Origin of the sequence: Paenibacillus sp. NRS-1781 (assembly GCF_050467745.1) — a bacterium.
In the GTDB taxonomy this organism is placed as follows: domain Bacteria; phylum Bacillota; class Bacilli; order Paenibacillales; family Paenibacillaceae; genus Paenibacillus; species Paenibacillus terrae_A.
In genome coordinates this window covers 1-57334 of sequence record NZ_JBITPI010000022.1, presented here as the reverse complement: position 1 = coordinate 57334, position 57334 = coordinate 1, and the positions used below count along the sequence as shown (strand labels likewise).

Sequence of the window (57334 nt, the reverse complement as noted above, 5' to 3'; positions counted from 1 at the left end):
TTTTCAGGGTGTAACCTTGAAATTACGCTTGGTATTCTAGTTCACTATGGTGATAAATAGAATAACGCGCGGAATTTTTGCTAAGTGAGTCCATTTACATGGAGAGATACCCAAGTGGCTATAAGGGGACCCTCTGCTAAGGGGTTAGACTGCGAAAGTGGTGCGAGGGTTCGAATCCCTCTCTCTCCGCCATTTAGGACAAGTTAGCGAAATATTATGTTATGGCGGTGTAGCTCAGCTGGCTAGAGCGTACGGTTCATACCCGTGAGGTCGGGGGTTCGATCCCCTCCGCCGCTACCATACATACCCAGGAGGCTTAGCTCAGCTGGGAGAGCATCTGCCTTACAAGCAGAGGGTCGGGGGTTCGATCCCCTCAGCCTCCACCATTGTGCCGGTGTAGCTCAACTGGTAGAGCAACTGACTTGTAATCAGTAGGTTGGGGGTTCAAGTCCTCTCGCCGGCACCATTTTTGAAAAATTTAGGGAACTGTGGTGTAGAGGCCTAACATGCCTGCCTGTCACGCAGGAGATCGCGGGTTCGAATCCCGTCAGTTCCGCCATTTTTCAATATGATAGTTTTACGCACTAAAGTGGGAAGGGGTATCCCTCCGCACTTTATTTTTTTGTTAATCGATATGGCTCGGTAGCTCAGTCGGTAGAGCAGAGGACTGAAAATCCTCGTGTCGGCGGTTCGATTCCGTCCCGAGCCACCTTTATATGGAGGATTAGCGAAGTGGCCAAACGCATCAGACTGTAAATCTGCTCCCTTACGGGTTCGGTGGTTCGAATCCATCATCCTCCACCAGTTTTATGAGCCATTAGCTCAGTTGGTAGAGCACCTGACTTTTAATCAGGGTGTCGAAGGTTCGAGTCCTTCATGGCTCATCGAAAGTCATCAACTTATAGTTGATGACTTTTTTTGTATGCATTTTTGCATGGATTTAGGTTATGTTTCTTACTAACTTTTTTATTTTAAGGTATCGACAGGTTATAATAGGTTCATTATGTTCGCTTAGAGGTTATTCTAAAAAAAGTGAAGTGGTGATCGCGTGACTTTGGATACGGAATGGATACAGCAACAGCTTCAGAATATTATTCAAGCACCTTTTACTATACTGCCTTGGTGTCCAGAAATGATTGCAGAAGGTCTGTCAGCAAAATCGGCTGTACCGGATAAGTCATTTGTACGTGATAGCATAATATATTTTCCGTTCCGTGTGGTAGCAGGAGAATTGGCTGCCTTTGCGGTAGAGGCAAAGCATTTGACGGATCGGGAACGGAAGCTGATTGAGGCGTTACTCTGGAACATGGAGCAATTCTGGCAGGATGGGACGGGGACGCAACAGCCCGATAATCCGGTTTATGCTGAGGAAGAGCGAATGAAGAGTTTTGGACAATGGCTCATACAGCAGGCTGGCAACCTACAGAATGAAGAAGAGGTTCCTGATGAGTTGGGGCTTCGGGATTCGTTGTTGGCGTATATGGTTCCCATTGTACTGACTGGTGAAGGAACACAGGAGGGCGCTATTGCTTACACTCAACTACATCGATTGTTAGCCAGTTATTTTGGAGGGAATGTGCTGCTTACTCCATTGGATGAACAGTCTTGGCTGATTATGGCTAAAAAGGAACTACTGTTGGGAGCAGAAGACGACCGGGATAAAGATGTTGAAACCAGGGATGCAGATTACACGGAATCGCTGGAGGAGGTTCTTACGGCTTTCAGCCTGGGTTTATACGAGCTTATCGCAAATGAGTGGGTAGGTGTATTTCATTTGGCGGTATCCAAGCCGTCTATACTATTGCAAAGTCTCCCCAAAGAGCTGAATTTGTTATGGGAGACGATCCATCTTGGAAAAATTTTTCATGTAACAGAGCATATCCACTTTTCATGGGAGTTGCATTTGGAGAGGTTATTAAACCGTATTCCGAAGGAGCAACGCGTGCAATTTTTGGAGCAGGTTGTGCGGTCGTCCGTTATATTGGAGGATGCTGAAACGATGGCTACATTGGATATCTTTTTTCAACTGGATTGTAATGTGAGTGAGACGGCTAAGCGCCTTTATGTGCACCGGAATACGTTGATTTACCGTTTGGACAAAATTAAACAGGAGACGGGATTGGATGTGCGGACGTTTAATGATGCGGTTTTGGTCAAGCTTTTTCTACTATTGTACAAAGTGACAAAAAGGAAATAGCATTTTTGTGCAGTTTGCGAATAGCCACGAAGTGGGTACTAGGGTAAGATACAAGTAAGAAATGTATTCGATTTCAAAACTTGATCTTGGGGAGGCAAAAGCTATGGCTGGTGTACGCTTAGAGCATATTTTCAAAAAATACCCGGGTGCAGATAAAGCTACGGTTATTGATGTCAATTTGGACATTCAAGATAAAGAATTCCTCGTATTGGTTGGTCCTTCCGGTTGTGGTAAATCCACTACACTTCGTATGATCGCTGGTCTGGAAGAAATCTCGGACGGCAAATTGTATATTGGAGATCGTGTTGTGAACGACGTAGCTCCAAAGGATCGCGATATTGCGATGGTTTTCCAATCCTATGCCTTGTATCCGCATATGAACGTATACCAAAACATGGCTTTTGGTCTGAAACTTCGCAAGGTGAAGAAAGAAGAAATTGATAAGCGTGTACGTGAGGCGGCTAAAATCCTTGATATTGAGCATCTCCTGGATCGCAAGCCGAAAGCGCTATCAGGTGGTCAACGTCAGCGTGTTGCCTTGGGACGTGCGATTGTACGTGACCCGCAAGTGTTCTTGATGGATGAGCCATTGTCCAATCTGGATGCCAAACTGCGTGGTCAGATGCGTGCGGAAATCACGAAGCTGGCTAAACGTCTGGAGACGACCGTTATCTACGTAACGCATGACCAGGTCGAAGCAATGACGATGGGTGACCGGATTGTTGTTATGAAGGATGGCATTATTCAACAAGCCGCATCCCCGGATGAGTTGTACAACCGTCCAGTAAATCTGTTCGTAGCTGGTTTTATTGGTTCTCCTACGATGAACTTCATCACAGGTAAGCTGACTGAGAAGGACGGCGCACTGTATTTCAATGCCCCGGGTCTGGATCTGTTCGTTCCTGAAGGTAAGGGTCAGATTTTGAAAGCCAAGGGTTATATCGGTAAAGAGGTTATTCTGGGCATCCGTCCTGAGGATATTCATGAAGAGCCCGTATTTTTGGAGGCTTCTCCGAATACGATCTTTATGTCCACTGTGGATGTTACCGAAAATCTCGGTCATGAAATGCTGTTGTACCTGAGTGGCGCCGGAAATGAAACGATTATTGCCCGTGTAGACGGGCGTTCCAATACTCGTGATGGTGTTAAAGCGAAGTTGGCTGTTGATATGAACAAGGTTCATATTTTTGATAAGGAATCGGAATTGAGCATTCTGGTTGGCGAATAAGTTCAATCAATAGAAGAGAGTCGCAGTTTCCCAGCCGGGGAAAGGCGGCTCTTTTTGTATATCCCATACAGCTTCCAGCTTCGGCATTGCATTCATTGGAAAATTCCGATACGATGGGTACATTGGTATGGGTCTGGGTTCAGCATGAACACAGGTAGCCCGAAATCATGTTGAAAAGGTGAGCTTGGGCTGGCACAGGATGAGCTGGCAGTGGGCTATATGGTTGATAGGTTGACGCTACATAAATAAGATTACGTATAGAATCCGGTCATGCAGGATGAAGGGGAGAATACGATGGCTAAAAAGGTAAAGGTATCTGAGCTTGTACAGCAATTTCAAATGGAGGTTATTTCTGGTGAGAAAGGTCTGCGCAGGCTGATCACGGTGGATGAATTGAATCGTCCGGGGTTGGAGATGGCTGGGTATTTTGAATACCACACACAGGAGCGTGTGCAGCTTTTGGGAAGGTCTGAGCTGGCTTTTCTAGGTATGCTTCCTCCTGAGGAAAGAAAGGATCGGATGCAGCGTCTATGTACGGAGCTGACTCCGTGTATCATCATCACACGCGGTCTGGAAGTACCAGCAGAACTGGTGGAGGCAAGCGCTGAGCGGGATGTCCCAGTATTGCGAACTAATATGGCCACGACGATTTTATCAAGCCGCATTACGGGTTTTCTTGAAAGAAAGCTAGCTCCTACGGCCACCATCCATGGTGTATTGTGTGATGTGTACGGTGTAGGTATGCTCATTACGGGCAGTAGCGGCATTGGTAAAAGTGAAACAGCACTGGAACTGGTTAAACGCGGTCATCGTCTGGTAGCAGATGATGCAGTGGAAATTCGGCAAACGTCCGATTTTCAGTTGCATGGTACGGCGCCGGAACTGATTCGTCACCTGCTGGAAATTCGCGGCGTGGGCATCATTAATGTGATGACGTTGTTTGGTGCAGGTGCAGTTCGTAACAACAAGCGGATTACGCTGGTTGTCCGTCTGGAGGCATGGCAGCAGGACAAGCAGTATGACCGTCTTGGTTTGGATGAAGAAACGACACGTATTATTGACACGGATGTTCCGCTCGTTACGATTCCAGTTCGTCCGGGCCGAAATTTGGCCGTTATTATTGAAGTGGCGGCAATGAACTATCGTTTGAAGCAAATGGGCGTGAACGCAGCTCTGCAATTTACGAATAAGCTGACTGCTACAATTTCTGAAGATATGGAAGATATGGATTAAGGTTCAGTCGTTTGCAAGGAAGAACAAGGAGTGAGAGAAACATATGTCAACGGCAACATTACTGCTGAATCCGATTGCTTTTTCAATCGGGGCAATTAAGGTCCATTGGTACGGGCTTATTTTGGGGCTGGCGGCGCTTGTGGGTTTATATCTCGCCATTCGTGAAGGCAAAAGATTTGGCATTCCGCAGGAATTTTTTATGGATATGCTGCTGCTGGGTGTTCCTTCGGCTATTATTGGAGCGCGTATTTACTATGTAGCCTTCAAATGGGAAGACTATCGAGATAATCTATGGGATGTTTTCAAAATCTGGAATGGCGGTATTGCGATATACGGCGCATTGATCGGTGCGATTATATGCGCAGTCATCTATTTCCGCTATAAGGGTTATAATTTCTGGCGGATTGCCGATATTTGTGCGCCAGGTCTGCTGATCGGTCAAGCGATTGGCCGCTGGGGTAACTTTGTCAATCAGGAAGCCTACGGTGGACCGACGGAAGTAAGCTTTTTGCGGAATCAACTGCATCTGCCAGATTTCATTGTAAATCAAATGAACGTTAACGGAGTGTTTCACCATCCTACATTTCTGTATGAATCCCTGTGGAGTATTGTAGGTGTGATTCTGCTACTCGTCATTCGACGTATGAAATTTGTACGTGCAGGCGAAATGTTTGCATTTTACTTCATTTGGTACTCAATTGGCCGTTTTTTCATCGAACGTGTACGGACGGATAGTTTGGCTTTTCAGGGACCAGACTGGCTGGCTTCCTTTGTGAATGCTTTGTGGTCTCCTATGGTATGGCTGGGGTTTGAACCAGGGCATCTGGACCCGAGTTACGGTAATGTACGGATCTCGCAACTGCTCCCTATTTTCATTGTTGTAGCTGCTGTGATTTTCATCGTGGTTCGTCGTCGTAAGGGTGCAACTGTTCCGAAATATAGCGATCCGATTGTCTCCAGCAAGGTAGGAGTCGATCAGGTACCTGACGTGACGCCGGAACAGGCTTTCCGCCCGGGTCAAGATACGATTCCTCCGACAACGGCTGCGCCGGATAAGCTACACAAGGAAGACACGGACGAGGACAAGAAGGAGCATCTATGATAAATACGATTTTATTCGACTTGGACGGAACGATTATGGATACGAATGAGCTGATTATCAGCACATTTCTGCACATTTTGAATCACCCGGACGCTGACCCGCTGACACGGGAGCATATTATCCCTCATATGGGCGGAACGCTGGATGACCAGCTTCGTACCTTTTCGGGATTAAAGGATGTGTCTGAGCTGGTTAAAGGCTATCGTGCTTATAACTTGCTCCATCACGACCAAATGGTGAAGCCTTTTCCGTATGTCATCGAGGTTATTCAGGAGTTGCGTGCGCGAGGAATTAAGCTGGGGGTTGTGACGACTAAAATACGATCCTCTACGATTCGTGTGCTTGATCTGTTCGATCTGACCTCCTCTATGGACTATATTGTGACGGTAGACGACGTAGAGCATCCGAAACCACACGCAGAACCTGTGCTTAAGGCGCTGGCTGGGTTGAACGCCAAAGCAGAGCATACGTTGATGGTTGGAGACAGTTCCTTTGATATTCTATCAGCTCAAGCCGCAGGCGTGAAATCGGCGGGTGTAGCCTGGTCGCTCAAGGGTGAGGAAACTCTACGGGGCTATGGACCGGATTACATTTTGCATGATATGCGGGATTTACTGAAGCTGGAGTTTCAAGGTGTCGATGTGTCGTGAGGAAGGTTGACCGCCATCCCGTGGAAGGTCCCAATGCGCTGTGGCAGATTTACCGGACGGTAAGCCGCTGGAAAGGGATTAAAAACTTTGTTTTTATACAGATCGCCCGGTATTGTCCCGTGCTTTCCTGGAAAAATGTCATTTACCGCAGAGTGCTTGGGATGAAGGTAGGGCAGCATGCGGCCTTCGGCCTGATGGTGATGGTGGATGTTTTTTTTCCGGAGCATATTACGATAGGGGACAATTCGGTGATTGGATATAACACGACCATTCTGGCGCATGAATATCTCATACAGGAGTATCGTATTGGTAAAGTAATGATCGGAAATAATGTGTTAATCGGCGCCAATACGACCATTCTGCCCGGTGTTACTATAGGTGATGGAGCTATAGTAGCCGCCGGGGCGGTTGTGCATAAAGACGTGCCGGCCGGAGCATTCGTGGGCGGTAATCCGTTGCGTGAATTAAGACGATCGGGTACGGATGAATAGTAAATAACATAACAATAAGGGTCCCTTAAGGATTGGGGGGCCTTTTTGTGTTGTTTTTTGTATAAATTATAAATGTGTCTGTTGGCTGAAAGGCTGGCGGAGCTGAGCAATTCTATAATCGCAAGAAAAACTTCCGCTAAGCGCGGTCTTGCTTCTGTGAAAGTACATTGATAGATGTTTTTGTTATAGGGTTCATGAATTCTGCAATGGATAAAATAAAGAGAGGGAAACAGTTCTGCAACGTTGCTCTAAAAATGGGCTGCTCCATTCGGTTGACGTTCGCAGTCAGAGCATGATAATATATCGAATATACTTTAGTTTATTAGCACTTTACCATGATAAAGATACTGCGAAATCATGAGGTGATAGAGATGACCAAGCCAAAAGGATTTGAAATCCCCGTAGGGGTTCGGGATTACCTTCCGCGTGCAGTGTCGAAGCTGCGGGCGATTGAATTGAATGTACTCGAATGTATGGAACGTTGGGGATACCGTCAGATTATGACGCCTACGATGGAATACTACGATACGGTGGGTGTGGCTAGTTCTACTTCGGATCGGAAGTTGTTCAAGCTGCTTAATAACCGGGGGACCACGCTGGTTCTGAGATCTGATATGACCGCGCCGATTGCGCGTGTGGTATCGTCGCTGTTGAAGGAGGAGGAAGTACCACTCCGGCTTTCTTATCACGCAAATGTATTTCGGGCCATTGAGGAAGAGGCGGGAAGAGAAGCGGAGTTTTTCCAGACGGGCGTGGAGCTGGTAGGCGATGACTCGCCCGAGGCTGATGCGGAGGTCGTGGCACTGGCGATTGCATCGTTACAGGCGGCAGGAGTGTCCTCTTTTAAAATTGCTATGGGGCATGTGGGATTCCTGAACGGTCTGTTCGAGGAAATCATTCCGGGTCGCCAGGCTGAACAGCAAGCGTTAAAGGAACTGTTATTGAACCGTGATGTGGTGGGCTACCGGACAGCGATTGAAGCTTTGGGTTTGCCTACCGAACATCGGGATAAGCTGGAGGCTATTCTCCGGCTTCGCGGGGGCAAAGAAATTTGTGAGCAGGCTACCCGTCTTAGCGTCGAGCAGCAGACGATTCAATCCATTGCGCATCTGTGCGAGGTTTGGGAAGTGCTGGAGAGTTACGGCGTGTCTGAACATGTGCTAATTGACCTTACTATGATCGGAGACTTTTCATATTATACAGGAATGACTTTTGAGGGGTATGCGGCGGAAATAGGATTCCCCGTATGTAATGGAGGGCGTTATGACAATCTGCTACAGCAGTTTGGTCGTTCCGTTCCTGCGACGGGATTCGCGTTGAAGACGAACCGGATTGTCGATGGTGTGGACGGTATTCAGATCGAGGCGAAGCGCCCGGTGCTTATTCGTTATGATGAGCAGGGACGCAGAGAGGCGTTATCCGCCGCGGCACAGCTTCGTGGAGCAGGACGGAATGTGGTGACAGGGCTGACTGGTGGGCCTGAGGATCGCCGCCGCGAGCAACAGGACTTGTATGCAGAGGTTTACAGCTACACAGTCGAAGAAAGACAACCGGTACAAGGGAGGGAATTACCATGACGGAGACGTTGAAGGTAGCCATGCCGAAGGGACGGATCTATAAGCAGGCTTCTGAGCTTTTTCGTCGAGCGGGGGTTCCTATTCCAGTAGATGTGGATGATACGCGCAAGCTGGTTATTCCGCTGCCTGAACTGGGAATGGAGTTTATTATGGCGAAGCCGGTCGACGTTCCCACGTATGTGGAGTACGGAGCTGCGGATATCGGCATTGTAGGCAAGGATGTTTTGCTGGAAGAGAACAAGGATGTGTATGAGCTGCTTGATCTGGGGATTGCCCGTTGCCGAATGTCGGTCATTGCTTTGCCGGATTGGCAGCCGGGTATTCGTCAGCGGGTGGCTACGAAGTATCCGAATGTGGCTTCCCAGTATTTTCGGGAGCAAGGCCAGCAGGTGGAGGTTATCAAGCTGAATGGTTCTATCGAGCTGGCACCGCTAATCGGATTGGCAGACCGGATTGTCGATATGGTGGAAACAGGGCAGACCTTGAGAGAGAACGGATTGGTCGAGCAGATCAGTATTTTGGATATTACGAGTCGGCTGATTGCCAATCGGGTCAGTTACCGGATGAAAAATGGTCCGATTCAGGCGTTGTGTGACCGTTTGCATCAAGTAATTCCGACTAGGGTGGCACCCAGGGACTAAGGTAAAGTCCAATGATGGTTAGGAGAACATTCCGCAAGCTGCAAGTAAGGGGGAAGGGACAATGAAGATCGTATCAGCCCGTGATTTCAATCTCCAGCGTGAGGTGGATTACGGTACACCTGAGCAAAATGAAGCCGTTCGTGCGATTATCCGTTCGGTACGGCAGGAGGGAGATGCTGCTGTCCTGCGGTATACGGAATCGTTCGACGGTGTATCGCTGACGGCGGAGCAGCTCCGTGTGACGGAGGAAGAATTGAAGGCGGCATATGACAAGGTGGAGCCTTCATTTTTGCAGGCGATTCGGGAGGCAGCGGACAATATCCGTGCTTTTCATATGAAGCAAAAACGTAATTCGTGGATGGATTTGCAGCCGGACGGCAGCTTGCTGGGTCAGATCATCCGACCGTTGAGGCGGGTAGGCGTATATGTTCCAGGTGGTAAAGCGGCTTATCCGTCCTCGGTGCTGATGAATGTGATTCCGGCTCAGGTGGCTGGTGTACCGGAGATCGTCATGGTGACACCCCCGGCAACAGGCGGCAAGGCGGGAATTGATCCATATACACTGGTAGCTGCGGCAGAGGCGGGTGTGACCGAGATCTACCGGGTTGGCGGAGCACAGGCGATTGCGTCTCTCGCTTACGGGACTCATAGCATCGAACCCGTCGATAAAATTTGCGGCCCAGGCAACATTTATGTAGCGCTGGCGAAGCGAGAGGTATACGGTGCAGTGGATATCGACAGTATTGCGGGACCAAGTGAAATTGTCGTACTGGCTGACGATACAGCGAATGCCTCTTATGTAGCGGCTGACCTGCTCTCGCAGGCAGAACATGACGAAATGGCCTCGGCCATTCTGGTTACGCCCTCGCAGCGCTTGGCAGAAGAAGTATCGGCCGAGGTGCAGCGCCAATTGGCAGAGCTGCCGCGCAGAGATATTGCTGCTGCATCGGTTGATGCCTATGGAGCGATTATTGTCGTTGATACGTTGCATGAGGGCATCGAAATTGTGAACAAACTAGCCCCGGAGCATTTGGAAATCATGACAGAGAATCCAATGGAGCATGTCGGTCTGATCGAAAATGCGGGAGCGATTTTCCTGGGCGCGTACAGCTCGGAGCCGGTAGGCGATTATTTTGCTGGGCCTAACCACATTATTCCGACCAATGGAACTGCGCGGTTCTCTTCTCCGGTCGATATTGATGATTTTATCAAGAAGTCGAGTATGATCTATTACAGTAAGGGAGCTCTGCTGCGCAATGGGGAGACGATTATGCAGCTTGCCCGGCATGAAGGGCTGGAAGGGCACGCAAGGGCGATACAGGTTCGATTGGACAATGAGAAGAAGGCGGTGGATGACGATGGGGAATGAAAATAACGGTGCAGGACGTACAGGCAGCGTCAGCCGGAAGACGAACGAAACGGATATTCAGCTATCTTTTGCGGTAGACGGCACAGGGCAAACCGAAATCGAGACAGATGTCCCTTTTCTGAATCATATGCTGGATTTGTTCACCAAGCACGGACAGTTTGACCTGAATGTACAGGCCAGAGGGGATGTTGACATCGACGATCACCATACCGTGGAGGACATTGGTATCTGTCTGGGGCAAACCTTACTGGAATCGTTAGGTGATAAAAAAGGAATCAAGCGCTATGCCAGCGTCTTTGTACCGATGGATGAGGCGCTCGCGCAGGTCGTCATTGATCTTAGTAACCGACCCCATTTTGAGTATCGAGCGCAGTATCCGTCCCAGCAGGTAGGGAGCTTTTCGACGGAGCTGGTGCATGAATTTCTGTGGAAATTCGCGCTGGAGGCTCGTATGACGCTGCATGTCATTGTTCACTATGGGCAAAATACCCACCATATGATCGAAGCGGTGTTCAAGGCACTGGGACGTGCGCTGGATGAAGCCACATCCATTGATCCGCGGGTAACGGGAGTGCCTTCGACGAAGGGAGTGCTGTAGTCCATGTCCATTGCTATTGTGGATTACGGCAGAGGCAATCTGCATAGTGTGAGCAAGGCGGTTGAGCGTCTTGGCTATGAGGCTGTAGTCACAGGAGATGCGAAAGTGATTCGTTCCGCCAGCGGTGTGATTTTGCCGGGTGTAGGGGCGTTCGGAGACGCTATGGAGCATTTGCGTTCCAGTGGCTTGGATCGGGTCATTCAGGAGGTGGCGAGCGCTGGACAGCCGCTGCTTGGCGTTTGCCTGGGGATGCAGTTGTTGTTTGCTCGTGGCGAAGAATATGGCAGCCATGAGGGGCTGGATATTTTGCCGGGAGAGGTCGTGCGCTTTGCTCCTGATCTGGGTGTGAAGGTGCCTCATATGGGCTGGAACCGTCTGCGCATGACGCAGCCGGAACATCCGTTGGTGCAAGGCTTGGAGGAAGGGCATGTGTATTTTGTGCATTCTTATCATGCCAAGCCGGAGGTAGAAAGCGACTTGCTGGCGGTGACCGATTACGGCGGGCCGGTAACAGCTATCGTGGGCAGAGGCCATGTATACGGTATGCAGTTCCATCCAGAGAAGAGTGGGGAAATGGGAATGCGACTGCTTCGTCAGTTTTTGGAACTGGCGGAGGCGGAGAAGCGAGCGTAATTACACATAGGTATTTTTGAATAGCTCACAAGGGGGTCATACTTTGTTCACGATATATCCGGCGATTGATATTCGCGATGGCAAATGTGTACGGCTGGTGCAGGGTGATTATAACCAGGAGACGATATACAATGAAAATCCGGTAGAGGTGGCCCGCGAATGGGAACGCTTGGGCGGCTCCTACATTCATTTGGTCGATCTGGACGGCGCGAAAGCGGGTCAACCTGTGAACGATGAACTGATCGGACGCATCGCGTCTGCGGTACAAGTACCCGTACAGGTGGGCGGTGGTCTGCGTACGCGCGAGCATGTGGAGCGGCTGTTGTCACTAGGCGTGAGCCGCGTGATTTTGGGCACGGCGGCGATTGAGGACCGTGCTTTTACGGAAGTGGTGTTAGGCACCTACGGTGACCGGATCGCAATCGGTCTGGATGCGCGAAATGGCTATGTAGCGACACGAGGGTGGCTCGAAACCTCGGAGGTGCGAGCGGATGAACTGGCGGCTGAGTTGGCCTCCAAGGGTGCGGAAACGTTTATTTTCACAGACATTTCCCGCGACGGAATGATGCAGGGTCCGAATGTAGAGGCAATCGTGGCACTTGCGAAAAGCAGTGGACGCACCGTAATTGCTTCCGGTGGTGTCAGCAAGATGGATGATCTGATTACGTTAAGTGCCTATGCGCAAAAAGGTGTAGGCGGCGCTATTGTGGGTAAGGCATTGTATACAGGCAGCATTGATTTACAGGTCGCCGTACAAGCTGTAGCAAAGGCATAGGGGGAGTAGGCATGCTGGCTAAACGGATTATTCCCTGCCTGGACGTAAAGGATGGCAGGGTGGTTAAGGGTGTCAATTTTGTGAACTTACGCGATGCAGGCGATCCGGTAGAGCTGGCGGCGCTTTATGACCGGGAAGGCGCGGACGAAATCGTATTTCTGGATATTTCTGCTTCGGTTGAAGGTCGCGCCACTATGGAAGAGGTGGTTCGTCAGACAGCGGGGGAAATTGCCATTCCCTTCACCGTGGGCGGCGGGATATCGCATGTCGATGATATGAAGCGCATCCTGCGTGCAGGGGCGGATAAAATCGGCATTAATACGGCGGCTGTTCGTAACCCTCAGCTGATTGCGGAGGGTGCGCGCAGCTTTGGCTCACAATGCATCGTGGTTGCGATTGATGCCAAGTACAATGAGGCTTGGGGCGAGTGGGAAGTATATACGCACGGAGGGCGCACGCCATCGGGCATTCGGGCCTTGACCTGGGCCAAGGAGGCTGAACGGCTGGGGGCAGGCGAAATTCTGTTGACCAGCATGAATGCGGACGGAACCAAGGATGGTTTTGACCTGCCGCTGACCTCTGCGGTGTCGGATGCCGTGGGTATTCCGGTCATTGCTTCCGGTGGAGCGGGCAAGCAGGAGCATTTTTATGACGTGTTTACGGCGGGTAAAGCGGACGCTGGCTTAGCGGCAACCATTTTTCACTATAAAGAAATAGGAATTCCCGAGCTAAAACGGGATTTGAAGCGCAGAGGAGTGGAGATACGATGAGCAACGAATTGAACCAGCAGCTATCTCTGGAACAGGTATTGGATAATATTCGCTGGAGTGAAGCGGGACTTGTCTCAGCGATTGTGCAGGATGATGCCACGCTTCAAGTATTGACGCTGGCCTATATGAATCGAGAATCGCTGAAGCTTTCTCTGGAATCGGGAGAGACGTGGTTTTGGTCCCGTTCCAGACAGGAGCTGTGGCACAAGGGGGCAACCTCGGGGAATACGCAAAAAATCACCTCCATTCAGTTGGATTGTGACGGTGACGCTCTGCTTGTTCGTGTAATTCCCAATGGCCCTGCCTGCCATACCGGAGCGACGAGCTGCTTTTTTCGTGATATTTCCGCGCCAGGAACGGCTGTAGCTCCTGCTTCGGAAAATGCGGGGGGCCAAGCGTCGGTGGCGACTCAAACGGGCACGACTCATGCTGCAACAAACCGCTTTGAGGTGCTTGCCCAACTGGAAGCAATCATTAAGGAGCGGGAAGTGACACGTCCTGAAGGGGCCTATACGACCTACCTTTTTGACAAAGGCGTGGATAAGATTCTGAAAAAGGTTGGCGAAGAAGCATCCGAGACGATCATTGCCGCCAAGAATAAGGATAATGAGGAGCTTCGTCTGGAGGTCAGCGATCTGATCTATCACTTGCTGGTACTGTTACAGGAGCGCAAACTACCGCTGGATGATGTGCTGACTGAGTTGAACCGCCGTCATGAGCGTCCCCGTCGTGATTAAAATGGGTGCTGTAGCGCTGAAAGAGGGGAGTGCCACATGAAAATTGACTATCATACGCATCATGCCCGCTGTGGTCATGCGATAGGAAATCTGGAAGAGTATGTGCAGCAGGGTATTCGGTTGGGGTTGGATCAGCTCGGCTTGTCCGATCACATGCCGCTATTGCATGTTAACCCGGCCGACTATTACCCGGAGATGGCGATGCCTATGGAAGAGCTGCCCCGATATGTGGAAGAATGTCTGGAATTAAAGGAACGCTATAAGGGACAGATTGACATTCGTGTCGGCTTGGAAGGCGACTACATCGAGGGCTGGGAACAGGAAATCGAAGACATCATCACTGCATATCCGTGGGATTATGTGATTGGCTCCGTACATTTTCTCGGGGAGTGGGATGTAACAGATTTCCGTCAGGTGCACCATTGGGAAGGCAAAAATGTGCTGGAGGTGTACCGGACTTATTACGATGCGGTTTCCAAAGCGGCAGCGACCGGGTTGTATGACATCATGGGCCATCTGGATGTCATTAAGCGTTTCGGCCACTATCCGAAGCCGGAGGAAGCGGAGGAGCTGCGTGAGTTGGAGCGCTCTACACTCTCGGCCGTTGCCCGCAGCGGGCGGGCGATGGAGCTGAATGCATCGGGGCTATCCAAGCCCTGTGCAGAGATGTTCCCGAGCCGCCGCATGCTGGAGGAGGCATTGGCGCTAGGCATCCCGCTGACGATAGGGTCGGATGCTCATGATCCGGCGAAGCTGTCCGAGCATTTGGAGAAGGCGCGCGCGCTTCTGCATGAGGTCGGATATCGGGAGCTTGCCGTATTCCGGCAGCGTGAGCGCTCCACGGTGCCGTTGACGCTTTGATGTCTAGTTCTGCCTAATATATAGCCTTGTGACCAGCCGAACGTTGCCTTTTACACATGAAGGCGCGTGCGGCTATTTGGCTTTTTCACTCATTTTCCAGCGGCTGGGCCAGAGTTTGGTTCCGTTTTTTGGGATGAGGTATACCCTACTGTCAAGTCGTTTTGAAGTTGTGGTATACTGAAGGGTATGAACATGACAGTTACAGTTAAAGGAGGTGCCTTGGTTATTTATGAAAGGGAAACATCTGCGAGCTTCGGGACCTAGCCCTAAGATTATTGTTTTGCGTTTCGACGCATCTTTCTTTTTTGAGAAAGCTGTGCGCTCGCTTGATCGCAATCATTATGACAAGGCATTGAAATATTTTCGCAAAGCCGTTGAATATGAACCGGATAATCCGGTGAATCATTGCAATATGGCGGGTATATTATCAGAGATGGGGGATTATGCAGGCTCGAATGAGATCCTGTCCTCTGTTCTGAGCGACGTAGACCCGTCGATGACAGAGTGTTACTTCTATATGGCTAATAATTACGCCAATATGGAGCAGTTTGAAGAAGCGGAGAAAGCCTTGGTCACGTATTTGGAGGAGGACGAGGAAGGACAGTTTCTCGATGAAGCCGAGGAAATGATGGAGCTGCTCTATTATGAGCTGGACCGTCCAACCAAGCTGAACCGTATTAAGGCCCGGCAGGGAGTGGTCGAGCATGATCAGGCCCGTGTATTGCTGGAGGAAGGAAAGTTTGCGCAGGCAGCCCAATTGCTTAAGCAAATTTCTGAGGACCAGCCGGACATGTTCGCTGCGCGGAACAATCTGGCGCTGGCGTATTACTATATGGGACTGTTTCAAAATGCGAAGACTACCATTCTTCGGGTGCTGGAGGATGAACCGGGTAACTTGCATGCGCTGTGCAATCTGGCGATCTTTTATCAGCATGAGGGAGGCGGTCCGGAATTGGATCGCCTGATCCAAACGTTAACGGTAACCATACCATTTCAGGAGGAGCAGGTATTTAAGCTAGCTACTACAATGGGGATTCTCGGACGTCATGAGGAGGCCTACAGACATTTTCGCAGGTTGCTTCAAGGTGACGGAGAGAATAATGATGATGCCTCCCTGTACCATTATACGGCGGTGGCTGCCAGCAATACGGGGAGATATGCGGAAGCCCGGCGGTTGTGGGGTCATTTGCAAAAGCAGGATGCTTCCTCGGAAGTTCCGCGGTTTTTCCTGTCCCGGCTGGGGGAGCTCCAGCAGGAGGGTACACCGCTGCAAGTTCTCAGCTACCATTACCATCTCCCCTTTGAAGAACAATTCCGCATGTGGGAGAAGTTTGGAGCTGATCAGGTGCCTGACAGTATGAAGCGGGATCCGCTAATCCGGTCTTCCTTCTTCTGGGCGTTACGCCACGGCGATCGAGCGACCCAGCTTCAAGTCATTCAGGCGCTAAGCCTGATCGGTGACGATGAGGTGAGGCAGGCATTGGAATTCTTCGTAGAAGACCCGGATCAGGAAGGCGAGTTGAAACGTCGTGCCTTGCAAGTATTGCAAGAGCTGACGGAGCCGTCAGTTAAGGACATACAGGAGACAAATCAGGAAACGGAGCGACTTCTGCGACCAGAGTCAGAGAAGGTTCACCACGTATCCGAAGATGAGGTGTCTGCCCATTCAACTGTCCATCCGGAATGGCAGGCAGTGCTGGATAAGGTACTTGCCGTGATGAGCAAGTCTGATCCGGTCATGCAGCGCGATTTGAGGTCACTTTGGCTGGAATATCTGGATCGGCTTGCCCCGGAAGTCCCAATTGTTCAGCATACTGAGGGATGGGCAGCGGCGCTGGAATACTTGACAGCCAAAATGAATCATCATTCGGTGACCTATCAGGAAGTAGCTGACCGTTATGGTATTTCCGTATCGACCGTAAGCCGCTATGCACGCCAGATTGACAGCGTGTGTGGTATCAAGCAGAAGATGAAACAGCCGCTCTCCACGTTTAAAAAGCAGGTCTGAGACCTGCTACAAACACCACTTAAAAGGAGGCAACAAACGTATGTATAAATCCATAATTATTGGTACAGGTCCTGCAGGCTACACAGCAGCTATTTATTTGGCGCGCGCAAACATGAATCCACTGATCATTGAGGGAATGCAGCCCGGCGGGCAGCTTACCACAACGACTGAAATTGAAAATTTCCCGGGTTTTGAGCAAGGTATCCTCGGACCTGAGTTGATGGATAACATGCGCAAGCAGGCCGAACGCTTTGGCGCTGAATTTACTTCTGGCTGGGTAGAGGAAGTGGATTTCAGCAAGCGCCCTTTTAAAGTGAAGGTAGAGGGGAGAGGCATCATTGAGGCGGAGTCGGTGATTATTGCTACAGGAGCGTCCGCCAGATATCTTGGTATTCCGGGTGAGCAGGACAACGTGGGACGCGGAGTCAGCACTTGCGCGACCTGCGACGGCTTCTTTTTCCGTGGGAAAAAAATCATCGTAGTGGGTGGCGGCGATTCAGCCATGGAGGAAGCAAGCTTCCTGACCCGGTTTGCTTCCAGCGTAACCTTGGTTCACCGTCGCGATGAGCTGCGGGCGTCTAAAATTATGCAGGATCGCGCACGGGAAAATGAAAAAGTACAATGGGCGTTAAACCGGACTCCTGTGGAGGTCGTAACGGGAGAGACGGGATTAAAGGGCTTGAAGGTACACAATAATGTGACGAATCAGGATGAGCTGCTGGAGGCAGATGGTGTGTTCGTGGCAATCGGACATACGCCTAATACGGGCTTCCTGAATGGTCAAATCAGTACAGACGATCATGGCTATATTCAAGTGAAGCCAGGAACGACAGAAACGAACATTCCCGGGGTGTTTGCCTGTGGGGACGTGCAGGATAACCGTTACCGTCAAGCCATTACGGCTGCGGGAACAGGCTGCATGGCGGCTATGGATTGCGAGAAATATCTCGAAGGCAACGCTGTTCATGACTGGAGCGAAACACTGGATCAATAAAGAAAGCTACAGGATACAATTTGGCTAAGGTGAGGGCGATGGTTAGGCCCTGTTAAGCCGTGCCTTAGATTCAGGAAGAGAAAGCCTGCTGCATCTGCACAGGCTTTCTCCTTTTTATGGATAATGGGACCTGAAGTTCTGCTAATCCTATGCTTTCCAACAGGGAAGTGTCCTTGACCGTAACGGGGGCTTCAATTATAGTTGGAACGTAGGTAACTATTATAAGTCAGGATTTTAATCATATATTTCATACACAGTTTTTAAGTAAACATAAAGGTGGCTTGGAACATGTCTGAAAGTATCTATGTGGGTGTCGATTTGGGCGGTACAGCAATCAAGGTGGGCATTTGTAATGAAGACGGACAGCTTTTGCACACATACGAAGGACCAACGGAAACAGCTAAGGGCGTAGACGTTGTGATCAGCAATATCGAAAAATATGTGCGGCACATTGTTGAGCAATCTCCCTATGAATGGGATCAACTGAAGGGTGTCGGAGCGGGCGTTGCCGGTTTTACGAATGTTCGCGAAGGCATTATAGTCCTCGCTCCCAATATTGGCTTTCGTGACGTACCGATTCGTGCACTGTTGGAGGAACGGATCGGCAAGCCTGTAAAAATAGATAACGATGCTAACGTCGCTGCACTTGGTGAAGCTTGGGCTGGGGCGGGCAAAGGCATAGAAAACTGCGTATGCTATACCCTCGGTACGGGTGTAGGTGGTGGTATTATTATTAATGGTAAAATATATCAGGGCTTCTCAGGTATGGCCGGAGAAATTGGCCACATTAGCGTCGTACCGGATTTGGAGGCCATTCAGTGCGGCTGCGGCAAAATGGGCTGTCTGGAAACCGTATCTTCCGCAACGGGAATTATCCGAATGGCACATGACGCTGTAGAACGTGGAGATCGAACTTCCCTGGCGTTGGTAGATCAAATCGCAGCCAAGGAAGTATTTGATGCAGCCAAGGCCGGGGATGAGGTTGCATTGCGTATTGTGAAGCGGGCTGCCTTTTATTTGGGTAAATCTATGGCAGCGGTTGCCGCCGTGCTAAACCCGGAGCTGTTTATTGTAGGCGGTGGTGTTTCCAAAGCAGGTGATTTCTTGTTCGAGGAGATGCGTCTGGTATATGCCAAATTGACACCTGAGCCACTCCAGCAAGCGGTATCTATTGTTCCGGCAGCGCTTGGCAATGACGCAGGTATCGTAGGAGCAGCGGGTTTGCTGCTACGATACTGATCCATAGGTTACTGACATAGAGTGTGTTGAAGCAAAAAGGAGAGGGAAGTCCATATGACAGACAACCTAAAAAACGCTGCGCCGTGGGCAACACTCATTATTATTACGGGAATGTCAGGCGCAGGGAAGACCATTGCAGTGCAAAGCTTGGAAGATTTGGGTTTCTTCTGCGTTGATAATTTACCGCCTGTGCTGATTCCCAAGTTTGCTGAACTAATTGAGCAGTCCAACGGTAAGATAGGCAAAGTGGCGTTGGTGATTGACTTGCGTGGACGAGAATTTTTTACGGCTTTATCGGAATCATTGAACTATATTAAGGATCATTTTACGATTCATTGTGAGATTTTGTTCCTGAATGCCAATGACGGTGTTCTCGTACAGCGATACAAGGAAAGCCGTCGCCGCCACCCGCTTGCTCCGGATGGTATGCCTTTGGACGGAATACGGCTGGAGCGCAAAATGTTGGAAGAGCTGAAAAGCTCAGCAACACAAGTCATTGATACAAGTGTGATGAAGCCTGCAACCTTAAAGGCGCGGATTATTTCCCGATTTTCTCATCTGGAGAGCAGCATGCTTTCCGTAAACATTACCTCGTTCGGTTTCAAATATGGTATTCCCATTGATGCTGATCTTATATTCGACGTGCGTTTCCTGCCCAATCCTCACTATGTGGACCAATTGCGGCCACACACCGGACAGGATAGCGATGTATATGATTATGTTATGAAATGGCCTGAGACTCAGGCATTTTTGACCAAGCTGCTGGATATGTTACATTTTTTGATTCCGCAATACCGCAAAGAAGGCAAGAGCCAGGTCATTATTGGTATCGGCTGTACCGGTGGTAAGCATCGTTCTGTCGCGATATCTGAATATTTAGGAAAAATGCTGGGTGCCAGTGAAACAGAATCCGTTTCTGTTTCACATCGGGATGCTGAACGTGACCGGCATTAATGAGGTGAAAATATGAGCGAGACCGGATCACAACGGGAGCGCCCTCGTATTGTTGTTATGGGTGGCGGAACCGGCTTGTCCGTCATGCTGCGGGGGTTGAAACAAAAGCCACTGGATATTACGGCTATTGTTACAGTCGCTGACGATGGCGGAAGCTCCGGGATATTGCGCAGTGAGCTGCAAATGCCCCCTCCGGGGGATATTAGAAATGTACTGACTGCACTGGCTGATGTAGAGCCGGTGATGTCCGATATGCTGAAATACCGCTTCGGCGCAGGATCAGGCTTGGCAGGCCATAGTCTGGGCAACCTGATTTTAGCGGCGATGACCGATATATCGGGAGATTTTGTGACGGCGGTGCGTGAGCTTAGCCGTGTATTTGCTGTACGGGGGCGTGTGCTGCCGGCGGCTGAAGAAGGCGTTGTGCTGAGTGCCGAAATGGAGGATGGCACGGTGGTTACCGGTGAATCCAAAATTCCGGAAGCGGGCGGCAGAATCAAACGTGTTTTTCTTGAACCGACTCACGTGGAGCCGTTGCCTGAGGCTGTAGAGGCCATTAATGAAGCCGATGCGATCCTGATTGGTCCTGGCAGTCTGTACACCAGCATTTTGCCCAACCTGCTCGTACCGAAGCTTGCAGAGGCTGTAGTGAAATCTGACGCCATCAAAATATTCGTCTGCAACGTTATGACTCAGCCGGGCGAAACGGATGGATATACCGTGGGAGACCACTTGCAGGCTATTTATGAACATGTAGGGCATCAATTGTTTGATTATGTAATCGTCAATAATGGAGAAATTCCGCCTCAAGTACAGGAAATGTATGCCGAGCAGGGAGCCAAGCCAGTTCAAGTAGATATGGGAGAGCTGACTGACCGGGGCTATAAAGTGGTTGCAGATACGCTTGTTCTGTTCCGCACCTATTTACGGCACGATGCCGACAAACTGAGCCAGCACATTTACCAATTGGTACAAAACTGGATATTAAGAAGGAGGTGAGTCCCTTGTCCTTTGCGGCACAAACAAAAAAAGAGCTTACGATGATCGAGAGCCAGCCCTGCTGTGAAAAAGCAGAATTATCTGCACTCATACGTATGCTCGGGTCCGTCCAGCTGTCCAATAAAAGGGTGATATTGGATGTATCCACAGAAAATGCCGCGATTGCAAGGCGGATTTACTCCTTGATCAAAAAGCATTTTCAAGTTCATATCGAGCTGCTTGTACGGAAAAAAATGCGTCTGAAAAAAAATAACGTGTACATTGTCCGCATTCCAAGCGGTGTACAAGAGCTGTTGAAGGATCTTTACATTGTATCAGAAGGGTTCTTGTTCACGGACGGGATTAATCGGGATATCATTCGGAAAAACTGTTGTAAGCGGGCTTATTTGCGTGGCGCTTTTATGGCAGGTGGGTCTGTGAACAATCCAGAGGGATCGTCTTATCATCTGGAGATTTCCTCGATGTATGAGGAGCATTGCCAGGCACTGGTCGATCTGGCGAATGAGTTTCATCTGAATGCCCGCTGCATTGAGCGAAAAAAAGGCTTTATTCTCTACATCAAGGAAGGCGAAAAGATCATTGAGCTACTCAGCATCATTGGGGCGCATCAGGCTTTGTTCAAATTTGAGGATGTCCGCATTATGCGTGATATGCGCAATTCCGTAAACCGGATTGTTAATTGCGAAACGGCTAATCTGAACAAGACGATTGGAGCTGCTGTCCGGCAAATTGAGAATATAAAGTTGCTGGAGAGGGAAGTCGGTCTGGATACGCTGCCAGATAAGCTGCGTGAAGTGGCGGAAATACGTCTGGCTCATCCTGACTTAAATTTGAAAGAAGTCGGGGAAATGCTCAAAGGGGTCGTGAGTAAATCGGGTGTCAACCATCGGCTTCGTAAAATTGACGAGATGGCTGACAAAATCAGGGGAGAAAACGGCCTGATTCCTTAAAAGGAGTGTCTGTGGGGCTTCAGCCCCGGATTTTTTAGTTTTTTTTCTAGTGTCTGTCCCGGGTTAATGTTATAATGTGATAAATAAAATGGAGTAAGTAGTGTCCAGATTTATTTGATGAGGGGGAAAGCTGACATGTCAAAACATCCAGTAGTTGTACGCTTGAAAACAGGACTGCACGCCAGACCTGCTGCGTTGTTCGTACAGGAAGCAAATAAATATTCATCTGAGATTTTTGTGGAAAAAGAAGACAAAAAGGTTAATGCCAAGAGTATTATGGGTATTATGAGCCTTGCCATCAGTACAGGAACTGAAATTAACATTAGTGCTGAAGGTGCGGACGCCGAGCAGGCTGTAAACGCTTTAGTAAATCTGGTTAGTAAAGTAGAGCTGGAAAATCAATAAACAAACATTTGCTTTGTGATATGGTAAATGCTCTTAGTGAAAAGCCCCTTTGGGGGCTTTTTTTGTACCCGAAAAAACAGAGTGGGCAATCCCCTGTTGGGCTGCTACAATGTGGTCTCTTTGAATATCGGCGCTGTGTTTAGCCCAAGATAAAAGAAATTTACATTCTGTGATGGTACTCTGTTTCGAAAATGTGGTGCCTAACTGCAACCTTTTCCCTTAGTTTCCGTCTGGAAGGTACACACATCATCAAGAAAAGAGGGCGAATATGATGAAGCATTGGACAAAAGCTGCAAATACAGCAGTTCTGGCAGGAGCATTATTGGCAGGAGTAGTAGCGGGAGGATTATGGACAGGAACAGATCGTGCCTATGCCGCGTCAACATCTACGACGGTAAGCAGTGTAATTAATGTGAGTGGCAGCGGGGAAGTATTGGTTAAACCCGATATTGCCTATTTATCCATCGGCGTACAATCTGAAGGAAATACAGCAGCCGCTGCCCAAAAAGCCAACGCCGTTAAAATAAGTAAGGTCACACAATTACTGAAAGAAAAGTGGAACATCAGTGCAGACGACATTCAGACGAGCCAGTTCTACGTGCAGCCTAACTATACCTATGACGAAAAACAGGGACAGAAGCTCAAAGGCTACATTGCCAACCATACGCTTTCCGTCAAGTACCGTAATTTGGATAAAATCGGTCAGTTACTGGATGAGGCTACACTGTCTGGAGCGAACAACGTGGATAATGTACGTTTTTCGGTAGAAAATTCCTCAGCTTATGAAGAAGAAGCGATTGCCAAGGCGTTGGGGAATGCTCAATCCAAAGCCAGTGCTGTAGCCAAGGCAACCAAACGTGGGCTTGGAAATCTCTTGAATGTAACGGTAGAGGGGGGAGATGCCCAAATCTTCACACAACGTGAGGCTGCTATGAGTAAGGCACTCATGGATACAAGTGGTGGAACAGAGATACAGTCTGGTCAAGTGACTGTGAAAGTCCAAGTGTCGGCACAATACGAATTGAACTAACGTACAGATGATAACGAAGCCACAAGCGCCCTGCTTTTTATTTGCAGGATGGCTTGCTGGCTTTTTTTATATGCCGAAACTATTTTGTCATGAGTCTGTAACGGCTGGCGCCTACTAGATGTACAGATTGAAATCGGGGAGTGTACAGATTGTAAACTACGAACATAGGGGTATAGATATAATAAGTAAAGTAATCAACACACTTAGGTTACACACATCTATAACAGGAGGAATATTTTAATATGAATAAGTATACGAAAAAATGGGGCTCTGCACTGCTAGCAGCGGGAATTTTAGCAGGAGTCGCAGTTGTTCCCGTTTCCTATATCGAGGCTGCTTCATCCAAACAACAGGCTACAGCACAGCCACCAGGTGTTTCTATCCAATGGAATGGTAAAACGTTGGCCACCAATGGAATTCAGGTGAACGGAAGCACATTGATTCCCGTAGCAGCGCTGCGCGACAGCCTAGGAATTCCGGTAAGCTATGATACCAAAACAGCGACATATACTGTAGGCAGCGGTTACAATATTCTTTACATCATGTCCCCTTCCTCCGATGGTTCCTATGTCAATGTCAATGGAATAAGCACACGCAACATGAGCGCCAAACAGATCGCCGGGAAGCTGTACATTCCTATGAGTCTGCTGAAAGACTATCTGGGTATTGATGCTCAGTGGAATGCAGCTCAGAAAACAGTGGTGTTAAGCAAAAGCCAGCTGAATCCGATCACGATTATGTCCCAATCTCTTCCGGCTTCGAGTGACTCTAAGGTGAACTACAAGGTCAACTATCCGCAAATCAGTAATAGCCAGTTGAATGCCGAAGCTCAGCAGGCGATTAACGGTGTGCTTAAAAAACATGCGGAAGAAATGCTGGCGGCAGGCAAAAAGCAAGTGGCTGAGGGAGGCGCTACAGCGCAAAGGCCGTATGAGTTTGGCAATGATTTTGCAATTGCCTATAACAAGGGTGGTATTTTAAGTGTAATTATGCAGGATTATTCGTATACAGGTGGTGCGCATGGCATGGCCGCCCGTAAAGGGTATACGTTCTCGCTGTCCGATGGCAAACAGCTTCAATTGCCTGACGTGCTGAAAGCTAGCCCAAATTATAAAAAGTTCCTCAATAGTGACCTGAAGAAAAAAATGGATGCACTTCAGGCTGACGCAGGAGGTTTCGGCGGATTTAAGGAGCTTGCAGCTAATCCGAATTTTTATGTAACCAATAGTGGGTTGACGCTTGTTTTTGATCTATACGAATATACACCATATGCGTATGGTATTCCTGAGTTCACCTACACGTTTAGCCAACTGTTACCTCAAGGTGGTAAGCCTTTCGTGAAACAGAATCCATAGTACAAATGGATAATAGTTGGAATATCTGTACACAAAAGAATAGTAAACGAAAAAAGCTGCCTATCGGATGCGAACATCCAGGGCAGCTTTTTTCGTTACTAGCTATTCAGAGGCCATAAGTCGTTCTCTTACACACCTTCTGGAGAGGAGCTAGTAAGCACTTTATCAATAATACCGTATTCCTTGGCATCATCAGCGGACATGAAATAATCACGGTCTGTGTCTTTTTCAATGCGCTCCAGTGGTTGGCCTGTGCGATCTGCGAGAATGCGGTTCAATTTGTCACGCATTTTCAGAATGCGGCGGGCGCGGATTTCGATATCCGTTGCCTGACCTTGTGCACCACCCAATGGTTGGTGAATCATGATTTCACTGTTTGGCAAAGCAAAACGTTTGCCCTTGGCACCGGCGTTCAACAAGAAAGCACCCATGGAAGCCGCCATACCTACACAAATCGTAGACACGTCAGGTTTAATGTATTGCATTGTATCGAATATGGCCATACCGGCTGTAATGGAACCGCCAGGGCTGTTAACATACAAGTGAATGTCTTTTTCAGGATCTTCGGCAGCCAAAAACAGCATTTGCGCAATAATAGAGTTGGCTACAGCGTCATTGACGTCCGAGCCCAACAAAATAATGCGATCCTTCAACAGTCTGGAATAAATGTCATAGGCGCGTTCGCCGCGGTTACTTTGTTCTACTACCATAGGAACATAGCTCACGTCAAAAAACCTCCCTTTAATATCGTTAATGGATTTGGTGGACATGCCGATTACACGTCCCTATTTATAAACTGTTACCGTATTAACCACATGATAAACAATTTCAAACAAAAAGTCAAAGAAAGTCAAACTATTAGTCAAAAAAAAGAGCCCTCTGCGCTCTTATTGGTTAAAACAGTATATAGAAGCATTTAAACATTCATATAAAATGGCGCGCCCGCGAGGAATCGAACCTCGATCTCAGGCTCCGGAGGCCTACGTCATATCCGTTGGACCACGGGCGCACAGCTAATTGGAAACAAAGATGATTATATGATATACGGCATTGAATTGCAAGCTTTTATTACGTGCGCATATTCACATAAAAAGTTGAGAAATATAGGTTCAGATAGACTTGCATGTGGAGCAAATATTGGGTAAGATATACGTGGGACTTAAAAAGTTAACCCGGGACGTTTTAAGACCAGTTAGTGATATAGCATTTAAGGGAAAGAACTTAGAAGTGTGCGGGAGTGGAAAGCATGCGAAAGATATTAGAAATACAGAAGCAGCTTCTGCCCGACCTCATGGATATTTTGAAAAAAAGGTACACAATCCTGCATCAGATTATGCTGTCCGATGTTATTGGACGCAGAACGCTGGCGGCTTCACTGAACATGACCGAGCGCGTGTTGCGCGCCGAAACCGATCTTCTTAAAGCCCAAGGGCTGATTGAGATTGAGAGTGTGGGCATGAAGGTGAGCAAAGCAGGACTGGATCTGCTGGAACAGCTGGAGCCGATTGCGAACAACTTGTTCGGTCTGTCCCAATTGGAGGATCAGATTCGTCTAGCCTATGGCTTGAGGAAGGTGGTTGTCGTTCCAGGGGATTCGGATGCTTCTCCTTTAACGAAGCAGGAGCTGGGCCGTGCTGGGGCAAAAGCGCTGCTGAGTGTTATGGACGACGAGGATGTGGTCGCCGTAACAGGTGGCACGACGATTGCCGACGTGGCGGACCAACTGACACTACCTGCTAATGGCCCACTTAAGGGCGGATGGTTCGTACCAGCACGTGGGGGTTTGGGAGAAAGCATGGAAATGCAGGCGAACACAATTGCTTCCACCATGGCTCGTAAGGTTGGCTCACAATACCGTCTGCTCCATGTACCGGATTTGCTCAGCAATCATGCTTACAACTCCCTGCTTGAAGATACGAATATTCAGGATATTTTAAGCCTGATTCGCGAGAGTCGGATCATCATTCACGGGATAGGCAACGCTATAGCAATGGCACGTAGACGCAAGCTCGACCCTGAAACCTTTGCCCAGATTAGCAGTGAGGGCGCGGTTGCCGAATCGTTTGGCTATTATTTTAACGAAGACGGCGTCGTTGTTCACAGAATGCTGACGCTTGGACTCCGTTTGGAGGATATCAGGCGTACCGAGACGGTTCTAGGCGTAGCTGGAGGTAAGAGCAAGGCGGCTGCTATTCATGCAGTGCTGCGTTTCGGGCAGGAAGATATTCTTGTCACCGACGAAGGCGCTGCTGCTGAAATTGTAAGCTATTATTTGAATGGTTGAACGGATTTATGAATTGTGTTGTCTTGACGGGCTTTCGGGTCTGTCTTGAATATATAAACTAAACGAACTTTGGGAGGAACTCACTCATGACAGTTAAAGTTGGTATTAACGGTTTCGGACGTATTGGACGCCTTGCTTTCCGCCGGATTCAAAACGTGGAAGGTATTGAAGTAGTAGCAATCAATGATTTGACAGATTCCAAAATGCTGGCACATCTGTTGAAATATGATACAACACAAGGTACTTTCCAAGGAGAAGTAGAAGTACACGATGGCTTCTTCAAAGTTAACGGTAAAGAAGTTAAGGTTTTGGCTAACCGCAACCCTGAAGAACTGCCTTGGGGAGACCTGGGTGTAGATATCGTTCTGGAATGTACAGGTTTCTTCACAACTAAAGAAGCTGCTGAGAAACATTTGAAAGGCGGCGCTAAAAAAGTTGTCATCTCCGCTCCAGCTACTGGCGACATGAAAACTGTCGTTTACAACGTAAACCATGAAATTCTGGACGGTACTGAAACTGTAATCTCCGGTGCTTCTTGCACAACAAACTGCTTGGCTCCTATGGCTAAAACTTTGCAAGACAAATTTGGTATCGTTGAAGGCCTGATGACTACAATTCATGCTTACACTGGCGACCAAAACACGTTGGATGCTCCACATGCTAAAGGCGACTTCCGTCGTGCTCGCGCTGCAGCTGAAAACATCATTCCTAACACAACTGGTGCTGCTAAAGCCATCGGTCTGGTAATTCCTGAACTGAAAGGTAAACTGGATGGCGCGGCTCAACGTGTACCAGTAGCAACTGGCTCCCTGACTGAGCTGGTAACTGTTCTGGAGAAAAACGTAACTGTTGAAGAAATCAACGCTGCGATGAAAGAAGCTTCCGATCCTGAAACTTACGGCTACACTGAAGACGAGATCGTTTCTTCCGACATCAAAGGTATCACTTTCGGTTCTTTGTTTGATGCAACTCAAACTAAAGTCCTGACTGTTGGCGACAAACAACTGGTGAAAACTGTAGCTTGGTATGACAATGAAATGTCCTACACTGCACAATTGATCCGTACGTTGGAATACTTCGCTAAATTGGCTAAATAAGAACAGTCTTATCGCGCAACATCATAGAGCGGAAACAGGTTATTGTTTCCGCTCTTTATATATCAAAATGTGCCTTAAATTCCTGTTTCGTAAAATTAAAAGGGTGCGGAGGAATATGGAGATGAACAAAAAGAGCGTACGTGATATAGAACTGAATGGAAAACGGGTGTTTGTTCGTGTAGATTTTAACGTTCCGGTTGAGGACGGTAAAATTACGGATGACAAGCGTATTCGTGAAACCTTGCCAACGATTAACTACCTGATTGAAAAAGGTGCAAAAGTTATTTTGGCGAGTCACTTTGGACGTCCAAAAGGTCAGGTTGTTGAATCTATGCGTCTGACTCCTGCTGGCGTGCGTTTGTCTGAACTGCTCAAAAAGCCTGTTGTTAAAGTGGATGATGCAGTTGGTGAGGCTGTTAAAGCGAAAGTGGCTGAACTGCAAAACGGCGATGTGCTGTTGCTTGAAAATGTACGTTTCTATCCAGGAGAAGAGAAAAATGATCCTGAACTGGCAAAGCAATTTGCTGAGCTGGCTGACATTTTCGTGAATGATGCATTTGGTGCAGCGCACCGTGCTCATGCTTCTACAGAAGGTATCGCGCATCTTCTTCCGGCTGTTTCCGGCTTGCTGATGGAGAAAGAATTGTCTGTAATCGGTAAAGCTCTTTCAAACCCGGATCGTCCTTTTACAGCCATTATCGGCGGCTCCAAAGTAAAAGACAAAATCGACGTGATTGACAACCTGCTGAACATTGCAGATAACGTAATCATTGGCGGCGGTTTGGCTTATACATTTTTTAAAGCTCAAGGTCATGAAGTGGGCCAATCCCTACTGGATGAATCCAAACTGGATGTAGCACTTGGATTTATCGAAAAAGCGAAGAAGCTCGGCAAAAACTTCTACCTTCCGGTAGATATCGTTATTTCTGACGATTTCAGCGCTACAGCGAACACGAACATTGTGGACATCGATGGTATTCCTGCAGATTGGGAAGGCGTGGATATCGGACCGGAAACACGTAAAATCTATGCAGATGTTATCAAAAACTCCAAATTGGTTGTTTGGAATGGACCAATGGGTGTATTTGAAATGGAGCCTTTTGCTGGCGGTACGCGTGAAGTAGCGGAAGCTTGTGCAACAACAGAAGCATACACCATCATTGGTGGCGGTGATTCTGCGGCTGCGGCCGAGAAATTCCACTTGGCTGACAAAATGGATCATATCTCTACTGGCGGCGGCGCATCCTTGGAATTTATGGAAGGCAAAGCACTTCCGGGTGTTGTTGCACTCAACGATAAGTAATCAAACGTACTGCGTATAATAAATGCTTTAGGGCACCTAATAGTTAGGAGTTGAAACCATTGAGAACACCGATTATCGCGGGTAACTGGAAGATGTTTAAAACCGTACCAGAAGCTAAAACTTTCATCGAAGAGATCAAAGGCAAAGCAGAGGTTGCAGGGGTGGAAAGCGTGATTTGCGCACCATTTACGAATCTTCCTGCTCTGGTTGAAGCAGTAAAAGGTACATCTATCAAAATCGGCGCACAAAACCTGCACTTTGCAGAAGACGGCGCATTTACAGGTGAAATCAGCGGCGGGATGCTGAAAGATCTGGGCGTAGATTACGTTGTGATCGGACACTCCGAGCGTCGTGAATATTTTAACGAAACAGACGAAACGGTGAACAAAAAGGTTCATGCGGCATTCCGCCACGACCTGACTCCGATCGTATGTGTAGGCGAAAAGCTGGAAGACCGTGAAGCCGGTCAAACCAAAGAGGTTGTAAAAGTGCAAACTGTAGCGGCTTTTGCTGGTTTGGCTAAAGATCAGGCTGCACAAGTGGTTGTTGCTTATGAGCCAATTTGGGCAATTGGAACAGGTAAATCCTCCACTTCGCAGGATGCGAATGAAGTTATTTCCTATATCCGTAGTTTGTTGAAAGAACTGTACGATGAAAATACTGCAAATGCTGTACGGATTCAGTATGGTGGCAGCGTGAAACCTGAAAATGTGGCTGAATATCTGGGCCAAAGCGACATCGACGGCGCACTTGTAGGTGGCGCTAGTCTTCAACCAGCGTCTTACATCGCGCTTGTTGAGGGGGCGAAGTAAGATGACAGTACCAAAACCGGTAGCCTTAATTATTATGGATGGATTCGGACTGCGCGAAACTGTGGAAGGCAATGCGGTTGCACAGGCGAACAAGCCGAACTACGACCAATACTTAAGACAATACCCTCATTCAACGCTTACAGCGTCTGGTGAAGCGGTAGGTCTGCCGGAAGGGCAAATGGGTAACTCCGAAGTCGGTCATCTGAACATCGGCGCAGGCCGGATTGTATATCAGAGTTTGACCCGCATTTCGAAGTCCATTCGCGAAGGCGAGTTCTTCCAGAATGAAACTTTACTTAAAGCAGTACAGCATGCCAAAAAGAACAACACGAAGCTTCATCTGTACGGACTTTTGTCTGATGGTGGTGTGCATAGCCATATTAGCCATCTGTTTGCTATGCTGGATCTGGCGAAAAAAGAAGGTTTAACAGAAGTATACATTCATGCATTTATGGATGGACGCGATGTTATGTCTGACAGCGGCGTGGACTTCATGCAGCAGCTGATCGCCAAAATTCAGGAAGTGGGTATTGGTAAAATCGCGACTGTACAAGGACGCTATTATGCCATGGACCGCGACAAACGTTGGGAGCGTGTAGAGAAATCTTACCGTGCAATCGTGTACGGCGAAGGTCCTCAATATACAGATCCAATGGAAGCGTTGAAAGAATCGTATGAAAAATCGGTGTTCGATGAATTTGTGGAGCCGACGGTTATTGTGAAGGCTGACGGAAGCCCTGTAGGGCTGGTCGAAAGCAATGACTCAGTAATCTTCCTAAATTTCCGTCCTGACCGTGCGATTCAATTGTCTCAGGTATTTACGAACAAGGATTTCCGTGGCTTTGATCGCGGGCCGAAATTACCTAAAGATTTGCACTTTGTTTGCCTGACATTGTTCAGTGAAACGGTTGAAGGCTTCGTAGCCTACGAACCGAAAAACCTGGATAACACATTCGGCGAAGTTTTGGTGCAGAACAACAAAAAGCAATTGCGTATTGCCGAGACCGAAAAATATCCGCACGTTACCTTCTTTTTCAGTGGTGGTCGTGATGTAGAACTGCCTGGCGAAACTCGTGTTTTGATTAACTCGCCTAAAGTGGCTACATATGATTTGCAGCCTGAAATGAGCGCTTACGAGGTTGCGGATGCTGCTGTTAAGGAAATCGAAGCCGATAAGCATGATGCGATTATCCTGAACTTTGCCAATCCGGATATGGTTGGACACTCCGGCATGTTGGAGCCAACGATCAAGGCGGTAGAGACGACGGATGAATGTGTTGGACGTGTTGTAGATGCGGTTAAAGCCAAAGGTGGCACTGTTATCATCATTGCCGACCATGGTAACGCGGATATGGAAGTTGACGAGCAGGGACGCCCGTTCACAGCTCACACGACCAATCCGGTTCCGTTCATATTGACTGACGAAAATATCGTTTTGCGTGAGCATGGAATACTGGCTGACGTAGCTCCGACGCTTCTGGATTTGATGCAGCTTCCGCAGCCTGCGGAAATGACAGGAAAATCTATGATTGCATCCCGCAAGTAAGCTTGATTTAATAAGTATAGGCTTGACCAATAAATCATGATCGACAAAGGAGATTAAGTACAAATGACTATTATTTCTGACGTGTACGCTCGCGAAGTCCTCGATTCTCGTGGTAACCCAACTGTTGAAGTGGAAGTATATCTGGAATCCGGTGCTATCGGTAGTGCCATCGTTCCTTCCGGTGCCTCTACTGGCGCTCACGAAGCTGTAGAGCTTCGCGATAACGACAAGTCCCGTTACCTGGGTAAAGGCGTTCTGCAAGCTGTTAAAAACGTAAACGAAATCATCGCTCCTGAAGTGATCGGCCTGGATGCTGTAAACCAAGTGGAAATTGACACATTGATGATCAAACTTGACGGAACACACAACAAAGGTAAACTGGGTGCAAACGCGATTCTGGCTGTATCCATGGCTGTAGCTCGCGCTGCTGCTGAAGCTCTGGGTCTGCCATTGTACACTTACCTGGGCGGATTCAATGCTAAACAATTGCCAGTACCAATGATGAACATCGTTAACGGTGGCGCACATGCCGACAACAACGTTGACGTACAAGAGTTCATGGTTCTGCCTGTAGGAGCTCCTACTTTCAAAGAAGCTCTGCGTGTTGGTGCAGAAATCTTCCACAACCTGAAATCCGTACTGAACTCTAAAGGTTTGAACACAGCTGTTGGCGATGAAGGCGGTTTTGCTCCTAACTTCAAATCCAACGAAGAAGCTCTGTCCACTATTATCGAAGCGATCGAAAAAGCTGGTTACAAACCAGGCGTTGACGTATTCCTCGGTATGGACGTTGCTTCCACTGAGTTCTACAAAGATGGAAAATACACACTGGAAGGCGAAGGGAAATCCTTCACTTCTGCTGAATTCGTTGACCTGCTTGCTTCTTGGGTTGATAAATATCCAATCATCACCATCGAAGATGGTTGCTCCGAAGATGACTGGGAAGGTTGGAAATTGCTCACTGAAAAACTGGGCAACAAAATCCAATTGGTTGGTGACGACCTGTTCGTAACTAACACAGAGCGTCTGGGTAAAGGTATCGAAGAAAACATCGGTAACTCCATCCTGATCAAAGTAAACCAAATCGGTACGCTAACTGAAACATTCGACGCTATCGAGTTGGCTAAACGTGCAGGATACACAGCTGTAATCTCTCACCGTTCCGGTGAATCCGAAGACAGCACAATTGCTGATATCGCTGTTGCAACAAATGCAGGCCAAATTAAAACAGGTGCGCCTTCCCGTACTGACCGTATCGCGAAGTACAACCAATTGCTCCGCATTGAGGACCAACTGGGTGAACTGGCTCAATACCACGGCCTGAAATCTTTCTACAACCTGAAAAAATAATATTACACCAAAATGCTGACGGTGGTCAGGCGGCTGTGATTCAAGAACACGGAGTCTGAGTGCTCGAAGCCTTTTACGTAATTACAAAACAGATCTGTTCGCTAACGTGAGCAGGTCTGTTTTTTTGTTTTTTCTTATGTGATGTCAGTTATACTCTTTTGCAAGACTTAATGAAGTGGCTCGGTATAGCTGGTTGTTATCTACTGGAAGCTGTGGTAGAATAAAAATAGTGTTTTGCGTTAATTTCCGGCTATTCATAACATGATATGATCATGTTTTCATAAAAGAGGCTGTGTTGTTTTGCAAAACGGATGTATTAGCTCAGGAGGTGGGATTTTTCATGGAAATCTTTTTGAAAGTGCTGCTCGTTGTGTTCTCTATTGCTGTTATTGCGGTTGTTTTACTGCAAAAGGGGAAAAGTGCAGGTTTGTCCGGTGCCATCTCTGGCGGTGCTGAGCATCTGTTCGGCAAGACAAAAGCTCGCGGTATGGATTTGATTTTACAGCGCGTGACTGCTGTTTTGGGTGCGGGCTTTATGATCGTTTCCGTTTTGGTTGCATTTTTTGCAAAATAAGCTAAATAATAACCTTAAGCCTTCGTTTCACGGGAAACGGGGGCTTTTTTGGATTTTAGACAGGCAGGGATGCCGTCGATTAAATTCGTGTATACTAGGGTATGAGTATATGAAGAGCCTTGTATCAGGAACAAGGAACATGCGGATTATTACTGAAAATTAAAGGTCACCCGAGGTGGACGATATTATGATAACAGAGCAACAATTACTTGATTTTATGCGCGAGACCGCATACAAACCTATGACTTACCAGGAGCTTGAGCAGCATTTTGAAATTAAGGACGCGGCGGATTTTCGCGAATTTCTTAAGCTTTTGAACGCGCTGGAGGAAGACGGAAAAATTCTGCTGACTCGGACGAACCGCTATGGTGTGCCGGAACGGATGGATTTGCAACGCGGACGTTTGCAGGCTCATGCCAAGGGATTTGCTTTTCTGATCCCGGAAGACCGGGAGCACCCGGATGTGTACATTCATGCTAATGACTTGAAGAGTGCAATGAATGGAGACACGGTACTGGTAAGAGTAACGTCGAAGGGACCTTCGGGTGGCCGTTTGGAAGGCGAAGTCGTGCGGATCGTGAAGCGCGCAGTGCTACAGGTGGTAGGCGTGTTCCAGAGCCACGAAGCATACGGTTTTGTTTTGCCGGATGATAAGCGCATTAACCGGGATATTTTCATTCCAAAAGCCAGCTCCAACGGAGCCGTGAACGGTCAAAAAGTCGTTGTGCGCATTGTGAGCTATCCGGAAGGACGAGCTGCGGCGGAAGGCGAAGTGTTGGAGGTGCTGGGTCACAAGGATGATCCGGGCGTCGATATTTTGTCGGTCATTCGCAAGCATCAACTCCCTGAAGCTTTTCCCGATGAAGTGACAGAGGAAGCGGAAAAGGCCCCCGATGCGATTACCGAAGAGGAAATTGTACGTCAAAGGCGGCGCGATCTGCGCGATAAAACGATTGTTACGATTGATGGCGAGGATGCCAAGGATCTGGATGATGCGGTTAATGTAGAGCGTCTGCCGAACGGCAACTACCGTCTGGGCGTTCATATTGCCGACGTAGGATATTATGTGCGTGAGAGCTCCAAGCTGGATCAGGAGGCGTATAACCGCGGCTGTAGCGTGTACTTGGTGGACCGTGTTATTCCTATGCTTCCGCATCGGCTTTCGAACGGGATTTGTTCTTTGAATCCACAGGTGGATCGGCTGACTTTGTCCTGCGAGATGGAATTCAATGAGCATATGAAGGTTGTAAAACATGATGTCTTCACCAGTGTCATTAAAACGAAGGAACGAATGACATACACCAACGTTCGCAAAATCCTCGAAGAGGAAGATGCTGAACTGATGGAACGGTATAAGGAGCTGGTGGAAGACTTCCGTACGATGAAGGAACTGGCTTTGAAACTGCGAGCTAACCGGATGCGCCGGGGTGCGGTTGATTTTGATTTTGATGAAGCAAAAGTGATTGTGAATGATGAAGGCAAGGCTGTGGATATCGTTAAAAGAGAGCGCACCATTGCCGAGCAGATCATTGAAGAGTTCATGCTGGCAGCCAATGAGACGGTAGCCGAGCATTTTCACTGGCTCAAAGTGCCGTTCCTGTATCGGATTCATGAGGACCCGGACCCAGAAAAGTTGCAAAACTTTATGGCTTTTGCTGCCAATTTTGGACACCAGATCAAAGGTCGGGGGAATTCTATTCACCCGCGTGCGCTACAAACGTTGCTGGAAGACATTCAGGGCACGAAGGAGCAGACGGTGCTTAGCACCATGATGCTACGTTCGATGAAGCAGGCAAAGTACGATGCGGAGTCGACAGGACATTTTGGACTGGCTGCGGAGTATTATTCTCATTTTACATCGCCGATTCGTCGTTATCCTGACTTGGTGATTCATCGTGTCATTCGTGAGGTATTGGAGAATGGCGGGGCTTTAACGGCCGAGCGTCAGGAGTATTTGACTGCACGGATGCCAGATATTGCGCAGCAATCTTCCGAGCGGGAACGTGTGGCTGTGGATGCAGAGCGTGATACGGAGCAAATGAAAAAGGCTGAATACATGCTGGACAAGGTCGGCGAAGAATTCGAGGGGATCATCAGCAGCGTAACCAGCTTTGGTATGTTCATTGAGCTGGACAATACGGTGGAAGGCCTGACACGTCTGAGTGCGCTTACGGACGATTATTATCATTTTGACGAGCAGCATATGGCGTTGCTCGGTGAACGTACCTCCAAGGTGTTCCGCATCGGAGATGAGGTTAAGGTTCGCGTAGCGCGCGTGAATATGGAAGATTACACGATTGATTTTGAACTCGTCGATATGAAGCAGCAGCAACGCCGTGAACGCACGGGTGGTTCAAAGACAGGCGCTGGCTTTGCGCGTGGCGGTGAGGGCCGAGGTAAAGGAAAGCCCCATGAGGGGCGCGACCGTAAGAGCGGCAAGGACAAGGCTGGCAGAGAGCGTAAAGGCGGTCGTGATGCCGCTGTGAAGCCCAAAGAAGCTGGTTCAGGCGTAGGCGGCGGAGGTATTAGTACCGCGGGCCGTACGGGCCGTAGCGGCGGAAACGGAGCAGGAGCGGGCTCAGCCAGCGGTTTCGGTTTTGGCAGCGGCAAGGGCGGTTACAACTCGCCAGCATCAAGTGCGGGTAAACGTAAGAAGAAGACGTCAGCCAGCGGTATTTTTATCGGTGGAGCAGCTACACCAGGCAGTGATGCCAGCCCAAGCGGTGACGGCGCTGCACGTCGTAAGCGGAAGAGCAAAGGCAGTGGTGGTGGCGGTAATAGCACCGCTGGGTTTGTCCGGAAAAAGAAGAAGTAAGTGGCGGTAGCTTGCTTGTTAGATAGATGAATCTCTGGAATCAGTGTATTAAGCTGGTCTTTGGCTTAGATTACGGCGGTTTCTGTCTGATGTTTTGGACGGAGGCCGCTTCGTTTTAAAGACTTGACCTTTCTTGCTTTTACCGTCTGGATTTTGTTACAATATAGTTCTAGGCCGCTCCTTTGCAGTTATGTAGTGAGCGGGCTGGAGTTTTCTTTTTACGGAATAGATTACATTAGGAACAAGGAGTGGTATTCATGGGTAAGAAGGCAGACGGGAAAGTGCTCGCCCAGAACAAAAAAGCTTCCCATGACTATTTTATTGAGGATACCTACGAGGCGGGCATGGTGTTAACGGGAACGGAAATTAAGTCTTTGCGCAATGGTCGCTCTAATATCAGTGATGCATTTGCAACCATTCGTAATGCTGAAATTCACATCCACAACATGCATATTAGTCCTTTTGAACAAGGCAATCGTAATAATCCGACCGATCCGACACGCACACGTAAGCTGCTGCTGCACAAAGAGCAGATTCGCAAGCTTATTGGTCTATCCAAACAGGAAGGCTACACGATTGTGCCGTTAAAGATTTATGTTCGTAACGGCTATGCCAAGCTGTTACTTGGACTCGGTAGAGGTAAAAAGCAGTACGACAAACGAGATGCTGCGGCCAAACGTGATGCACAGCGTGATATCCAACGCGTTTTGCGTGAGAAGCAGAAAATTGCGAGATAATTAGCGTAGCTTGGAGTCGGTAGATGAAGTGAAGCAAGCGTATGATTAGGCTGGAGCTTGTTTTTTAGAAACTGCTTCGTCGTTCATTGAATTATTAGGCATGGTACAAATTACGTGAATAAGCTACTTGTTCCTGTAATGGTGCTATTTTAAAGAGCTTAACTGGCTTATTCCGTTTCGTTATAAAGTGTAATATGGTATACTAATGAAGTAGTAAGTTTTCATGTTTTTGTACTTCTGAGTTTGTTCGACTGCTGAATCTCAGGATTCAGCTTCCGATATAGTATCATGCATGCTTATGCTCCGGTATTTCCGGTTTTATCCGTGGAGCCCTTTTATAATAAGGGGGCGTTTATGGATTCGACGGGGATAGTTCGAGCATGGGTAGCGGGTAGTGGGGACGCGTCCGCTTCATCAACGCTAAAGCCTATTAAACGGCAAACAACAAAACAACTACGCTTTCGCAGCCTAAGAAACTGTGTGCGTGCTTCTACCCAGCATCGTCCATGTGACTGGGATAGGGGCTAACAAATAGTGGAATACGCTGTCTCATCTCCGCCTGCGGTGAGCTGAAGAAGATAATCAGGCTGACCCGAAGGGAATCCGGTGACAGGGAGTTCCTAGGGTGACATCAAAACTGTCACTACACCCGTAGAAGCTTATGTGTCGTTATCTTCGGACAGGGGTTCGACTCCCCTCGCCTCCATCGATCAAATCCACAACTTGTAGCTTAAAGATGACTTCTACGTGTTCCTTGTAGACGATCACCTTTTCTACATAGCTGCCGATGAACTTCTTGATCTCAGGAAGGTTCCGGCTGGTGATGTGGTCCTGAAAGCCAGAAAGCAGTTGTCGCAGAGCATCCTCTGTGATGGCTGCTTTTTCTTTTACTTGCTGAGCCTCAAGAAGTTTCGTTTCTAGCTCAATTTTTTGCTGTTCCAATGAGGACAACTTTTCAAGAATGGCAGGGTTGTTAAGACCGCCAGCCACTGCATTTACAATGTTATCAATCTGGCGCTCTACACCTTCCAGACTCTTGATCAGGCGTTGTTGATCGGCTTTGACGCTCGTTTGCTTGGACTTCTGGTACTCATTAAGCTGTTTGGCCAGGACAGGAATCGCTTCATCATTAAAAATCTTCTCCTGAAGCTGGGCCAGCACATAGGCTTCAATGTACTCCCGGCGCAGCTCAGGATTTTTACATGCCTTTGTTCGGTCACGGTTGCCGCAACGGTAAGTAACATATTTCAGCTTGCTTCTGCCGCTGTACTTGGTATTGCCCATCATGGCATACTGAATACCTACCTTTTTTAAACATTCCCCACAAACAATGAGTCCACTAAGCAGGTACATTTCTTTTGCCTTGTAAGCGCCAGGCTGGCGCTTGTTTTGATTCATCTTATCCTGTGCCTTCTGAAAATCTTCCTTGGTTACAAGTTGTGGCATACCACCTTCGACACGAATTACATCTTCACTATTTTTATGTCGATTGCCGTTTCGCTTACCAGCCGCATCCTTGCTGTCAGTGAGGTTGAAGATGTAGGTGCCTGTGTACTTTTCATTGCGAAGAATCGTACCCAAGGTGCCTTTGCTGATGGGTTTACCGTAACGGGATTTGTAACTTTGCTCCGTCAGTTCCCGAATGATCTGATTGTACCCGTGACCAGCGAGGAACATAGAAAAAACAGTTTCGACGATGCCGCGTTCCTCTTCATTAATGATGTACTTTTTTGTTCAGGATCTACAGCATAGCCGATGGGAGGTAAGCCGCCTGTATGTTTACATTGGTATGCTGTTTCTTTCATTCCCTTCATGACCTCACGGGCCAAGTTTTTGGAATAGTACTCAGCCATACCTTCCAGCAAAGTTTCCATAATGATACTTTCGGGAGAGCCATCTAGGTTTTCGGTGACGCTGTACAGTTTAATACCGTTCAATTTCAGTTTGCGTTTGTATTTAGCACTGTCGTATTTATCCCGGCTAAAACGATCCAGCTTATGAACGATGAGCACATCAAAAAGGCCATTTTCACTGTCGGCAATCATCTGCTGAAACTGTGGTCGTTTGTCGGAGGTCGCACTTTTGGCGCGGTCGATATAGATTTTAACGAGTTCAAAGCCTTTTTGTTTGCAGTAGGCTTCAATGGCTCGAACCTGAGCGTCAATGGATTCATCCCGTTGATTATCACTGGAAAAGCGAGCGTAAGCTACGGCGCGTTGAATGGTCATTAGTATAGTTACCCCTTTCGATGTAGGCGAATGATGATGGTGATGAATTTATAAAAGAAGGTGAATCTGAGGGAAAAAGCAGCCCCTCTGTAAAAGGAGAGGCCACAGAAATATGAAATACATAAAAGCGTTAAATCATTAAAGTGTGTGAATGTGTTTGCGTTCTGAAAAGTCTACCGCTCAGGTATCTTCAGGAACGTAACTGTGAGCCTATCGTTTTCGCTTTAAAATGATATCTAGCATTTCAACAGCGGGTTGGTAGTATGAAGTTGTCGTTTCCCGTACCTGATCGGCGGACATCCAGGATGAAGCATCGGGATCTGTACAGAACTGCTTTAGCTTGTGTCTGGAAATACGAGTTAAATAATGTCTTGGCATGAGGACAAAAACCCCTTTACTTATCTTTTTTTAGATTGGGCGATGATCTCGAATGCCAACTGAGCAGCAGCGACGATCAACGTGAGTATGGCTTGATTCATTACATGAGCCCCCTTTGCTTGAGGCTGACAAACGAGTCATCGCCCAAAATGATGTGATCCAGCAGTTCAATGCCTAAAATAACACCGCTTTGTTGAAGCCGCTTGGTCATGTCCAGATCTTCCGTAGAAGGATCTGGCTTGCCAGAAGGATGATTATGACAGGCAATGATGGACGCAGCGTTGGACAGCACTGCTAGTTTAAACGTCTCCCTCGGGTGTAACAAGGACGAGCTGAGTGTACCCAGTGAAACCAACTGTAAGGCCATGGGCTGGTTCTTGGTGTTCAGGGTTAGGACACAAAAGGCCTCCCGATCACAGTCCCCGATGAACTCCCGGAAAAGGCAAACGGTATCCTCGGGCCTGTGAACCACCCGATCTGCAAAGAGCAGGGATTTTTCTCGAATGGTGTGCAAGTGCAGTACCTGTACACGTTTAGCGGTTTGTTTCATGGTGTTCCTCCTTCAAACAGGTTGTGATGTAGTCTTGTGGTCAGGACTACAAAGATATAATGTCTGTTTGAAAGAGGAGTTGAAACGAATTACCTGTTCAGGTGGTGGCGCTAGAGCGACCCGAAAGGGACGTTTGTGAAAGCCTGTGCCACTAGCCTTTTTCTTTGCAGGGCTGGCTTTTTTAGGTGTCGTGGCGTTTGTGACCCTTTTTCTGGGAAACTACTCTTTTTATTTTTAGATATTGAAGGATTAAAAAATTTGTCAGGGGGAGGAAAAAGAAGCCACAAGCGCCCCTCTTTTTCCAAATCCCTTACCAGGCAAGGAATTGAGATGTGGCGTACCTTCGATGTATCTGTCACATCCTCGCCCCTGACTGCCCCACAATGCCTCTTGCTACCGTTTAATCCAAGTCTTCAATGTTATCAACGACTTGGATCTGAGTGCTATTCATCCAAGAAGGCTTAGGGGCGGTTTTCAGGCAAATGCCTCTGATTAAGCGTTCCCCGCCAGACTTATCCGTTTCAAATACAATTCCTTGCTCCTTCAAAACTTCTTTCACTTTACCCGTCAGTTGCTGATTACTGATGTTGGACAGACCGTTATGGCCTTCACGCTGACACCAGCTTAAAAAACCAGCTTTTAAATCCTTGTTAAGCAGCTTACTCTCAGGTTTAGTCTCAATCATATCCTCAACAAACACTTGAATTGGATTAATCATTTGGCTGTACTGGTTAGCCAGTTGCTGTACCTTTTTCGACTTTGTAAAAAGGTATGAGTGTTTACGTAAACGCTTCAATCCTTCTAACGCAAAGTTCAAAATACCTGAGCCTTCCTTCATCAGTTTTACTTTCAAATCCGGATCTTTCTGAGCGTCCGTATACGTTTTTTCAAAGGGAACCATGGTCATTTTACGGATTAGTCCGTAGCTTTTATCCTTGGAGTAGGGCAGGTTGTTTGTTGCGAAAATAAGCTTACAAAATAGTTCCTGCATGTACCCTTGTTTAAATTTTTCTTCAATACGAACGGGATCACCGGAAGCAATGGCCTTTAGGTAGCTTGTTTCAATCCCTTTACTGCCAACTTCATTTTCCGTCGTAATATTGACCAGTTTGTTGATCATCTCGGAACGGGCAAAAGGTTTTTCTAGGTCATTTAAAGAGAGAGCCGATGTATTACGTTCTCCAATCAGGCTTTTTAGCACATGAACGAGCACGGACTTCCCGTTAGACCCTTTTCCGTAAAAAAGAAAGACTTGTTCAGCTTGGGTGGATGTGGTAAGACAGTAGCCAAAGATTTCTGCAATGAGGTCAATACGTTCCTGGTCGTGATCAAAAATGTCCTTCAAAAAGGCTTCAAAATTCGGACAGGGAGCTTCAGGTTCATAGTCAATGGGAACCTGTACACTGGAATAGAACGTAGGATCATGCTCCTCTAACTTGAAGTTGCGTAGGTCAAGCATCCCGTTTCTCAGGTTAATATAATCGCGCTCGCTGTCCATTGAATGTTCCAGTGTGCAATCACGTGTCAAGGCAGTCATGTACTCCGCTTCGATTTTAGAACGCCAGAAATGAGGAGCCCAAGTGTGAAGAATTTTTCGTGCATTCCTTTTTAGTACATCTGGGAGTTGATCCTGCCACACCCCAGATTTGTAAACATAGTAGCGTTGCTCAGGAGCTACAAAAATAGTTTTGAGGTAATGACGATGGATGAATTCTGAAAACAGGTTAGGGTTTAAACGTGTTGGCTTATTGTTATTATCTAAGGTAAAGCCAACGTCTTTCGGACCCATATTGTGCACAGACTTCAGTTTGGTCGTTTCGGACATGTAGGGATTAGCACGAGTACTTTTTTTGGTTTTAGGTTGGCTTAACATTTTAGCAGGACTATTCACGATGATTCCCTCCTCATTTTTACGTACACGGTGTTGAAAGCAAGTGGCGATTTGTTGTTCATCACAGCCAAACGTGCGGCAGCGCGTAGGCGGCTTCTTGTTCAGTTGTAATTGACGAATGCGATTCTGACTATGTGTGTCGTGTTTATCCGAAAGCGCCGAAAACTCCAAGGCTAATTCCTCTGAGAGTAACTGTACCCACTTAAACCAGGTTTCTTCATCCAGGCCCTGTTGTTGCTGGGTAGCGTAGTCCTGGGTAAAACGGGGGCAACGATCGTGCAAGGTTTTCAGGCTCCCTTGTACGTTGGTTTGTACAGATGCAAACGTGTTTTTGTTGGTCGGCACCCGGGTAGGACATTGAAAAATCCAAGAAGGTGCTTCTGCCAGCAATGCACTGGCCTTTAGGGTTCGATGATCCATTGGTATTGACCTCCGTTTGTATGAATGGATGGGGGAAGAACGGTCTGACGTCCACTTCCCAACACGTTTACTTCGCAATGTGACTCCGTCGGGTGTCGCTCTACCCAACCAGTGAACGACGATCCCTCAGGGATTTTGTACAAGTACCTCATTCCTCCGCCTGGGGTACTAAATTGCCATGTAGAAGGTACATTCCCTTGGGAAAGGCGCTCTAGGATGTCAAAACCCTTCTCTCCATCTACGTCAATGCCGATGATGCCACTGTCTCCACCTAGCACCAATCCGATGTTACATGACTTATATTTGGATAGCCAACAGTCAATTTTGGCTTTGGATGGTGGTACAGCCTCTTGCCATCCCTTGAAAAAAGGGGCTTTTCCAGGGTGACTGCACGTTACTTTATGTCTTTCAGACATTCCTTCGTGATCGTGAGGGCAAAGCGGAATGACAGGCAAGCCCATGTCAGCGTATTTGTAAAAGTACTTTCGAATTTCCTGAGCGTATTGGTTCTGACCTTTTGCAGTGTTCATACTGTTTCCTCCTCAAAGTAAGTGAAAATACGCATCAGTGTTGCTCTACTTCTCAAAAGACTTTCCTGCAAAGGCGGAACATGTAGGGCGGGATGTAAACTTATCTGGTGAACATAGCAACCAGAGATAAGGAAATACAAACAATCTACTGGTTTTCCTTGTTTACCTTTCTGTCATTTATCCACTCCATGCTCCCACGCATTAGGGAAAGTAAAAATGATGCGTGATAATATTTCGAAGTTGATATCGTAATATAATAATCAAGTAATATTCAACTTTCAAAGAGCTGCCAAGTGATCATATAACAAGGATTTTTGCTTGTAAAGGGGCTGTTAATCAAGGGATATTCGTAAATGAAGGGATATGGAATTTCCGATTTCCAGAAAAAATATTCATAGTTATTCTTGAAAATAAAGTATTTTATTCGTATTATGAATATATAAAAAGGAAGGATAGAGAGGAGAAGAGTTTCCTGAGAATTTTCCCAGGTAGGACAACGGTTTCGGGGCTATGAATGTTATTCAGTATTTTAAAAGCATTTTTGTTGCTTGAAAGCCCATAAAAACCCATAAAAGCATTCACTTACTGGATTTAGAATCCAAAATATCCATGCATAATCTACCATTATACTTATTTATTTCAAATAAAAAAATTTGAGGTGCACTATGAAAACGAAAATCGAGGAAGCAATTGAAGACATTATTAACAATAATAAAATCCAGACCCAAACAGAATTGAAAGACAAACTGGCATCTGAAAAAAAAATTAAAATATCTCAGGCTACTCTTAGTAGGGAGTTACAAAACCTGGGTATTACTAAAGAAGATGGTTATTACACGGGGCAGAGTGAAGAAGAGCGAGAAAGTGAGGCTTTTTATAAAACACTTTGGAAGGGCCTTATTGTGGATGTACCTAAAAATCATGTTAGCTTTTATGTTCAAACAAAGCCTGGATCGGCAGCTTTGCTAGGTAAAATGATTGAGGAAAAATATCCGAGTAGCGTATTGGGGTGTATACCCGGAGAAAATATGTTGCAAGTAGTCGTGAAAAATAGTACAAGGAGAACTAGAATGAAGGAACGCCTTCAGAAATTAATAAATAGTACTGACTAAGCCTTTATTTTGGTCCTATGTGGTTAAATAAACAAAGACATAGGACCAGGTTAGATGTGCAAGTTGAAAAGACCGACCTAAAGAGGACGGTCTGAATAAAATTAATGTTAGTTAGTATTGATTGTTATTATTGCGTTCAGACTCTGAAACGTTATCTTGCTCTTTTTTTACACGGTTCCGTTTCACCAGCCAAAAAATGAGTGCGACTACAATCACCGCAATGATCCAAACGTAATAGTTTGAAAAGAGAGCAGCACCTGCCATGAGGATGATGTAAGCAGCGACACAGCAACCCCCGTAAAACATTAAAACTCCTTTGAATCCCCAATATCCAATCGTGAAGATTCGATTCATGATTCGAAAAATAATAAAGCCGAGAATGAGCGCTCCGATGAGTATGAAATCTTCCATTGTGTACGAACCATCCTTTTTAGTATTTAGCGAGTAGAATTAGTAATTTGACGCTTTTTAAAGTAAAGGATTTTCAAGTTAACTTAATAGCGGCTACATATTGTTAGGTGCTTAGTCATTTCTCCAAAGGTCGATTCCCCATGTACTTTTAGTTTTGGCAGAAAAGAAAAATCCGAGTGATTCCTTGCTCACAGTAAAGTCAATTTTGTCACTGGAAACTATTCCCCACTTCAGATAAATAGTATGTTTTCCTTCTGCAAGTGAGAGGACATATTGTTTAGTGGAGCCATTAGAAACACTTGATATTTCTTCATCATCCAAGTAAATCGAATAGTCAAGAAAAGCGCCACCCCAGGCTCCTTCTCTGTTGATGATCAAGGTAACATCGTAATAAGCTTTATCCTCCTCGTTCTTTTCCTCTTTCGAACAACCTGTTAACAAGATAAGGAATAGTAGTAACATACACAGAAACAGAAAAGTTGCTGAACGTAAATAAGGGCCAGCGTTTCTTTGTATAGAGTTCATAAAGTCTGTTTGCATCCTTTCTTATTGTTTAAAGAGTCACATCGTGCATTTAGTGTGACAACGTCCTAACCTCCTTTGGATAGTCCAATTGAATAGGTGGAAAATAAAACCTAAGTAATTGGTCCTATTGTACCATAAAAAGTCACTATAGAGACTATTATAAGTAATAAACCCCTAAAGTCCCTTGGTCAGTTTTATGACCTCACTTATGTTTGGCTTAGGGTGATAACTGTGAGCATAGTAATGAAAAAAGTTGGAGAAGGCATACGTCATTATCGTAAGGAACGTGGCTTGAGTCAGGAAGAACTGGCACATTTGGCGCGTATAAATGAAAGCTATATTGGTAAATTGGAAAGAGCAGAGAAGGTTTGCTCAATTGAAATGTTATCCAAATTGACAGATGCCCTTGAAGTCTCCTTAAGTGAATTTTTTCGCTATATTGAGCCTACAAGCAAAGAAGGAAACCAAGAGATCACCACTTTGGAATTAGTAGTGAACAGATTGCGAGGATGCTCGGTTTCAGAACAGAAAAAAGTATTAAAAATGATTGACGTACTACTTGAAGGAATTTAATTGTTTCCTCAAAACGATTTGTACAGATTCCTTTTTCCAAGATTATATTCATTTTAAATATTTCGGATTAACCTTTATTTGTTCGCTATCGTGTTTACTGTAGAACTTCATGTCACGAGTTGATTGGTTGGCTTGGTCTGTAAAAGCCTGTTGGATTGAGGAATCCCCTGTAGTGAAGTAATCCCTTCCTTTCTGTTTACCAAACAAGGAAATGAGCGCGTATTTAAAGCTGGCGGGATTACAAATGCCTCCAGTACCCATAGGGAGCAGCTCAACGACTTGTCCAATGGTAAGTTTTTGCCCCACCTCTGGCTGCTCGTCCAACAATGAGAGTAGGCAAGCAAACAGGACGTCTGCATTGGAGCGTAAAGTGATTTTCTCCAGGTCATAGTGTTCTGTTTTGACGTCACTCCAAGAAAATTGCCAGATGTGAGGCTCGCTGGTGGTGTAGCTGCTGTCTACATTTTTGTAAGCATGACGATTGCCGTAGGCTTTTAGAAAGCGGTCGAGTTGTATGCGGTTGTGTTCGCCAAAGGGAAGCTTGGGTAAAATGGCGCGGAAGAAGCTGGAGTAGTTTTCAAGGTCAAGTAACGAACGTGACAAACTACGGTCGTTTTCCTGGTGATTGATCGTTTGAAGCAATTCGTACATCGCTTGAAGGCGATGGGAGTCTGTGATTTCGTATTCGTCAGGACGCATGAGGTGTAAAAGGAAGGAAACAGCCTGAAATCCATTTGTCCAGTCTGTCAGCCGCTCTTCCCAAAATTGAAGGATGCCAGTGGATTCTGGTGGCATCTTTTCTGTGAACTCCGGCCACAGCTTGATGATGCTTTTAACTACACTACTTTGTGCAGAGGGCATATCTTTCCGCTGCCAGCCTCCGAATGTCCAACCAAGTATTTGCTTTAAAATCGTTGGCGTCACAGTAGCTGGATCACACAAAAGACGCTTCCATTCTTCCAAAGGATATACAGGATATCTGGCATATGGGAAGCGTGAGAGATGTGTATCTATCTGTTCTTGAATGAGAGCAACGAGGGCGCGTTTTTCTTTTTCCGTGAAGGTTAACGTTGACATGGCTTTCGCTCCATTTCTACATGAAAATAGCGACAGTATGGACATTCACATGCCCGTACTGTCGTTTTTTGGTTGGTAAGATTATTTACAAGGAGAAGGGATCATCTTCTTTTGCACTCTGCATGAACAAAATGCGTTGTTCCGGTGTAAGGAACGGATCTTCTAGCGCGATGTAACAAGGATCGGCTAACTCATTCACCCAACGTAAGGCATCTGCAATTTCACCGCCATGAAATACAGGGCTATCTGACAGTGCTTCATCCTCTTTTACAATATCTACAATTCCAGTATCCTGGTCTATCGTCACAAACAGATTCGTACCATCCACGTATCTGTTTGTTCCACTCTGATCAGTTGTTCTGATGATCACACGCACAAAAAAGGCCTGTTCGGAATGGAGCACTTCATGCTCTTCCAAACAGGCGGGTAGAAACTGTTTTTGATTGTGGATGAATGATCTAAGTGACACCGCCATGATCCAGGTATTTCCGTACGATTCTGAATCATTGATAATATCCCCGTTGTATTCAATGACCTCTTTTAGCTTGTTCAGTATGTTTTCCTCATTTGCCTTTAAACTTCTGCTTGTTCTTTTAGCCATTGTTCGGCCTCCTTGTGATGAATTCCGACTTGTGTAAACAGAGTGATGATGTGGTCGTTGGTGTTCATGATGGCGATTTTGTAGATTTGAGTGTTGCCGAGGTCGTACAACTCGACGTATTCAGGGCAACTACCGAAAAGTCCGTCGTCCTCTCCTCTAAAACCTACGAGGTTAAGATCGTGTAGGTTATCCCCTGTTTCCAGGATGATGATGGGGCCGTAAGGCTGGAGGGAGAAATACGGATCATCTTTGTCATGGAATGAGTCGCGAAGCTGAGCGAAGTATTCCTGGATGTGTTTTAAGAATGTGGGGGGAAGGGGGGAATGTTGCAGTAAGTCGATGTCTTGCTGGGTTTGGATGATATGCATGGATAAACCTCCTAGAGGAAGATAAGACCACAGCAGTAGAGGGCCTTTCAAAGTAATAATATTTATTTTCCTTTAGTATCAATACGGTTTTGTATGAACTAGAAAATGATCCTACTGGTGCGGCTGTAAGGGAAATATTATACATTCAATTCTTTATTGTTTATTAAGTAAACTAGTAGTTATATTACCCTATCTATTTTAAAAAAGTGTGTTAATGTGTGATGGTTTCAATGATCATCGCTTTTTAGAGCTCAAATAGATGCTGCATCTCTAAAAAAAACGGTAATTGAGTAATTTCCATTATACAAATACCATAATAATCCATATCAATAAGTTTTCATATTTGATATTTTTTACAAAATATATGTTTATTTATAGTAAAATATATGATAATGTACGTATTGTAAGAAAAATAATCTATAGGAGGATTTTATTGTGAAAAAAGGAATCGCAATTATTTCATTATTAGCTTCTGTAAGTATGGTAACACCTATTTATGCTACGGCTTCTTCTGTAAATCAAGTTGGTCAACAGGAGGGGGTTACTTCAAACGAAGTCTCTTCTAACAAGGAAATCTCGTTTGAGAATTTTCTGACAGATGAACTATATAAAGATTTACCTAAGGATATGGAGGCCATTTCATTCTACCAAAGCATTGAAGAATTCAAAAAAGAAAATCCTTCACTAAGTAATGAGCAGGTTGTGCAACACTTTGATGATTTGAATAAATTCACAGTAAGTTATGATGAAACATATGAGATCTGGACATCATTGACTCCTTCAGAAAAAGCGCTAACTGTTTCCAGTCCAGTAAATGCCGCCCTCACTAAATCTGCTCGTGACAAAGCGTACCAGTACACTAAAAATAATTATGGTAGAAGTGGTTCGGGGGATGTTTCAGATGCTTTTCGGCATGCTGTTTGGAACGCTCTAATGTGTAAATATATCAGCAAAGATTGGGCTCAGGCGATGGCAACGGCACACGAGGATAAAGATGCTGCCTACTTTAGTAAAGTTTTTCCTGATGGATTCACTGGAAGACAACACACCAATATGGACTTACATAACAATCAGAAAGGAAGAGACTGCTGGAATGTTTTAACTGACAGCCAATTTTTTGTATCTGATGGTGACTTGCAAAACAGGGTTATCGCGAAAATAAGAGCTGGCGAGATGGTAATCTTACGGTAATTAGCATACAATCAAAATGGAGACAGAGACGCATCAACTGTCTCCATTATACTTTAGTATAAGAAAGGGGATTTATAATGCGCAAAGTTTTACCTATACTTATTTTTTTATTTATAGTGAGTGGCTGTGGTCTTTTTAAGAGTACTCCCTTGCCAAGCATGACCGCAAAGTCTGATGATACGGAAATCCCAACTGTTTTAGTTTCCTATTTATGGGGTGCGAAGACTCAGTACGGTAGCCCTTGGGAAGTCATGCAACCAAAGCCTGCTGTTACTGTATCTAAAGGTGCAACTATAAATCTTGTATTCGATTCTGAACCAAAAGAAGTAACTGCTAATGAAATTTTAAATGAAAAGGATTTTAAAAAAATTGATGTGAAAGATAAAAAAATAGTTGTCCCGGAAACAAGAGGTGATCATATTATTTTTGTTTATTCAACATGGGCTAATGATAGAACCGCAGAGTATGCTTTGAAGATTCATGTAAATGAGTAAACGAAGTATGCTATTATACAACTTCTATAATGAGCACTATCGTAGCCATGAAGCACCGGGCTGTCTGATAATAGTTTATCCATTTTTATAATATCTACAATCTTAGTATTCTGTCTGACGTCACTTACTAAGGAAGGTCTTTTGGTGTGGAGTGTTAATTACTGTGTGTGATCTATTTTATAGTTTTTGGCCCAGGGAAGATTTTGTGTGTAATCAAGTTTGTAATATACATAATATCCATATTTAGAAGGGAAAATTCTTACTCATGATGGCTGGGCAACAATCACTCCCGTATTTGCGACAGGTTCAGTAACTATTAATTAGGCTTTAGTTCTGACGATAGTACAATAGGTGCTATCGTCTGAACTCGTTCAAGGAGGATACTTTAATGAACTGGTACAATGAGGCTAGTCGAATAGATACTTTGGTGACGTTAAGGAATATTGAGGAGATGGATATTAACCGAATTGCCTTTACGGAATCAATCAATGATATTTCATTCGTTGCTCAGTACTACTGTTTAAGTGCTCTATCTATGGGGAAGAATGCCTTTCTTCAAATCCCCATCCATTCTAATGAATGTTATGAGGTTGTAATGAGTCAGATTGTTCCGCATTTTAATGATGTACGGATAATAACATACTCGAAAATAGTTACTGAAGTGAATTTGATGTCTATAAAAGAAAGTACTGTAAATATTATAAATAGTATTGACAATGACATTAATCCAGTTGCCTATGATATGTTTGGGGATCATTTTAATGATAATAATCTTCCCATAGAAATAAGTAATCTTAATTGGTTTACAGTTGATCTAGAAAAGATAAATAGACTTGATGCGGATACAAAACTAGCTAATTTCGCTATATTTCTGCAAAAAACACATCTAGTGAATGGGGATAGTTTTGCGGTTCATGTAAATGATTGGGCATTCAATGAAACATTAAAGGATAGGCTGGCTCTTAGATTTCTAGGTACATTATGCCAAAAAATTCAGTTTGCAGTTGATAAATACAATAAGGTAGTTGAAGTAAGATGTTTTTAGGGGGAGATTCCCCTTTTAGTAAAGTTGAATGATGACAAGGCATTAGCCCCGATTCTATAGAAAAGAATAGCGACAATACCACGTTGGCGTAGAGTGACGCTTTCTTCGGTATCGTCGCTTTTTGAGGTTCAAAGAGGATGATGGTTCTGGGGTACTTCATATATTCATTCATTATCTAGAATTATTCAAAATAACAGAATGGATGGGTCTTTCTGTAAACAAAATCTTTATTCTATCCGATACATACATAAGAATGGTTTGCTGTTAAAAATAACCTCTTAAACTCGCAATTTGAATTTTGTGGTAGCTACGAACACATGTAAACACAAGGTAGTTGGCGAACATGCCTTGTGCCGCTAGGAAGGAGATATGAAAGCATTTGGACGTACTGCAAAAAGGAATAGGGTATGAAAGTCTACGCTTATACGGTCCTTTTCAACCTCAGCATATGGAACAATTGCGAATTACCAGGGCCGTTAACGATCATGTATTCCTATATGTGAGCGGCATGCTGTCGGAAGAACAGGGAGCCGCGTGTATTGGACAGGACATGGAGCAGGAACCGATTGTTATACGTCAGTTAGATGAGCAAGGGCAGTCGCTTAGACGTTTATTTCATGGGTTAATTACACGCATGTCTGTGCACTGCATACGGGGAGTATACACTTTTGAACTGGAGGCGGCCTCGCATTCCTATCAAATGGATATCAAAACGAAAAGGCGCTCCTATCAGGATATTCACCGTACTTATGATGATCTAGTCACTACAATGGTTCGGAAGTACATGTATGGAGATGCCATTGATACGGTGACTAATTATGCTAAATTAGGTACTTTTGTTTTACAATATGAAGAAACCGATTGGGCCTTTTTAAAGCGTCTTGTCTCTCGATTTGGTTTGGTACTTGTACCGGAGATCACGGCTGCATCACCTAAGATTTTCTTTGGAATGCCAGAAGGCAAGCGGTACAAGGTGGAACGAGATGTATTTTACAGGGTACGAAAAACGTTTCATGAGTTAGATACAGGAAAACCAGGGGAACGTGCTGGCGCTTATGTCACCTATACGATTGAAAATCTGCAATACTATGCGCTGGGTGACTTGATTACGTTACCCATCGGACAAGGCAAAGAGCTGGTCGTTGTGAGGGCAGTGACAGAGTTAAAGGACGGTTTACTCCAAACTCGTTATGATCTCCAAGCCGAACAGGATATTCAGTATGCTCGGTATGAAAATGATCAAGCTATCGGGATTTCACTCACGGGAACGGTGTTGAAAGTACAACAGGATTTGGTACAACTTCAACTGGAAATTGATCCGAAGCAAGACCCAGCTAAAGCTTGTTGGTTTCCCGTAGCCACCCGTTATGTCGCGGAAGAACATAGCGGCTGGTACGACATGCCTGAAGTTGGGGAACAAGTGGAGTTGTATTTACCTACACACTGTGAACAGGAAGCCTATGTGACCGATTCCTTGCGACAACATCGCCACGCCAATGGACAGCCAGATGTGAAGGTATGGAAACACGTACAAGGTAGCGGCGTAGAAATGTCTGAGCAGGAGCTGACCCTGTCCACTTCCGATGGGTTTTCGATTACACTACATGAGGATACGGGGATCACCGTCAACAGTCCGGGGAATGTACAGATTCAGGGCGGTCATGTAAAGCTGGATGCAGGTCAGGAACTATCACTTGAAGCTGGAACTGCACTATACTTAAAAGGTGGGGCCAGCAGTATGGTGCTGGATGGTGAGACGGATACCCAAGCCCCGATCATTTATCAGGAAGGTACGGTGAAGGCTCCTGTTTTCGTAGCTGACCTCCCTCCTGTACCCGAGCCGCCGTTGATGAATATTAAGGCGTATGAGGCAGCCCAATCGGCAGCAGCCAACGCTTCTTCCAGCAGTACAACTCCTACTCCTACGGCAAAGGTTACAAGTCCAGCGGCGCTTCAACAGGCCAATGCACTGCTAGGTACGGTATCCAAGTTATTAGGCTCCATTCCAGTAGTCGGGAAAGTGGCCAATGTGATGTTGAATACATCGGGTGGACTAGCAGGTAAAGTGGCGGCAACGGTTTTACAAGTATCCGCAGCAATCCCTGTTCGGAGCAAAGGAACGCCTACCTTGGGAGCGTCTAAAGAAGCGGGTGTCCATCCGTTAAAACATTTGGCAGGTTTGGCGCTTCAAGGATTGATTAGTCAGTACGAGCATGAGCAAGCGAAACAAGCCTATTATAGCAAGTGGATTTTAGGCAAAGTATACACGAGTGCGCGTCATGTGGCGCATTCCGGTGGTCCCCTAGAGCTCGTTCAAAACTTGCTGAAAGAATCGAATGCTATGGCTCATGCCTATCAGCAGATTCCCGCCGAGTTGAGACAACGCTGGAGGGCGAACTACGAGAGTTACATGGCTCAACAAGCAAAGCCAAAGGAAGAAGAGAAATCTCAGTCGTGGTGGGATCTTATGGCCGCAGGCCAGCTCCAGAATGCAAAAAACGAAGCCATTATGGCGAAGCAGATGGGGAACGAGTTGGAGTATATCGCAGATGTGAGTGGAGAAGTTGTATTAGGAGCAGGAGCAGCAGTTGTAGAAGATTATTCATTTGGAATAATGAAAAAGGAATACGCCTCCGATCATCCGATGGCGCGTAAAACAGGTGAAGTGATCGGACATACCTTGACAACTGTAGCCGGAGCCGTAGAGATGACTGGAGCAGTGGCAGAAGGATTCTTTGGTGGTTTGGTAACGGCTACAGGAGTAGGCGCACCTGTAGGTGTGGGTGTCATAGTACAATCTGCCCTTTTGGGAGCACATGGGGCAGGGGTAACGTATACCGGAGCATCCAATAGTGTTCAAAGTGCTAAGGATCTGTATCGAATGTCTAAAAGCGAGGGGCCAAGTCCCAATAGCTCAACGCCGTCTAAACCTTCCAGTGCAAAGTCAGGCAAGAGCGAAGGAACACCTGCCTCACAGAAACCGAGCAAACCAAACGAGAAGCCGCCCGGAACTAAGGGGGCGGGTAATGCTAAGCCAACCAAAGGTGAATTCGTTGGGAACATAAATGAGTTAAAACCAGCAGAGAAAAAAGTAGCAAATGATTTAATAGAAGAAGGGAGAAAGGTTGAAAGGATTCCAGAGTCTACAATACATGGAGAAAAAACGCCTGATTTCAAAGTAGATGGGGTTTTGACTGAACTTAAATCTTTGCAAAATCCTAATGTTAATACTGGAGTTGGGAGAATAAAGGATGGATTTAAGCAACATGCGGAAAAAGTCATAATTGATGCTAGAGAAGCAGGGCTTACAAAAGAACAAGCGAAGCAAATTATTGATCGAGCTAAAGGGACTTATACAGATAGGCAGATTCCAGGAAAAGTGGAAATATGGACAAATGAAGGGAAAATTACGAACTAGGGGGAAGGTTAATATGGCTAGATTATTGTGCAAATGTGGAGAATATTTATCTACAGTAGAGGCTCCCAACGACGTTCAACTTCATGTTTATACTGATAAGGAATGGGATGATATTATAAACATGGGGGATTTAATTGATCCCCTTTCGATACCTGATCCCAAAAATGAAGTGTGGCACTGCACTAATTGTGGAAGAATTTATATCTTTAACGAGGATAATACAGTTAAAAGGATTTATTCATTAGAAGAGGACACTGAAAAGTGAAAGTTGAAATAAAACAGGGTTTAAAGCTTAACAATGTGATTGCAAGAACCAATACCTAAAATCTAAAGCCCCTAATGGCAAAAGAAGGACGTTCAAACGTCCAGAAACGGCCTTAGGGGCTGTTTTCACATTGATACTACGGTCTGGGTTAGTCAAAAGCACGGACAGAGTATACCCCTTTTTTCTTACTGTAGGGATTGCCTAGGAATGAGGAGAATACAGTTTATATAAAAATAAATACATTTTCTAAACCTAAAAGTGGAGACCATAATGAAGCCTAAAATGATAACTAAAGGATGGAATAAACACGATCTTTGGAAGGGATGTATACTTTCATCTATTGCGCACGCAATTATGGTGGCCCATTACCCTGAACTGTCCTATGAACATTCTTGGGATGGAATGAACTACGGTGTTATTGACGGAACAGGTGGGAGAGCAACAATTACATTCAGTGAAAAGTATTGTGTTGCAGCATTCCGAAATGACAATGTTACTCGTTCTGATATTACAGCTGCTATTGATTTTTTTGAAGGAGCACCCAATGGAGTCTTGGAGCTAGCGAGAAACGAAACTTTGGAGTATCTGCTGGAAGAAGGGGAAGATGGTATATCCATCCCTTCCATTACAACAGCTTTTTGGGGAGATCAAGATAACACGATCTCTGTAGATAATGTAGTAAGGATCGTTTTAAATGGAGGCTATCTTTTAGAAATACAGTTAATGGAATATGATTCAGCGGTTGAATCTTGGCGAGATTATTATGAGATGACGGATGAACAAGTTGATCTTCTTAAATCAATATACACGAGAAAGATTAAAGATTTAAGTAATGACATAATATTAACCAAGAAAGAAATTGAAGCGATTGGAACGAGTGATCCTGAGGGATTGAATGAAAGCGAGACTTCCTTTGGGGAAATTGGAATACGTTGGGGCAATTAACGCTGGGTAGTAGATGTTATCGTCTTGTTTTATCTGAGTGACTAGCGACGATACTGACTTTGGCGTAGTTTGACGCTTTCGTCGGTATCATCGCTTTTTTTGGAATGGAAAAGGGAAAGAGGAAAGACGTTTTATTGCTTTACGGTGAGTAGTACTAATACATATTTACGAAGAAAAATGCAGACTTCTTTATAACTATTTATTCCAGTTTTTATCCGTTTAAGAGCAACCATATTACCGTCGTCATACTATTGACTCTTAGCTATCACTTCAATAATTTAACATAATATAACTTTTAAATATTATCCCGGTACGTAGAATAAATTGTGTACAAGCCTATCAGTGCCAATATAAGGATAATGTAAACAATAATTACGGGCAACCCGAAGGCTACTCCATTACCCAATGCAATACCTATTTTTCTCATTGTTTTTCACCTCGTTTTTTTGTTTATTCTTTTCAAATGGAAGATTAACTAACTGGTTAAACAGCGTTTTGGTCTGATCCGATTTTAAAAATTCAAGTATCATCTGGTGTTTTCCAAAAGCAAGCATAGCTAATATGAGATAGCGAATTAGTGTTACATTCCTGAAAGTGAAGCCACCTGGATAAAACCTATTAACCTGATGTACTATTTCCTTTAAAACAGAGTTAACGGTGGGACTTTCGCTTACAGCCTCAATTTCATTCCAGTATTGTTGAATGCAATGGATAATTTCTAGAATGTTGTCATAGTCATCTTTTTCTGAACGTTGTATGGACTCTTTTATCGTTCGTAAATTTAACCAGTCCAAGAACATATCGGCATCAGCAATAGTTTGAGTTGTAACATTTGGATTAGGTCTAGAGAAGAGCTTTAGTCCCTGACATGTCATACTACTACCTGCTGCTAACAGTTGTACAAGACTGAGGATATTTCGGAAAGATTCTTTCTCTGCCTCCTGTTGTTGTTTTAATTCTTTAAGATCTTGATTTGAAGGCCGCCCTGGTTTTTTCTTGGGTACAGATTCTTCAATCATCTCATTCAAAATGTAGTCTGCAAATTCTGGATCTTTAGTCTTGTTATTGACCTCGGTGAACTTATCCTCAATTTCAAGTGCAAAATTATAAACCGCATCCTTTAGTTTATGCCATGAAATATTGTACCCTCGCCAAAACAGTGTGAATATAATGTGTTTTTGATTTATCCCCTTCAAATTTTGAATCTCCTTTAAAATGTCCAAGGACTCCTCAGTAAAGTGCGATAGAGTTCCTTTGGCTCGGCCTCTCCCTTTTGTATCAGAGTATAACAAACCCAAGTTGATATATCGGTTCAATTTGCTCTCTGTTATTGGTATATTCTTAGCTTGGGCATTTGCTATCAACTCTTTTTTATTCATATCATTGACCCCCTTATAACATGATTTTAGATCTTGATTAAGCTGAAAACCATAGCATTTGCATGCATAAATGTAAGTGCTATAGTTTTCATACATGGAAGGAGAAGGGGGGTAAATAATAGAAAGAAGAATTGCGTTTTTCATTTTTGTGTAGAATATTCCGTTGTAATGCCTCATTTTTCTTAGTTAAATTAATGCTACTGATTTTGGTGTGAAGCAATGCTTTAGTCGGCTCGTTGCTATGCTAATAGTGCTGATGGGGTAGCTATTCTTGAATAACTTTCAAACTTCTTTACATTTTCTTCTTTTCAAAGAAATCAATTAATGACGACAAAAAACGACATTTTTTCGCGTTGTTAATGTTATTATAACTTTTGGCTCTTGCCTTTCTGATTTGATAATCCAATAGATCTAGCTTCTTTGCTCCTAACTCTAATACAAAAGATTTATATAAGTTGCACTGTAAATGTACGACATGCACCCTCTCAATGTAAATTCTTAAAATTTAACAATTAGCAGTCTATTTTCTTTATAACGCATAACAAGAAACTACGACTGAAAGATGAAGTTTCGCTAGCAAATATATTAGGATTTTATATATGACGGATTGTAATATGAA

Annotated in this window: 54 protein-coding genes, 9 tRNA genes and 1 other RNA gene; 50 read left to right on the top strand and 14 right to left on the bottom strand. The window is 45.9% G+C overall.

The window, feature by feature from the left end:
• Positions 1-100 precede the first annotated feature (100 nt).
• The 32 genes from ACIFO6_RS08520 to ACIFO6_RS08365 all read left to right on the top strand — a co-directional run bounded on the left by ACIFO6_RS08520 (position 101) and on the right by ACIFO6_RS08365 (position 24796).
• Positions 101-192, top strand: a tRNA-Ser gene (locus tag ACIFO6_RS08520).
• 31 nt (positions 193-223) lie between these two features.
• A tRNA-Met gene (locus ACIFO6_RS08515) sits at positions 224-300 on the top strand.
• A 10-nt stretch (positions 301-310) separates the two neighbouring features.
• A tRNA-Val gene (locus tag ACIFO6_RS08510) sits at positions 311-386 on the top strand.
• A 4-nt stretch (positions 387-390) separates the two neighbouring features.
• A tRNA-Thr gene (locus ACIFO6_RS08505) sits at positions 391-466 on the top strand.
• Positions 467-482: 16 nt separating this feature from the next.
• Positions 483-559 (top strand) — tRNA-Asp (locus ACIFO6_RS08500).
• Positions 560-636: 77 nt separating this feature from the next.
• A tRNA-Phe gene (locus tag ACIFO6_RS08495) sits at positions 637-709 on the top strand.
• A gap of 9 nt (positions 710-718) precedes the next feature.
• A tRNA-Tyr gene (locus tag ACIFO6_RS08490) sits at positions 719-804 on the top strand.
• A 7-nt stretch (positions 805-811) separates the two neighbouring features.
• Positions 812-884 (top strand) — tRNA-Lys (locus ACIFO6_RS08485).
• A 164-nt stretch (positions 885-1048) separates the two neighbouring features.
• Entirely contained in the window at positions 1049-2197 is a 1149-nt protein-coding gene (locus tag ACIFO6_RS08480; protein WP_430039955.1) for a PucR family transcriptional regulator, read from the top strand.
• 103 nt (positions 2198-2300) lie between these two features.
• A complete protein-coding gene (locus ACIFO6_RS08475; RefSeq protein ID WP_430039953.1) occupies positions 2301-3425 on the top strand; it encodes an ABC transporter ATP-binding protein in 1125 nt (374 codons plus the stop codon).
• Between the two features lie 294 nt (positions 3426-3719).
• Positions 3720-4658: an HPr(Ser) kinase/phosphatase gene (hprK, locus tag ACIFO6_RS08470; protein WP_044645057.1), complete on the top strand. Its 939-nt coding sequence runs from the start codon at positions 3720-3722 to the stop codon at positions 4656-4658.
• 43 nt (positions 4659-4701) lie between these two features.
• Complete coding sequence (gene lgt, locus ACIFO6_RS08465) at positions 4702-5760, top strand: prolipoprotein diacylglyceryl transferase (RefSeq protein WP_430039951.1); 1059 nt, start codon at positions 4702-4704, stop codon at positions 5758-5760.
• Positions 5757-6410 carry a pyrophosphatase PpaX gene (gene ppaX / locus ACIFO6_RS08460; protein WP_430039949.1) on the top strand — a complete coding sequence of 218 codons (654 nt, stop codon included), beginning with the start codon at positions 5757-5759 and terminating at the stop codon, positions 6408-6410. Before lgt ends, ppaX begins: the two co-directional genes overlap by 4 nt.
• A complete protein-coding gene (locus ACIFO6_RS08455) occupies positions 6407-6901 on the top strand; it encodes an acyltransferase (RefSeq protein ID WP_430039947.1) in 495 nt (164 codons plus the stop codon). Before ppaX ends, ACIFO6_RS08455 begins: the two co-directional genes overlap by 4 nt.
• Positions 6902-7272: 371 nt before the next feature.
• Positions 7273-8478 carry an ATP phosphoribosyltransferase regulatory subunit gene (locus ACIFO6_RS08450; protein WP_430039945.1) on the top strand — a complete coding sequence of 402 codons (1206 nt, stop codon included), beginning with the start codon at positions 7273-7275 and terminating at the stop codon, positions 8476-8478.
• Entirely contained in the window at positions 8475-9119 is a 645-nt protein-coding gene (gene hisG / locus ACIFO6_RS08445) for an ATP phosphoribosyltransferase (protein ID WP_430039943.1), read from the top strand. Before ACIFO6_RS08450 ends, hisG begins: the two co-directional genes overlap by 4 nt.
• Before the next feature lie 61 nt (positions 9120-9180).
• A complete protein-coding gene (gene hisD, locus ACIFO6_RS08440; protein WP_430039941.1) occupies positions 9181-10488 on the top strand; it encodes a histidinol dehydrogenase in 1308 nt (435 codons plus the stop codon).
• The gene (gene hisB, locus ACIFO6_RS08435) at positions 10478-11086 is read left to right on the top strand and encodes an imidazoleglycerol-phosphate dehydratase HisB (protein ID WP_430039939.1); all 609 of its coding nucleotides are present in this window, start codon (positions 10478-10480) and stop codon (positions 11084-11086) included. Before hisD ends, hisB begins: the two co-directional genes overlap by 11 nt.
• A 3-nt stretch (positions 11087-11089) precedes the next feature.
• Positions 11090-11719: an imidazole glycerol phosphate synthase subunit HisH gene (hisH, locus tag ACIFO6_RS08430; protein ID WP_430039937.1), complete on the top strand. Its 630-nt coding sequence runs from the start codon at positions 11090-11092 to the stop codon at positions 11717-11719.
• Between the two features lie 43 nt (positions 11720-11762).
• The gene (gene hisA / locus ACIFO6_RS08425; protein WP_430039935.1) at positions 11763-12494 is read left to right on the top strand and encodes a 1-(5-phosphoribosyl)-5-[(5-phosphoribosylamino)methylideneamino]imidazole-4-carboxamide isomerase; all 732 of its coding nucleotides are present in this window, start codon (positions 11763-11765) and stop codon (positions 12492-12494) included.
• Positions 12495-12505: 11 nt separating this feature from the next.
• Entirely contained in the window at positions 12506-13264 is a 759-nt protein-coding gene (gene hisF, locus ACIFO6_RS08420; protein ID WP_430039933.1) for an imidazole glycerol phosphate synthase subunit HisF, read from the top strand.
• Positions 13261-14001, top strand: coding sequence for a bifunctional phosphoribosyl-AMP cyclohydrolase/phosphoribosyl-ATP diphosphatase HisIE (gene hisIE, locus ACIFO6_RS08415; protein WP_430039931.1), 741 nt, complete (start codon positions 13261-13263; stop codon positions 13999-14001). The genes hisF and hisIE overlap by 4 nt, the downstream gene beginning before the upstream one ends.
• A gap of 36 nt (positions 14002-14037) precedes the next feature.
• On the top strand, positions 14038-14862 hold the full coding sequence (hisJ, locus tag ACIFO6_RS08410; RefSeq protein WP_430039929.1) for a histidinol-phosphatase HisJ: 825 nt from the start codon (positions 14038-14040) through the stop codon (positions 14860-14862).
• A 229-nt stretch (positions 14863-15091) separates the two neighbouring features.
• Positions 15092-16870 (top strand): tetratricopeptide repeat protein, encoded by a 1779-nt coding sequence (locus ACIFO6_RS08405; protein WP_430039927.1) that lies wholly within the window; start codon positions 15092-15094, stop codon positions 16868-16870.
• A 40-nt stretch (positions 16871-16910) separates the two neighbouring features.
• On the top strand, positions 16911-17864 hold the full coding sequence (gene trxB, locus ACIFO6_RS08400) for a thioredoxin-disulfide reductase (RefSeq protein WP_430039925.1): 954 nt from the start codon (positions 16911-16913) through the stop codon (positions 17862-17864).
• Between the two features lie 288 nt (positions 17865-18152).
• Positions 18153-19103 carry an ROK family glucokinase gene (locus ACIFO6_RS08395; protein WP_430039923.1) on the top strand — a complete coding sequence of 317 codons (951 nt, stop codon included), beginning with the start codon at positions 18153-18155 and terminating at the stop codon, positions 19101-19103.
• Between the two features lie 54 nt (positions 19104-19157).
• The gene (rapZ, locus tag ACIFO6_RS08390) at positions 19158-20057 is read left to right on the top strand and encodes an RNase adapter RapZ (RefSeq protein ID WP_430039921.1); all 900 of its coding nucleotides are present in this window, start codon (positions 19158-19160) and stop codon (positions 20055-20057) included.
• 12 nt (positions 20058-20069) lie between these two features.
• A complete protein-coding gene (locus tag ACIFO6_RS08385; protein WP_430039919.1) occupies positions 20070-21056 on the top strand; it encodes a gluconeogenesis factor YvcK family protein in 987 nt (328 codons plus the stop codon).
• A gap of 5 nt (positions 21057-21061) precedes the next feature.
• Positions 21062-22006, top strand: a complete 945-nt coding sequence (gene whiA / locus ACIFO6_RS08380) for a DNA-binding protein WhiA (protein WP_014279171.1) — start codon at positions 21062-21064, stop codon at positions 22004-22006.
• 135 nt (positions 22007-22141) lie between these two features.
• Complete coding sequence (locus ACIFO6_RS08375) at positions 22142-22411, top strand: HPr family phosphocarrier protein (RefSeq protein WP_430039917.1); 270 nt, start codon at positions 22142-22144, stop codon at positions 22409-22411.
• A gap of 271 nt (positions 22412-22682) precedes the next feature.
• Positions 22683-23441 carry an SIMPL domain-containing protein gene (locus ACIFO6_RS08370; protein WP_430039957.1) on the top strand — a complete coding sequence of 253 codons (759 nt, stop codon included), beginning with the start codon at positions 22683-22685 and terminating at the stop codon, positions 23439-23441.
• A gap of 242 nt (positions 23442-23683) precedes the next feature.
• Positions 23684-24796, top strand: a complete 1113-nt coding sequence (locus tag ACIFO6_RS08365; RefSeq protein WP_430039915.1) for a PdaC/SigV domain-containing protein — start codon at positions 23684-23686, stop codon at positions 24794-24796.
• Positions 24797-24924: 128 nt separating this feature from the next.
• On the opposite strand, the gene clpP is transcribed toward ACIFO6_RS08365, so the two are convergent.
• A complete protein-coding gene (gene clpP / locus ACIFO6_RS08360) occupies positions 24925-25521 on the bottom strand; it encodes an ATP-dependent Clp endopeptidase proteolytic subunit ClpP (protein WP_430039913.1) in 597 nt (198 codons plus the stop codon).
• Between the two features lie 209 nt (positions 25522-25730).
• Positions 25731-25805 (bottom strand) — tRNA-Arg (locus tag ACIFO6_RS08355).
• A gap of 237 nt (positions 25806-26042) precedes the next feature.
• On the opposite strand from ACIFO6_RS08355, the gene ACIFO6_RS08350 reads away from it, so the two are divergent.
• From ACIFO6_RS08350 to ssrA, 10 genes are all read left to right on the top strand, one after another.
• The gene (locus ACIFO6_RS08350) at positions 26043-27080 is read left to right on the top strand and encodes a sugar-binding transcriptional regulator (RefSeq protein WP_430039911.1); all 1038 of its coding nucleotides are present in this window, start codon (positions 26043-26045) and stop codon (positions 27078-27080) included.
• Positions 27081-27166: 86 nt separating this feature from the next.
• Positions 27167-28177, top strand: a complete 1011-nt coding sequence (gene gap / locus ACIFO6_RS08345; RefSeq protein WP_014279176.1) for a type I glyceraldehyde-3-phosphate dehydrogenase — start codon at positions 27167-27169, stop codon at positions 28175-28177.
• 121 nt (positions 28178-28298) lie between these two features.
• Positions 28299-29480 (top strand): phosphoglycerate kinase, encoded by a 1182-nt coding sequence (locus ACIFO6_RS08340; RefSeq protein WP_430039909.1) that lies wholly within the window; start codon positions 28299-28301, stop codon positions 29478-29480.
• A 59-nt stretch (positions 29481-29539) separates the two neighbouring features.
• Positions 29540-30292, top strand: coding sequence for a triose-phosphate isomerase (tpiA, locus tag ACIFO6_RS08335; protein ID WP_430039907.1), 753 nt, complete (start codon positions 29540-29542; stop codon positions 30290-30292).
• 1 nt (position 30293) lies between these two features.
• Positions 30294-31838 carry a 2,3-bisphosphoglycerate-independent phosphoglycerate mutase gene (gene gpmI, locus ACIFO6_RS08330; protein WP_430039905.1) on the top strand — a complete coding sequence of 515 codons (1545 nt, stop codon included), beginning with the start codon at positions 30294-30296 and terminating at the stop codon, positions 31836-31838.
• A 63-nt stretch (positions 31839-31901) separates the two neighbouring features.
• Positions 31902-33188 carry a phosphopyruvate hydratase gene (eno, locus tag ACIFO6_RS08325; protein ID WP_134911632.1) on the top strand — a complete coding sequence of 429 codons (1287 nt, stop codon included), beginning with the start codon at positions 31902-31904 and terminating at the stop codon, positions 33186-33188.
• Between the two features lie 340 nt (positions 33189-33528).
• Positions 33529-33762: a preprotein translocase subunit SecG gene (gene secG / locus ACIFO6_RS08320; RefSeq protein ID WP_043922593.1), complete on the top strand. Its 234-nt coding sequence runs from the start codon at positions 33529-33531 to the stop codon at positions 33760-33762.
• 187 nt (positions 33763-33949) lie between these two features.
• On the top strand, positions 33950-36577 hold the full coding sequence (rnr, locus tag ACIFO6_RS08315) for a ribonuclease R (RefSeq protein ID WP_430039903.1): 2628 nt from the start codon (positions 33950-33952) through the stop codon (positions 36575-36577).
• Between the two features lie 257 nt (positions 36578-36834).
• A complete protein-coding gene (gene smpB, locus ACIFO6_RS08310) occupies positions 36835-37314 on the top strand; it encodes an SsrA-binding protein SmpB (RefSeq protein ID WP_134911630.1) in 480 nt (159 codons plus the stop codon).
• Between the two features lie 344 nt (positions 37315-37658).
• Positions 37659-38023: a transfer-messenger RNA gene (gene ssrA, locus ACIFO6_RS08305) on the top strand.
• On the opposite strand, the gene ACIFO6_RS08300 is transcribed toward ssrA, so the two are convergent.
• The 6 genes from ACIFO6_RS08300 to ACIFO6_RS08275 all read right to left on the bottom strand — a co-directional run bounded on the left by ACIFO6_RS08300 (position 37984) and on the right by ACIFO6_RS08275 (position 43311).
• Positions 37984-38991 (bottom strand): recombinase family protein, encoded by a 1008-nt coding sequence (locus ACIFO6_RS08300; RefSeq protein ID WP_430039902.1) that lies wholly within the window; start codon positions 38989-38991, stop codon positions 37984-37986. The genes ssrA and ACIFO6_RS08300 overlap by 40 nt on opposite strands.
• Positions 38946-39542: a recombinase family protein gene (locus ACIFO6_RS08295; RefSeq protein WP_430039900.1), complete on the bottom strand. Its 597-nt coding sequence runs from the start codon at positions 39540-39542 to the stop codon at positions 38946-38948. The genes ACIFO6_RS08300 and ACIFO6_RS08295 overlap by 46 nt, the downstream gene beginning before the upstream one ends.
• A 210-nt stretch (positions 39543-39752) precedes the next feature.
• Positions 39753-39920, bottom strand: a complete 168-nt coding sequence (locus ACIFO6_RS08290) for a hypothetical protein (protein WP_192512699.1) — start codon at positions 39918-39920, stop codon at positions 39753-39755.
• A 100-nt stretch (positions 39921-40020) separates the two neighbouring features.
• Positions 40021-40470, bottom strand: a complete 450-nt coding sequence (locus tag ACIFO6_RS08285; RefSeq protein WP_430039898.1) for a JAB domain-containing protein — start codon at positions 40468-40470, stop codon at positions 40021-40023.
• A gap of 400 nt (positions 40471-40870) precedes the next feature.
• A complete protein-coding gene (locus tag ACIFO6_RS08280; protein ID WP_430039896.1) occupies positions 40871-42781 on the bottom strand; it encodes a DNA primase family protein in 1911 nt (636 codons plus the stop codon).
• Positions 42763-43311, bottom strand: coding sequence for a bifunctional DNA primase/polymerase (locus ACIFO6_RS08275; RefSeq protein ID WP_430039894.1), 549 nt, complete (start codon positions 43309-43311; stop codon positions 42763-42765). The genes ACIFO6_RS08280 and ACIFO6_RS08275 overlap by 19 nt, the downstream gene beginning before the upstream one ends.
• Before the next feature lie 665 nt (positions 43312-43976).
• On the opposite strand from ACIFO6_RS08275, the gene ACIFO6_RS08270 reads away from it, so the two are divergent.
• Positions 43977-44423 (top strand): hypothetical protein, encoded by a 447-nt coding sequence (locus ACIFO6_RS08270; protein WP_340959779.1) that lies wholly within the window; start codon positions 43977-43979, stop codon positions 44421-44423.
• A gap of 111 nt (positions 44424-44534) precedes the next feature.
• Here ACIFO6_RS08270 and ACIFO6_RS08265 read toward each other — a convergent pair whose 3' ends face one another.
• Together ACIFO6_RS08265 and ACIFO6_RS08260 are read right to left on the bottom strand one after the other, a co-directional pair.
• Positions 44535-44834, bottom strand: coding sequence for a hypothetical protein (locus ACIFO6_RS08265; protein ID WP_430039893.1), 300 nt, complete (start codon positions 44832-44834; stop codon positions 44535-44537).
• A 111-nt stretch (positions 44835-44945) separates the two neighbouring features.
• Positions 44946-45374: a hypothetical protein gene (locus ACIFO6_RS08260; RefSeq protein ID WP_430039891.1), complete on the bottom strand. Its 429-nt coding sequence runs from the start codon at positions 45372-45374 to the stop codon at positions 44946-44948.
• 228 nt (positions 45375-45602) lie between these two features.
• On the opposite strand from ACIFO6_RS08260, the gene ACIFO6_RS08255 reads away from it, so the two are divergent.
• On the top strand, positions 45603-45932 hold the full coding sequence (locus tag ACIFO6_RS08255) for a helix-turn-helix domain-containing protein (protein ID WP_430039889.1): 330 nt from the start codon (positions 45603-45605) through the stop codon (positions 45930-45932).
• Between the two features lie 48 nt (positions 45933-45980).
• On the opposite strand, the gene ACIFO6_RS08250 is transcribed toward ACIFO6_RS08255, so the two are convergent.
• The 3 genes from ACIFO6_RS08250 to ACIFO6_RS08240 all read right to left on the bottom strand — a co-directional run bounded on the left by ACIFO6_RS08250 (position 45981) and on the right by ACIFO6_RS08240 (position 47978).
• Positions 45981-47009 carry a hypothetical protein gene (locus ACIFO6_RS08250; protein WP_430039887.1) on the bottom strand — a complete coding sequence of 343 codons (1029 nt, stop codon included), beginning with the start codon at positions 47007-47009 and terminating at the stop codon, positions 45981-45983.
• Between the two features lie 85 nt (positions 47010-47094).
• Entirely contained in the window at positions 47095-47610 is a 516-nt protein-coding gene (locus tag ACIFO6_RS08245; protein ID WP_430039885.1) for a hypothetical protein, read from the bottom strand.
• Positions 47583-47978: a hypothetical protein gene (locus tag ACIFO6_RS08240; protein ID WP_430039883.1), complete on the bottom strand. Its 396-nt coding sequence runs from the start codon at positions 47976-47978 to the stop codon at positions 47583-47585. The genes ACIFO6_RS08245 and ACIFO6_RS08240 overlap by 28 nt, the downstream gene beginning before the upstream one ends.
• A 435-nt stretch (positions 47979-48413) precedes the next feature.
• Between ACIFO6_RS08240 and ACIFO6_RS08235 the strand changes: the two genes are divergently transcribed.
• The 6 genes from ACIFO6_RS08235 to ACIFO6_RS08210 all read left to right on the top strand — a co-directional run bounded on the left by ACIFO6_RS08235 (position 48414) and on the right by ACIFO6_RS08210 (position 55336).
• The gene (locus ACIFO6_RS08235) at positions 48414-49169 is read left to right on the top strand and encodes a DUF6973 domain-containing protein (RefSeq protein ID WP_430039881.1); all 756 of its coding nucleotides are present in this window, start codon (positions 48414-48416) and stop codon (positions 49167-49169) included.
• A gap of 77 nt (positions 49170-49246) precedes the next feature.
• Entirely contained in the window at positions 49247-49663 is a 417-nt protein-coding gene (locus tag ACIFO6_RS08230) for a hypothetical protein (protein ID WP_430039879.1), read from the top strand.
• Positions 49664-50051: 388 nt separating this feature from the next.
• Positions 50052-50708 (top strand): hypothetical protein, encoded by a 657-nt coding sequence (locus tag ACIFO6_RS08225; protein WP_430039877.1) that lies wholly within the window; start codon positions 50052-50054, stop codon positions 50706-50708.
• A 379-nt stretch (positions 50709-51087) separates the two neighbouring features.
• Positions 51088-54126 carry a contractile injection system protein, VgrG/Pvc8 family gene (locus tag ACIFO6_RS08220; RefSeq protein WP_430039875.1) on the top strand — a complete coding sequence of 1013 codons (3039 nt, stop codon included), beginning with the start codon at positions 51088-51090 and terminating at the stop codon, positions 54124-54126.
• 13 nt (positions 54127-54139) lie between these two features.
• On the top strand, positions 54140-54391 hold the full coding sequence (locus ACIFO6_RS08215; RefSeq protein ID WP_430039873.1) for a hypothetical protein: 252 nt from the start codon (positions 54140-54142) through the stop codon (positions 54389-54391).
• A gap of 270 nt (positions 54392-54661) precedes the next feature.
• Entirely contained in the window at positions 54662-55336 is a 675-nt protein-coding gene (locus ACIFO6_RS08210; RefSeq protein WP_430039871.1) for a hypothetical protein, read from the top strand.
• A gap of 398 nt (positions 55337-55734) precedes the next feature.
• Here ACIFO6_RS08210 and ACIFO6_RS08205 read toward each other — a convergent pair whose 3' ends face one another.
• Positions 55735-56715 carry a hypothetical protein gene (locus ACIFO6_RS08205; RefSeq protein WP_430039869.1) on the bottom strand — a complete coding sequence of 327 codons (981 nt, stop codon included), beginning with the start codon at positions 56713-56715 and terminating at the stop codon, positions 55735-55737.
• Positions 56716-57334: the final 619 nt, after the last annotated feature.

What these genes read in the sequence shown, in the direction of transcription:
- hisH (WP_430039937.1), top strand. Translation starts at nt 11,090, where the DNA reads ATGTCCATTGCTATTGTGGATTACGGCAGAGGCAATCTGCATAGTGTG.
- ACIFO6_RS08285 (WP_430039898.1), bottom strand. Translation starts at nt 40,470, where the DNA reads ATGAAACAAACCGCTAAACGTGTACAGGTACTGCACTTGCACACCATT.
- ACIFO6_RS08350 (WP_430039911.1), top strand. Translation starts at nt 26,043, where the DNA reads ATGCGAAAGATATTAGAAATACAGAAGCAGCTTCTGCCCGACCTCATG.
- lgt (WP_430039951.1), top strand. Translation starts at nt 4,702, where the DNA reads ATGTCAACGGCAACATTACTGCTGAATCCGATTGCTTTTTCAATCGGG.
- ACIFO6_RS08215 (WP_430039873.1), top strand. Translation starts at nt 54,140, where the DNA reads ATGGCTAGATTATTGTGCAAATGTGGAGAATATTTATCTACAGTAGAG.
- ACIFO6_RS08230 (WP_430039879.1), top strand. Translation starts at nt 49,247, where the DNA reads ATGCGCAAAGTTTTACCTATACTTATTTTTTTATTTATAGTGAGTGGC.
- ACIFO6_RS08205 (WP_430039869.1), bottom strand. Translation starts at nt 56,715, where the DNA reads ATGAATAAAAAAGAGTTGATAGCAAATGCCCAAGCTAAGAATATACCA.
- ACIFO6_RS08295 (WP_430039900.1), bottom strand. Translation starts at nt 39,542, where the DNA reads ATGACCATTCAACGCGCCGTAGCTTACGCTCGCTTTTCCAGTGATAAT.
- ppaX (WP_430039949.1), top strand. Translation starts at nt 5,757, where the DNA reads ATGATAAATACGATTTTATTCGACTTGGACGGAACGATTATGGATACG.
- hisJ (WP_430039929.1), top strand. Translation starts at nt 14,038, where the DNA reads ATGAAAATTGACTATCATACGCATCATGCCCGCTGTGGTCATGCGATA.
- ACIFO6_RS08270 (WP_340959779.1), top strand. Translation starts at nt 43,977, where the DNA reads ATGAAAACGAAAATCGAGGAAGCAATTGAAGACATTATTAACAATAAT.
- ACIFO6_RS08475 (WP_430039953.1), top strand. Translation starts at nt 2,301, where the DNA reads ATGGCTGGTGTACGCTTAGAGCATATTTTCAAAAAATACCCGGGTGCA.
- ACIFO6_RS08375 (WP_430039917.1), top strand. Translation starts at nt 22,142, where the DNA reads ATGTCAAAACATCCAGTAGTTGTACGCTTGAAAACAGGACTGCACGCC.
- ACIFO6_RS08260 (WP_430039891.1), bottom strand. Translation starts at nt 45,374, where the DNA reads ATGCAAACAGACTTTATGAACTCTATACAAAGAAACGCTGGCCCTTAT.
- hisD (WP_430039941.1), top strand. Translation starts at nt 9,181, where the DNA reads ATGAAGATCGTATCAGCCCGTGATTTCAATCTCCAGCGTGAGGTGGAT.
- hprK (WP_044645057.1), top strand. Translation starts at nt 3,720, where the DNA reads ATGGCTAAAAAGGTAAAGGTATCTGAGCTTGTACAGCAATTTCAAATG.
- rapZ (WP_430039921.1), top strand. Translation starts at nt 19,158, where the DNA reads ATGACAGACAACCTAAAAAACGCTGCGCCGTGGGCAACACTCATTATT.
- trxB (WP_430039925.1), top strand. Translation starts at nt 16,911, where the DNA reads ATGTATAAATCCATAATTATTGGTACAGGTCCTGCAGGCTACACAGCA.
- hisIE (WP_430039931.1), top strand. Translation starts at nt 13,261, where the DNA reads ATGAGCAACGAATTGAACCAGCAGCTATCTCTGGAACAGGTATTGGAT.
- rnr (WP_430039903.1), top strand. Translation starts at nt 33,950, where the DNA reads ATGATAACAGAGCAACAATTACTTGATTTTATGCGCGAGACCGCATAC.
- ACIFO6_RS08340 (WP_430039909.1), top strand. Translation starts at nt 28,299, where the DNA reads ATGAACAAAAAGAGCGTACGTGATATAGAACTGAATGGAAAACGGGTG.
- hisG (WP_430039943.1), top strand. Translation starts at nt 8,475, where the DNA reads ATGACGGAGACGTTGAAGGTAGCCATGCCGAAGGGACGGATCTATAAG.
- smpB (WP_134911630.1), top strand. Translation starts at nt 36,835, where the DNA reads ATGGGTAAGAAGGCAGACGGGAAAGTGCTCGCCCAGAACAAAAAAGCT.
- ACIFO6_RS08300 (WP_430039902.1), bottom strand. Translation starts at nt 38,991, where the DNA reads ATGTTCCTCGCTGGTCACGGGTACAATCAGATCATTCGGGAACTGACG.
- ACIFO6_RS08240 (WP_430039883.1), bottom strand. Translation starts at nt 47,978, where the DNA reads ATGCATATCATCCAAACCCAGCAAGACATCGACTTACTGCAACATTCC.
- ACIFO6_RS08405 (WP_430039927.1), top strand. Translation starts at nt 15,092, where the DNA reads ATGAAAGGGAAACATCTGCGAGCTTCGGGACCTAGCCCTAAGATTATT.
- ACIFO6_RS08210 (WP_430039871.1), top strand. Translation starts at nt 54,662, where the DNA reads ATGAAGCCTAAAATGATAACTAAAGGATGGAATAAACACGATCTTTGG.
- ACIFO6_RS08290 (WP_192512699.1), bottom strand. Translation starts at nt 39,920, where the DNA reads ATGCCAAGACATTATTTAACTCGTATTTCCAGACACAAGCTAAAGCAG.
- secG (WP_043922593.1), top strand. Translation starts at nt 33,529, where the DNA reads ATGGAAATCTTTTTGAAAGTGCTGCTCGTTGTGTTCTCTATTGCTGTT.
- gpmI (WP_430039905.1), top strand. Translation starts at nt 30,294, where the DNA reads ATGACAGTACCAAAACCGGTAGCCTTAATTATTATGGATGGATTCGGA.
- ACIFO6_RS08265 (WP_430039893.1), bottom strand. Translation starts at nt 44,834, where the DNA reads ATGGAAGATTTCATACTCATCGGAGCGCTCATTCTCGGCTTTATTATT.
- ACIFO6_RS08225 (WP_430039877.1), top strand. Translation starts at nt 50,052, where the DNA reads ATGAACTGGTACAATGAGGCTAGTCGAATAGATACTTTGGTGACGTTA.
- hisF (WP_430039933.1), top strand. Translation starts at nt 12,506, where the DNA reads ATGCTGGCTAAACGGATTATTCCCTGCCTGGACGTAAAGGATGGCAGG.
- ACIFO6_RS08250 (WP_430039887.1), bottom strand. Translation starts at nt 47,009, where the DNA reads ATGTCAACGTTAACCTTCACGGAAAAAGAAAAACGCGCCCTCGTTGCT.
- ACIFO6_RS08245 (WP_430039885.1), bottom strand. Translation starts at nt 47,610, where the DNA reads ATGGCTAAAAGAACAAGCAGAAGTTTAAAGGCAAATGAGGAAAACATA.
- ACIFO6_RS08255 (WP_430039889.1), top strand. Translation starts at nt 45,603, where the DNA reads ATGAAAAAAGTTGGAGAAGGCATACGTCATTATCGTAAGGAACGTGGC.
- ACIFO6_RS08370 (WP_430039957.1), top strand. Translation starts at nt 22,683, where the DNA reads ATGAAGCATTGGACAAAAGCTGCAAATACAGCAGTTCTGGCAGGAGCA.
- ACIFO6_RS08385 (WP_430039919.1), top strand. Translation starts at nt 20,070, where the DNA reads ATGAGCGAGACCGGATCACAACGGGAGCGCCCTCGTATTGTTGTTATG.
- ACIFO6_RS08365 (WP_430039915.1), top strand. Translation starts at nt 23,684, where the DNA reads ATGAATAAGTATACGAAAAAATGGGGCTCTGCACTGCTAGCAGCGGGA.
- hisB (WP_430039939.1), top strand. Translation starts at nt 10,478, where the DNA reads ATGGGGAATGAAAATAACGGTGCAGGACGTACAGGCAGCGTCAGCCGG.
- ACIFO6_RS08395 (WP_430039923.1), top strand. Translation starts at nt 18,153, where the DNA reads ATGTCTGAAAGTATCTATGTGGGTGTCGATTTGGGCGGTACAGCAATC.
- ACIFO6_RS08275 (WP_430039894.1), bottom strand. Translation starts at nt 43,311, where the DNA reads ATGAACACTGCAAAAGGTCAGAACCAATACGCTCAGGAAATTCGAAAG.
- ACIFO6_RS08280 (WP_430039896.1), bottom strand. Translation starts at nt 42,781, where the DNA reads ATGGATCATCGAACCCTAAAGGCCAGTGCATTGCTGGCAGAAGCACCT.
- eno (WP_134911632.1), top strand. Translation starts at nt 31,902, where the DNA reads ATGACTATTATTTCTGACGTGTACGCTCGCGAAGTCCTCGATTCTCGT.
- ACIFO6_RS08450 (WP_430039945.1), top strand. Translation starts at nt 7,273, where the DNA reads ATGACCAAGCCAAAAGGATTTGAAATCCCCGTAGGGGTTCGGGATTAC.
- gap (WP_014279176.1), top strand. Translation starts at nt 27,167, where the DNA reads ATGACAGTTAAAGTTGGTATTAACGGTTTCGGACGTATTGGACGCCTT.